At 42.7% G+C, this 57671-nt stretch carries 51 protein-coding genes (2 of these 51 only partly in view); 25 read left to right on the forward strand and 26 right to left on the reverse strand.

The genetic code is table 11. The annotated features are described in order from the left end of the window. The 7 genes from BLQ87_RS07890 to trpS all read right to left on the reverse strand — a co-directional run. Positions 1–112, reverse strand: the start of a protein-coding gene (locus tag BLQ87_RS07890) for a CTP synthase (RefSeq protein ID WP_074605556.1). The gene continues 1505 nt to the left of window position 1, outside the view; only the first 112 of its 1617 coding nucleotides appear in the window; its start codon is at positions 110–112; the stop codon falls past the left edge of the window. 156 nt (positions 113–268) lie between these two features. Continuing rightward, positions 269–1030, reverse strand: coding sequence for a GLPGLI family protein (locus BLQ87_RS07895; protein WP_074605557.1), 762 nt, complete (start codon positions 1028–1030; stop codon positions 269–271). A gap of 2 nt (positions 1031–1032) precedes the next feature. After that, complete coding sequence (locus BLQ87_RS07900) at positions 1033–3813, reverse strand: outer membrane beta-barrel protein (RefSeq protein ID WP_074605558.1); 2781 nt, start codon at positions 3811–3813, stop codon at positions 1033–1035. 338 nt (positions 3814–4151) lie between these two features. Further along, positions 4152–4697, reverse strand: coding sequence for a hypothetical protein (locus tag BLQ87_RS07905; protein WP_074605559.1), 546 nt, complete (start codon positions 4695–4697; stop codon positions 4152–4154). Then, the gene (kdsB, locus tag BLQ87_RS07910) at positions 4694–5425 is read right to left on the reverse strand and encodes a 3-deoxy-manno-octulosonate cytidylyltransferase (protein ID WP_074605560.1); all 732 of its coding nucleotides are present in this window, start codon (positions 5423–5425) and stop codon (positions 4694–4696) included. The genes BLQ87_RS07905 and kdsB overlap by 4 nt, the downstream gene beginning before the upstream one ends. Before the next feature lies 1 nt (position 5426). Continuing rightward, positions 5427–6041: a deoxynucleoside kinase gene (locus BLQ87_RS07915; RefSeq protein ID WP_074605561.1), complete on the reverse strand. Its 615-nt coding sequence runs from the start codon at positions 6039–6041 to the stop codon at positions 5427–5429. 51 nt (positions 6042–6092) lie between these two features. After that, the gene (gene trpS / locus BLQ87_RS07920) at positions 6093–7091 is read right to left on the reverse strand and encodes a tryptophan--tRNA ligase (protein ID WP_074605562.1); all 999 of its coding nucleotides are present in this window, start codon (positions 7089–7091) and stop codon (positions 6093–6095) included. Between the two features lie 140 nt (positions 7092–7231). Here trpS and BLQ87_RS07925 point away from each other — a divergent pair, with 140 nt between their 5' ends. The 6 genes from BLQ87_RS07925 (at position 7232) to BLQ87_RS33465 (ending at position 10301) form a co-directional block, all read left to right on the forward strand. Beyond that, a complete protein-coding gene (locus BLQ87_RS07925; protein WP_074605563.1) occupies positions 7232–7966 on the forward strand; it encodes a lysophospholipid acyltransferase family protein in 735 nt (244 codons plus the stop codon). Then, positions 7963–8253, forward strand: a complete 291-nt coding sequence (gene gatC, locus BLQ87_RS07930; protein WP_073234403.1) for an Asp-tRNA(Asn)/Glu-tRNA(Gln) amidotransferase subunit GatC — start codon at positions 7963–7965, stop codon at positions 8251–8253. The genes BLQ87_RS07925 and gatC overlap by 4 nt, the downstream gene beginning before the upstream one ends. Positions 8254–8316: 63 nt before the next feature. After that, positions 8317–9075, forward strand: a complete 759-nt coding sequence (locus tag BLQ87_RS07935) for an ABC transporter ATP-binding protein (protein WP_074605564.1) — start codon at positions 8317–8319, stop codon at positions 9073–9075. 9 nt (positions 9076–9084) lie between these two features. Further along, positions 9085–9633, forward strand: a complete 549-nt coding sequence (locus BLQ87_RS07940) for a cob(I)yrinic acid a,c-diamide adenosyltransferase (RefSeq protein ID WP_074605565.1) — start codon at positions 9085–9087, stop codon at positions 9631–9633. Between the two features lie 85 nt (positions 9634–9718). Further along, positions 9719–9940, forward strand: coding sequence for a DUF2795 domain-containing protein (locus BLQ87_RS07945; protein WP_008240955.1), 222 nt, complete (start codon positions 9719–9721; stop codon positions 9938–9940). A gap of 199 nt (positions 9941–10139) precedes the next feature. After that, positions 10140–10301, forward strand: a complete 162-nt coding sequence (locus BLQ87_RS33465) for a lmo0937 family membrane protein (protein ID WP_124577488.1) — start codon at positions 10140–10142, stop codon at positions 10299–10301. A 39-nt stretch (positions 10302–10340) separates the two neighbouring features. On the opposite strand, the gene BLQ87_RS07950 is transcribed toward BLQ87_RS33465, so the two are convergent. Together BLQ87_RS07950 and queA are read right to left on the reverse strand one after the other, a co-directional pair. Next, positions 10341–11015, reverse strand: coding sequence for a 2-C-methyl-D-erythritol 4-phosphate cytidylyltransferase (locus BLQ87_RS07950; protein WP_074605566.1), 675 nt, complete (start codon positions 11013–11015; stop codon positions 10341–10343). An 86-nt stretch (positions 11016–11101) separates the two neighbouring features. Beyond that, positions 11102–12151, reverse strand: a complete 1050-nt coding sequence (gene queA, locus BLQ87_RS07955) for a tRNA preQ1(34) S-adenosylmethionine ribosyltransferase-isomerase QueA (protein WP_074605567.1) — start codon at positions 12149–12151, stop codon at positions 11102–11104. A 308-nt stretch (positions 12152–12459) separates the two neighbouring features. Here queA and BLQ87_RS07960 point away from each other — a divergent pair, with 308 nt between their 5' ends. Then, entirely contained in the window at positions 12460–13701 is a 1242-nt protein-coding gene (locus BLQ87_RS07960; RefSeq protein WP_074605568.1) for an ABC transporter permease, read from the forward strand. 499 nt (positions 13702–14200) lie between these two features. Here the strand turns inward: BLQ87_RS07960 and BLQ87_RS07965 are convergent, their stop codons facing one another. Next, complete coding sequence (locus BLQ87_RS07965; RefSeq protein WP_172664820.1) at positions 14201–15394, reverse strand: pyridoxal phosphate-dependent aminotransferase; 1194 nt, start codon at positions 15392–15394, stop codon at positions 14201–14203. A gap of 189 nt (positions 15395–15583) precedes the next feature. Here BLQ87_RS07965 and BLQ87_RS07970 point away from each other — a divergent pair, with 189 nt between their 5' ends. Genes BLQ87_RS07970 through BLQ87_RS07985 form a run of 4 tightly spaced genes read left to right on the forward strand, consistent with a single transcriptional unit; the run spans position 15584 to position 18837 of the window. Beyond that, complete coding sequence (locus BLQ87_RS07970; protein ID WP_245723819.1) at positions 15584–16504, forward strand: cation diffusion facilitator family transporter; 921 nt, start codon at positions 15584–15586, stop codon at positions 16502–16504. Then, a complete protein-coding gene (locus tag BLQ87_RS07975) occupies positions 16501–16941 on the forward strand; it encodes an NUDIX domain-containing protein (RefSeq protein WP_074605570.1) in 441 nt (146 codons plus the stop codon). Before BLQ87_RS07970 ends, BLQ87_RS07975 begins: the two co-directional genes overlap by 4 nt. After that, positions 16938–18206 carry an adenosylmethionine--8-amino-7-oxononanoate transaminase gene (gene bioA, locus BLQ87_RS07980; RefSeq protein WP_074605571.1) on the forward strand — a complete coding sequence of 423 codons (1269 nt, stop codon included), beginning with the start codon at positions 16938–16940 and terminating at the stop codon, positions 18204–18206. The genes BLQ87_RS07975 and bioA overlap by 4 nt, the downstream gene beginning before the upstream one ends. A 1-nt stretch (position 18207) precedes the next feature. After that, positions 18208–18837, forward strand: coding sequence for a hypothetical protein (locus BLQ87_RS07985; protein ID WP_083361751.1), 630 nt, complete (start codon positions 18208–18210; stop codon positions 18835–18837). 13 nt (positions 18838–18850) lie between these two features. Here BLQ87_RS07985 and pdeM read toward each other — a convergent pair whose 3' ends face one another. From pdeM to BLQ87_RS08005, 4 genes are read right to left on the reverse strand one after another with little or no spacing between them, the layout of a single operon-like run. Beyond that, positions 18851–19486, reverse strand: coding sequence for a ligase-associated DNA damage response endonuclease PdeM (gene pdeM, locus BLQ87_RS07990; protein WP_074605572.1), 636 nt, complete (start codon positions 19484–19486; stop codon positions 18851–18853). Next, the gene (locus tag BLQ87_RS07995; protein WP_074605573.1) at positions 19470–22010 is read right to left on the reverse strand and encodes a ligase-associated DNA damage response DEXH box helicase; all 2541 of its coding nucleotides are present in this window, start codon (positions 22008–22010) and stop codon (positions 19470–19472) included. The genes pdeM and BLQ87_RS07995 overlap by 17 nt, the downstream gene beginning before the upstream one ends. A 6-nt stretch (positions 22011–22016) precedes the next feature. After that, entirely contained in the window at positions 22017–23609 is a 1593-nt protein-coding gene (locus BLQ87_RS08000; RefSeq protein ID WP_074605574.1) for an ATP-dependent DNA ligase, read from the reverse strand. Next, positions 23606–24646 (reverse strand): ligase-associated DNA damage response exonuclease, encoded by a 1041-nt coding sequence (locus tag BLQ87_RS08005; protein WP_074605575.1) that lies wholly within the window; start codon positions 24644–24646, stop codon positions 23606–23608. The genes BLQ87_RS08000 and BLQ87_RS08005 overlap by 4 nt, the downstream gene beginning before the upstream one ends. A gap of 114 nt (positions 24647–24760) precedes the next feature. Between BLQ87_RS08005 and BLQ87_RS08010 the strand changes: the two genes are divergently transcribed. The 6 genes from BLQ87_RS08010 (at position 24761) to BLQ87_RS08035 (ending at position 32134) form a co-directional block, all read left to right on the forward strand. Next, positions 24761–27088 carry a TonB-dependent receptor gene (locus BLQ87_RS08010; protein ID WP_074605576.1) on the forward strand — a complete coding sequence of 776 codons (2328 nt, stop codon included), beginning with the start codon at positions 24761–24763 and terminating at the stop codon, positions 27086–27088. A 23-nt stretch (positions 27089–27111) separates the two neighbouring features. Further along, a complete protein-coding gene (locus tag BLQ87_RS08015; RefSeq protein ID WP_245723814.1) occupies positions 27112–27918 on the forward strand; it encodes a DUF4249 domain-containing protein in 807 nt (268 codons plus the stop codon). A 112-nt stretch (positions 27919–28030) separates the two neighbouring features. Next, on the forward strand, positions 28031–28939 hold the full coding sequence (locus BLQ87_RS08020; protein ID WP_074605577.1) for an NAD(P)/FAD-dependent oxidoreductase: 909 nt from the start codon (positions 28031–28033) through the stop codon (positions 28937–28939). Between the two features lie 38 nt (positions 28940–28977). Further along, on the forward strand, positions 28978–29880 hold the full coding sequence (locus BLQ87_RS08025; RefSeq protein ID WP_074605578.1) for a helix-turn-helix domain-containing protein: 903 nt from the start codon (positions 28978–28980) through the stop codon (positions 29878–29880). Between the two features lie 82 nt (positions 29881–29962). Continuing rightward, positions 29963–30802, forward strand: a complete 840-nt coding sequence (locus BLQ87_RS08030; RefSeq protein ID WP_074605579.1) for an SDR family NAD(P)-dependent oxidoreductase — start codon at positions 29963–29965, stop codon at positions 30800–30802. Positions 30803–30925: 123 nt separating this feature from the next. After that, positions 30926–32134, forward strand: coding sequence for a GAF domain-containing sensor histidine kinase (locus BLQ87_RS08035; protein ID WP_245723815.1), 1209 nt, complete (start codon positions 30926–30928; stop codon positions 32132–32134). On the opposite strand, the gene BLQ87_RS08040 is transcribed toward BLQ87_RS08035, so the two are convergent. After that, entirely contained in the window at positions 32131–32997 is an 867-nt protein-coding gene (locus BLQ87_RS08040) for an aldose 1-epimerase family protein (protein WP_074605580.1), read from the reverse strand. The two genes, BLQ87_RS08035 and BLQ87_RS08040, sit on opposite strands and share 4 nt — an antisense overlap. A 115-nt stretch (positions 32998–33112) precedes the next feature. Here BLQ87_RS08040 and BLQ87_RS08045 point away from each other — a divergent pair, with 115 nt between their 5' ends. Next, on the forward strand, positions 33113–35410 hold the full coding sequence (locus tag BLQ87_RS08045) for a PAS domain S-box protein (RefSeq protein WP_172664819.1): 2298 nt from the start codon (positions 33113–33115) through the stop codon (positions 35408–35410). Between the two features lie 68 nt (positions 35411–35478). On the opposite strand, the gene BLQ87_RS08050 is transcribed toward BLQ87_RS08045, so the two are convergent. From BLQ87_RS08050 to BLQ87_RS08080, 7 genes are all read right to left on the reverse strand, one after another. Next, positions 35479–36897, reverse strand: a complete 1419-nt coding sequence (locus BLQ87_RS08050; RefSeq protein WP_074605582.1) for an efflux transporter outer membrane subunit — start codon at positions 36895–36897, stop codon at positions 35479–35481. 2 nt (positions 36898–36899) lie between these two features. Then, on the reverse strand, positions 36900–40055 hold the full coding sequence (locus BLQ87_RS08055; protein ID WP_074605583.1) for an efflux RND transporter permease subunit: 3156 nt from the start codon (positions 40053–40055) through the stop codon (positions 36900–36902). Positions 40056–40079: 24 nt separating this feature from the next. Beyond that, the gene (locus tag BLQ87_RS08060; RefSeq protein ID WP_074605584.1) at positions 40080–41267 is read right to left on the reverse strand and encodes an efflux RND transporter periplasmic adaptor subunit; all 1188 of its coding nucleotides are present in this window, start codon (positions 41265–41267) and stop codon (positions 40080–40082) included. A 145-nt stretch (positions 41268–41412) separates the two neighbouring features. Continuing rightward, positions 41413–42171: a LytR/AlgR family response regulator transcription factor gene (locus BLQ87_RS08065; protein WP_074605585.1), complete on the reverse strand. Its 759-nt coding sequence runs from the start codon at positions 42169–42171 to the stop codon at positions 41413–41415. A 36-nt stretch (positions 42172–42207) separates the two neighbouring features. After that, positions 42208–43332, reverse strand: coding sequence for a sensor histidine kinase (locus BLQ87_RS08070; RefSeq protein ID WP_143010371.1), 1125 nt, complete (start codon positions 43330–43332; stop codon positions 42208–42210). A gap of 2 nt (positions 43333–43334) precedes the next feature. After that, the gene (locus BLQ87_RS08075; RefSeq protein WP_074605586.1) at positions 43335–43673 is read right to left on the reverse strand and encodes a hypothetical protein; all 339 of its coding nucleotides are present in this window, start codon (positions 43671–43673) and stop codon (positions 43335–43337) included. A gap of 79 nt (positions 43674–43752) precedes the next feature. Then, positions 43753–44322, reverse strand: coding sequence for a porin family protein (locus tag BLQ87_RS08080; protein WP_074605587.1), 570 nt, complete (start codon positions 44320–44322; stop codon positions 43753–43755). Between BLQ87_RS08080 and BLQ87_RS33720 the strand changes: the two genes are divergently transcribed. Then, the gene (locus BLQ87_RS33720) at positions 44321–44485 is read left to right on the forward strand and encodes a hypothetical protein (protein ID WP_172664818.1); all 165 of its coding nucleotides are present in this window, start codon (positions 44321–44323) and stop codon (positions 44483–44485) included. The two genes, BLQ87_RS08080 and BLQ87_RS33720, sit on opposite strands and share 2 nt — an antisense overlap. A 27-nt stretch (positions 44486–44512) precedes the next feature. Here the strand turns inward: BLQ87_RS33720 and BLQ87_RS08085 are convergent, their stop codons facing one another. Continuing rightward, entirely contained in the window at positions 44513–44710 is a 198-nt protein-coding gene (locus tag BLQ87_RS08085) for a hypothetical protein (protein ID WP_074605588.1), read from the reverse strand. A 159-nt stretch (positions 44711–44869) separates the two neighbouring features. On the opposite strand from BLQ87_RS08085, the gene BLQ87_RS08090 reads away from it, so the two are divergent. The 5 genes from BLQ87_RS08090 (at position 44870) to BLQ87_RS08110 (ending at position 52343) form a co-directional block, all read left to right on the forward strand. After that, a complete protein-coding gene (locus BLQ87_RS08090) occupies positions 44870–46018 on the forward strand; it encodes a FecR family protein (protein WP_074605690.1) in 1149 nt (382 codons plus the stop codon). 55 nt (positions 46019–46073) lie between these two features. After that, positions 46074–46643 (forward strand): RNA polymerase sigma factor, encoded by a 570-nt coding sequence (locus BLQ87_RS08095; RefSeq protein WP_074605589.1) that lies wholly within the window; start codon positions 46074–46076, stop codon positions 46641–46643. A 262-nt stretch (positions 46644–46905) separates the two neighbouring features. After that, a complete protein-coding gene (locus BLQ87_RS08100) occupies positions 46906–50346 on the forward strand; it encodes a SusC/RagA family TonB-linked outer membrane protein (protein ID WP_083361753.1) in 3441 nt (1146 codons plus the stop codon). Positions 50347–50356: 10 nt separating this feature from the next. Then, a complete protein-coding gene (locus tag BLQ87_RS08105; RefSeq protein WP_074605590.1) occupies positions 50357–51874 on the forward strand; it encodes a SusD/RagB family nutrient-binding outer membrane lipoprotein in 1518 nt (505 codons plus the stop codon). 94 nt (positions 51875–51968) lie between these two features. Beyond that, positions 51969–52343, forward strand: a complete 375-nt coding sequence (locus tag BLQ87_RS08110) for a hypothetical protein (RefSeq protein WP_074605591.1) — start codon at positions 51969–51971, stop codon at positions 52341–52343. A gap of 75 nt (positions 52344–52418) precedes the next feature. On the opposite strand, the gene BLQ87_RS08115 is transcribed toward BLQ87_RS08110, so the two are convergent. The 3 genes from BLQ87_RS08115 to BLQ87_RS08125 form a co-directional block, all read right to left on the reverse strand. After that, complete coding sequence (locus BLQ87_RS08115) at positions 52419–54596, reverse strand: TonB-dependent receptor domain-containing protein (RefSeq protein ID WP_074605592.1); 2178 nt, start codon at positions 54594–54596, stop codon at positions 52419–52421. Positions 54597–54731: 135 nt separating this feature from the next. Further along, positions 54732–55352, reverse strand: a complete 621-nt coding sequence (locus tag BLQ87_RS08120; protein WP_074605593.1) for a carbonic anhydrase — start codon at positions 55350–55352, stop codon at positions 54732–54734. 5 nt (positions 55353–55357) lie between these two features. Continuing rightward, on the reverse strand, positions 55358–57271 hold the full coding sequence (locus BLQ87_RS08125) for an SPFH domain-containing protein (RefSeq protein WP_074605594.1): 1914 nt from the start codon (positions 57269–57271) through the stop codon (positions 55358–55360). A gap of 145 nt (positions 57272–57416) precedes the next feature. On the opposite strand from BLQ87_RS08125, the gene BLQ87_RS08130 reads away from it, so the two are divergent. Then, positions 57417–57671: the 5' end (the start) of a hypothetical protein gene (locus tag BLQ87_RS08130; protein WP_074605595.1), read on the forward strand. Its footprint extends 648 nt past the window's final position; the window shows 255 of its 903 coding nt (coding positions 1–255); the start codon lies at positions 57417–57419; its stop codon lies off the right edge, out of view.

Consider the following 57671-nt stretch of genomic DNA (forward strand, 5'->3'; position numbering starts at 1 on the left):
GAATGGCTACACTGTAACCTCTTGCTTGTAATAATTTGGCTAATGAAGCGGAGATGATGCCCTTACCTAATGAGGAAGTAACACCGCCCGTAACAAAAATATACTTAGTCATGCTTTGTGAGTTTCTGATATAAAAGCAGCTTTTATGCTACTTTTATTGTTTTTGTACGGGATACAAAGTTAGCAAATAAAACGGAAGCTGAAGGGCTAATTGTACAAATAAAATTGTACAGGGAAAAGAGGAGGTAAGCGCTTATCGCTGAAAATGTTACAGGACGAAACCATAGAGCCGCTTTTTCTGCTCTTCAGGTTTTTCTTTTTTTTGCTCATCATATCGGGTAAATATTTCCAGCAATTTCTTTAAATCTTTCTCTGTTTCTGTTTTTTTTCCTTTAGAGGGAGGGACAATGTCTGTGGAAGGGTTTGTAAATGCAGCAACTTTTGTGGCAAACCAGGTGGTATAATAACGGGGGATGGCAAGGCCTAAGATCATGCCAGGCAAACCGCTGAATCCTTCGGGACCACCCCTCAATAAGATCTCATCTGTATAAAAGGCGACAACATAAACGGTGTCGTTAATTCTGCCGATGGCTTTTCTGCATTCATAGCCCGCGATGTTCCGCACATCGTGCATAATCTTCCAGTCGACCTTGGGAATGGTGTCATTGAGGAGGTAATCATCTCCCATGATTCTTTTCTTTAATACCCTGTTCTGCTTTTGATAATCGGCATATAGTTCATTCTCCGGCTCTCCCGAAAAATCAAAAAACAGGTTGTTTGTCTGTTCCTCTTCCTGTTTTACGGATTTAAAGATTGATTTTGTCCGGCTAAAAGACAACTCCCAGTTTGTGACCTTGTATTTTTTTATTTTTTCTTTGGCCTCGTCAGGGATGTCCCATTCGGCCAGGCTCCGCTGCAGGTTAACCTTTTTCTCAAAGCTGATCTTGCCATAGGGAATAAACAGCTGCTGGGCCTTCAAACCTGTCCAGGCAGAAATTAAAACCAAGAAGGAGACCAGCCTTTTCATCATCTTTATTTATTAACAGGGATTTTCGTGAAATTACCACTTAAATTCCAGCTTACACCAAATAGTACATAACGCGGAATATAGCTAAATGTGTTTTCACTAATCACATTTCCTCCAACAAATCTGTTGTAGCCGATCTTTTGGTTCAGAATATCGGTCACCGTTAGTTTTAGTTCCAATGCATCGCTTTTCCCAACCTTGGTTGCCAGATAGCTGTTCCAGATCACTACATTCAGGTCCTGGCCGAAAGAAGAGTTTGCAGGTCTTAACGAGATGGAAACGGTACTGTTGAACTCTGTGCGGTAAGGTAGTTGGACGGTGCCCGAAAGCTCATGGTTATGGGTAATACTTTTTCCATCATTGATTCCACCAATAGATGATTTGCCATACATGATCGTAGCAGAAGGGGAGTAACTGAGGTCTATTTTTGAGGTGTAATAGTTGAACGAACCCTTCACATTATACTGGGTATTTGCGGTTTTGTTTTTCACCTCATTGATGATGGCCACGTTGTTAGATCTATAGAAACTCAGGTCCAGTCCCATCCTGAAATGAAGCTTGGAGAAGCCTTTTGAATAATACATATTGCCACTAAGGGAATTGTTCCCATCCAGATTGGTGAAGCTCGAAATCCTTTTGTTAAACTCATCCACATGCTCTGAATTTACAATTGCATTATTGGTAAAGCCGTAATTCAGATAACCGGAGATGTACTGATCAGAATTCATTAAGAAGCTGTTGTAAGAGACACCAAAGTTATTGGTGAAAGAAGGCCTTAACAGGGAGTTTCCGATCACCTGAAACAGTGGGTTGTTGATTTGTCTTACAGGTTGAATCTGTTCAATGCTAGGTTGTTGGGTAAAGCCATTGTAGTTTAGTGCGAGACTGGTATTGTTGCTGAGTTTGTAATAGAGATTGGTTCGGGGAGAAAGGTTCAGGTACTTACGCTGAAAATTACTGCCGCGGTCGAGATCTTTCAGTTCAAATGTCGTTATAGTCGCTTCCAATCCGCTGGAGATCGAAAAATTCTTTGCTTTATACTGAAAGATCATCTTCCCGATATTGGAGAAATTGATGAATTTAAAATTGTTACTAAGGGAGTCTATCTTTGTTTTGATTCCCGTTACATAGTCCGAAACCAATCTGTTGCTGCTGGAGGAGATGGTTTTAAAGGTATAGCCAGCTTCCAAAGACCATCTTTTGGTCAAGGTCTCGGCATAACTGACCCTGGTTCCGATAGAATTTTGTGTCCCTGAATTGTCTTTGATCAGGTTGATGTCTTCACTGCGGTTCCAGTTTCCGTCGGCGTCAAAATATTCGGTATGGTTTAGACTTCGTTCAAGCCCTTTATTATTTTGGTTTTCCGGTTGAATATCGATAGACAATACCCGACCTTTTTTTCGAAACTTTCTGGACCAGTTGATGTTTCCGTTAAAAGCATCAGCGGAGCCGCTGCCAATATTGGACTGCCTGTTCTGACTAATGATTTGCTCTGCGTCATTGCTACTTCCGTTAACGGTATTGGATTCTGTATAACTTCTGTTCTTTTTTAAGCCAAAGGAGATCTTCAGTGTAGATAAGGAATCTACATGATAGTTATACGTACCGCGGATATTCTCTCCGTTTACTTTGGAATGGTCTTCTGTCCTGCCCCTACTAAAAAAGCGTTTTCCATCCGGGAGGAGCTCCTGAGCGCTGGAAGTTTTGATATTCGTGTTCTTATTGTCAAAAACTTTGAAGTTTAACTTTAAGCCCATCTTATTGTTGTCAAATTTATCAGAGAAATGTGCTCCGAGGTTTAAATTACTAGGTAATCCACCTGCAGAAGAATAGTAATCGTCATCATCATCACCTCCGGAGGAATACATAATCGAACTGCCATCATCGCCAACTTCGATCTGATCGTATTCTTCGCCTTTCAGCTTTCGCATGGAATTGTTGATCTTTGATTCGTTATCAAGGGTAGAGTAGGTACCGAAAATAGCGGTCTTCAGCTTATTTTTAAAAATGCCCATCATACCGCCGTAATCCTGAAAGGCATCACTGCCGACATTCGCATCCAGCGTAGACAAGTATCCGTTCTTCGCATTTTCTTTGAGCTTGATATTGATGGTTTTGTTCTTTACCCCATCATCAATACCGGTTAATTCTGCGGTTTTACTCTTTCGGTCATATACCTGAACCTCTTCCACGGCATTGGCTTTCAGGTATTTTGTAGCGAGAAGGGGATCGTCTCCAAAAAATTCATCCCCATCTACCAGCACGGTTTTTACTTCCTTTCCCTGTGCTTTGATCATCCCGTTTTTATCGATGTCAAATCCGGGAAGTCTTTTTAAAAGCTCCTGTACATTGGCGTTGGTACGTACGGCAAAACTATCGGCCTGAAAGACGAGGGTATCGCCCCGCATGCGGACGGCATTTTTTGTTGCAGCAATCACCACCTCATTGAGCAGTTTTGATTTTAGCTCCATATTGATGTTACCCAGGTCCAGTACTGTATTTTCGGCTATTCTTAAATTGCGGATATAATCGGCCATTTTTGGATAGCTGACAAGTAATTTGTAGTCTCCTTTAGCAAGGTTACTCCATTCAAAACGTCCGTCTTTATCGGCACGTGTTGTTTTTACCAATATAGAATCGGTAGAACGGAGCAAGAGCACCGAGCTGTTTTCCAGCACCTTTTTCTCCAATGTATCGACAACTATCCCTTTAATACTTGCCTTTTGTGCTAAAACGGTAAAAGAAAATAAAGTGAAAAGTATATAAATGAAAATTTTTTTCAGCATAAATTACCGGGTAACTTCATTGAGAGTTCCTAAATCTAATAACTATTTTTTTGTAACTATTAATTTTTAGGAATATTGTTGTTTTTTGAGAGAAAAATTGAGGATAAAAAAAAATGCCCGAAAAACTCCGGGCAATTTTTAAATTATATTTGGTTAGAATATGCTGGTTTTGGTTGTTTATAATTTAGTTTTTTACAGTTTCATAATCTAAATATAATGTAAAATATATTTTAATCGCAATATAATTTTCAACTTTTTTCATAAAGCGAACGAAAATATGCTGTTTTGGCATCTGGAAGCCTTTTTGTGATCGATCCAGGGCTTGTATTTTATGAATGTTACTTGCAGCAACTATAGTAAGGAAGTACTTTATGTTCCTTTGCAGACCAGGCGATATACACCTTTTGTTCATTTGATGTCCTGTACTTAAAGCCGTTTAGACCTGAGCGTTTTAATTCAGCAAAGAACACTTTGTCGGGGGTATTGGCATCCGGGTTTTCATTCTCTGTCACTGCGGGCTCCAGGAAATTTTCATCCTCAAAGAACAACTTCAGTTCCTGCTGAATAAATTCCTTTTGTTTCGATTCCTTTTTCAGGTCAAGCGTAGATTCATAATTCCTGATCAGGTCTGTTGCCTTAAAGTCTTTCTGATAGATTTTAGCCCCATCGTGTGCCGTAATGTTAAAGCTCATGACCATGTCTTTTAACGATTCTCCTTTAAGGGCAACTTTAAACGTATCCAGTTTTACCGAATCGCTGAAAGGTTTCAACAAGGTCTGGCCTTCCGCTTTTCCGTTTTGTGTTCCCTCTGTTCCTGTGTTGCTCGTACAGGCACTAAGGAACCCCAGGGACAGTAACAGAAAGATGTAATAGTTATTTCTCATGAGCGAATGATTTTATTCAGATCTTCAGGGGTATCAATAGCAATGGTCTCTATGGTCGTTACCCTCGTTTGAATGGAATAACCATTTTCTACCCAGCGCAATTGCTCCAGGCTTTCTGCAATTTCCAGACTGGAGGGAGCGAGTTTTGTGATTTCCAGTAAAACAGGAACGGTATAGCCATAAATGCCGATATGTTTGTAAAACTGATGTGCCTTCAGCCAATTTTCTTTTTCCGCATTTCTAATGTACGGAATGGTTTGCCGGCTAAAATAAACGGCTTCTCTTTTGCTGTTTAGGATCACCTTCGGAAGGTTGTGGTTAAACAACTCTTCATGCGTATGGATTTCCTTAATTAAGGTAGCCAGCTGCACTTGTGGGTCGGTAAAGCAGGAAATTAGCAGGTCGATTTGTGCAGGGTCAATAAAGGGTTCATCGCCCTGAATGTTCACTACAACATCAAAGCCGGGAACCTGCCCAACCACCTCTGCACAGCGGTCAGTACCGCTTTGGTGCTGACTGCCCGTCATGATGAATTCCCCGCCAAAGTTTTTAACTTCTGCAGCAATGCGCTCATCATCGGTCGCCACTACCACTTTGTCTATTCCGGAAGCTTTAGCCGTCTGTTCATAGACGCGACGGATCATGCTTTTCCCCTGGATATCCACCAGTGGTTTCCCAGGGAAACGGGTTGAGGCATAGCGGGCAGGAATTACACCTAATACTTTCATCTTAGAATAAACCGTTTATTTCTGCGTCAATAGATTGGATAATGGTACCCAAATCTTCAGGATTATTCGTGAAATCAAGTTTATCCTTATCCAGAATCAATAACTTTCCAAGGCTATAATCTTTGATCCAGGCTTCGTATTTCTCATTTAACTTAGATAAATAATCGATGCGGATACTTGCTTCATACTCACGTCCCCGGCGTTGGATATTGTTAACCAATGTAGGTACAGAAGCGCGCAGGTACACTAACACATCGGGAGGTTTGATGAAGGAAGTAATATTCTCAAAGATCGCCCGGTAATTGTGGTGATCTCTGGTTGTCATCAAGCCCATCTCATGCAGGTTTTCTGCAAAGATATGGGCATCCTCGTAAATCGTCCTGTCCTGAATGACATTGCGTTTATTGCTTTCAATATCTACAATCTGCTGAAAACGGCTGTTTAAAAAGTAAATCTGAAGGTTAAAGCTCCATCTTTTCATGTCGCTATAAAAATCTTCCAGATAAGGATTGTCCTCTACCGCTTCATATAAAGCTTCCCAGCCATAATGTTTGGCCAATAACCCTGTTAATGTAGTTTTACCGGCACCAATATTTCCAACTATAGCTATGTGCATATATTTTTCTTTTAAGGTAGCTATTGTAGCTAAATGATTTATACTATAAGGTTAAAAGGATTTAAATCCGATCAGTTCCCTTGCTTCTTTAATTGTTTTTTGTGCGCTTTCCCGTGCTTTTAATGCACCATGTTTCGCTACCTGGCGCAGGTATGAAGTATCTTTCGAGATTTCTTCGATCTTTTCCCGGATAGGCGTATTAAATACGATCATATCTTCTGCCAGTTGCTTTTTGAAATCTCCGTAACGGATGGCGCGGGTATTGTAAAGCTCGTCAAAATGCTTCATGGTATCTGCCGGAGAAACGATTTTCATCAGGTCGAATAAGTTTTGAATGGCTTCCGGTTTTGGCTGATTGTCTTCTGTTGGGCCACCGTCAGTTACCGCACGGGACACTTTCTTACGGATGATTTCCGGACTATCGGCCAGATAGATGCAACTTCCATCACCTGAAGACTTACTCATCTTTCCTTTTCCATCCAAACCAGGAACTTTCACCAGGCTCTCATCAAAGTTAAATGCCTGTACTTCCGGGAACATTTCATGATTGTACAATCTGTTGAATCTGTTTCCAAACGTACGCGTCATTTCTAAATGTTGTTCCTGATCTTTTCCTACCGGAACTTTAACCGCTTTGTGGATCAGAATATCTGCAGCCATCAGCGTTGGGTAGGTTAACAGACCCGCATTAACGTTATCTGGCTGAGTTCTGACTTTATCTTTAAAGGAAGCACTGCGCTCCAGTTCGCCCATATAGGCATTCATGTTCAGGTATAAATATAATTCTGTAACCTCAGGTACGTCAGACTGGATATAAATCGTGGTTTCTTCCGGATCGATTCCGCAAGCCAGGTATTCTACTAAAACGTGTTTTACATAGCCATGAAGGTCACCAGGAGTCGGATGAGTGGTCAGAGAGTGAAGGTCGGCAATAAAAAAGAAGCAATTAAAATCATATTGCATCTTTACAAAGTTCTTTACTGCACCAAAATAATTTCCCAGGTGTAAATTTCCTGTAGGACGAATCCCGCTAACTACCGTTTCTTTCATAGGGACGAAATTAATAAAAAACAGGTATTAGGTCTGCCTATAATTTTATTTTTATGCTTTATAAATAGTGATTGCCCTGAATTTACATTTGGCTGAACGTTTTTACAAGCTTATATCGTAATTTTTGTAGTTTTGGCGCAATGATCCGCCTGCTTAAGCATACCCATCGCCTCTATTCGATCTCTGTTATTTTAATACTTTCGGCACTTTTCTATCCGTTTTATTACCTGGCTGCGCAATCACCGAAGGGGTATGGGACCTTAAATCAACTGCGAAAAGTCAAGAGCATCCTCAGCAGCTGGCTGACGGGGATATTCTTCCGGTTTACCTACGGGGAGCCTTTAGACAAAGATCAGACTTATATCTACTGTGCCAATCATGCTTCCAATCTGGACATCATGCTTTTTTGTATCCTTGCAAAGGGGAAATTTCATTTTATGGGGAAGGACGAGCTTCGCAGCAATCCGGTCCTGAAAATTTTCTTTAATACGATAGACATCTCCGTAAACCGGGAAAGTAAGATTTCAGCTTTCAGAGCTTTCAAGAAAGCAGGGGAGACGCTGGGGGAAGGTTGGAGCCTGATTATTTTTCCTGAAGGAAAAATTGATGGAACACATTACCCTCCGGTATTGCATCCTTTTAAAAATGGTCCTTTCCGACTGGCTATAGAAAAAAAGATCCCTGTTGTGGCGGTCAGTTTAACGGATGTCTGGAAAAAGATGTGGGATGATGGCAGGAAGTATGGTAGTACGCCGGGAATTTGTGATATTTACATCCATAAGCCTGTGGACACAACAGATTTAACAATAGCAGATGCTGATCTTTTAAAAGAACGCATTTTTGATTTAATAAACAGTAAACTGATTAGAGCATGACGATAGATAAGCAAACGATAGATAAAGTTGCAAACCTGGCGAGAATCGCAATCGAAGATAAAGAAGTCGATACATTGATGGCGGATATGAATAAGATCCTTACATTTATGGAGAAGCTCAATGAGCTGGATACAACCGGTGTGGCACCTCTGGTCTATATGAATGCAGAAGAGAATGTATGGCGGGAAGATCAGGTGAAGCAGGAGATTACGGTGGAAGAGGGACTGAAGAATGCCGCCAGACACAATGAAAACTTCTTTATGGTTCCAAAGATCATAGAAAAATAAAGACAGATGTAACATCCGGGGGTAGATGGCCGTCTAAAACGAAACAGGAATAAATAAAATTCAATGGAAAAAGCGTTAATCAACATCAAAGATATAGGTCGTAAATACGTGATAGGGTCGGAAGTTATCCATGCGCTAAAATCAGTTTCATTGGATATACATAAAGGGGAGTTCGTGGCATTAATGGGCCCTTCAGGTTCAGGAAAGTCTACATTGATGAATATTCTCGGTTGTCTGGATACCCCAAGTAAGGGCGACTATGTCCTGAATGGTATTAATGTAAGTCAGATGACGGATAATGAGCTTGCAGAAGTTCGTAATAAGGAAATCGGCTTTGTTTTCCAGACTTTTAACCTGTTACCCCGCTCTACTTCTTTAGATAATGTGGCACTTCCACTGATCTATGCCGGAGCAAATAAAAAGGAACGGGATGCCCGGGCGCAAAAAGCATTGGAAAATGTAGGTCTTGGCAACAGGGTGACACATAAACCAAATGAGCTTTCCGGCGGACAGCGCCAAAGGGTGGCGGTAGCAAGGGCATTGATCAACAATCCTTCTATCATTCTTGCGGATGAGCCTACCGGTAACCTGGATACAAAAACATCCATAGAAATTATGGGCTTGCTGGAAGAGATCCATAGCAAAGGAAATACAATTATTCTGGTAACCCACGAAGAAGACATTGCACAACATGCACACCGTATTGTACGGATGCGTGATGGGTTGATCGAGAAAGACTACCCGAACACTGACATCAAAACTGTATCGCCACGTCTGACTAAACTGGAGGCCAAAGGCGATGATTTTGAAAAAATAAGCTAAAATTCTTTCATGAAGATATATACCAAGACAGGCGATAAGGGATTGACCTCACTGATTGGAGGTACCCGGGTGCCGAAATACCATTTGCGCATAGAATGTTATGGAACGGTAGATGAGCTTAACTCTTATATCGGGCTGATCATGTGTCAGGATATTGATGCTCACCATCAAAAAATACTGAAAGAAATCCAGGACAGACTCTTCACTGTAGGCGCTTCGCTGGCTGCAGATCCTGAAAAATCAAGAATGAAAATTCCGGATTTACACGAAAGTGACATTAATTTGCTGGAGCAGGAGATGGATCATATGAATGAAGTGCTGCCGGAATTGAAACATTTTGTGTTGCCGGGTGGAACTACAGTCGTTTCTTTCTGCCATGTGGCACGTTGTATTTGTCGCCGTGCAGAGCGTTTAACCGTACATTTGGCCTCAGAAAGCTTTGTTGACGAAAAAATGACGATTTATTTAAACCGTTTAAGCGATTATTTATTTGTTTTGGCACGAAAACTGAATTTAGATGCAAAAACAGATGAAAACATCTGGATTCCGCGTCTATAAAAACGTTGAAAAAAAGTTTGTTTTGCTCATGTTTTTTAATATACTTTTGCGAAACGAATTAGAATAACTTAATAGTATAAGAAATATGTATTGGACATTAGAACTCGCATCGCATTTGGAAGACGCTCCATGGCCTGCAACAAAAGACGAATTAATTGATTATGGTATAAGATCAGGCGCACCTGTAGAGGTGATTGAAAATTTACAAGCTTTGGAAGATGATGGGGAACCATATGAAACCATCGAAGAAATTTGGCCTGATTATCCTACTAAAGACGACTTCTTCTTCAACGAAGACGAATATTAATCTTTAGTACTTCTTAGTAATGTTTTAGAGGCTCCGCATTCCGGGGCCTTTCTTTTTTATCATGGTTTTTGATGCACAAGTTTTGTGCAATTTTTTTTTAATGAACTTTTTGGAACGAACATTGTTTATGTAATGTCATGAGATTGTTTGACAATTCTCTTCAACTATCTAAAAAAACACATACTTAAAATTAAACGTTATGGGAAATTTACTTTATTTAGTAGCAGTAGTATTCGTAATACTATGGGTCATTGGTTTCTTTTTTGGGGGCTTCGGTCCGAATGTAGGAAACCTAATTCATATCCTTCTTGTGATTGCCATTATTGCAATCCTGTTGAAAGTGATCAACAGGGCCGCATAATTGAAGTGTATCGTATAAAATAAAAGGTTCCTGAGTAATTCAGGAACCTTTCTTATTTAAGATAGCGGCCATCTCCAGATCCTCAGGGTAGGTGATTTTGATGTTTTCCCTGGCCCCTTCAATAATGTGAATGGTAAAGCCGGAGTACTCGGCTACGGAAGCATCGTCCGTAAATTCGTTTCTGAAAGGCTGCTGGTAGGCCTTCCTTAATATTTCTATCGCAAAAGTCTGCGGTGTCTGAATGAGTAAAAGCTCGTTTCTGTTCAAAGCTTCAGTTTTTCCGTCGAATAATACCTTTCTAACCGAATCCGTAGGGGGGATGCCCGCTACTGCATTTCCATGTGCCTCTGCAGCTTCGAAAGACCTTGAAATTAAAGCAGAACTCACTAATGGCCGTACTGCGTCATGTACTGCGACGATGCCTTTGCCTTTAATGGCCTTCAGGCCGTTTTTAACGGAATGAAACCGCTGATCCCCGCCTTTGATGAGTTGGTGTGGAATTGTGAAGCTGTGGGCCTTGCAAAGCTCTTCCCAGTATTGGTGCTGATGAATGTTCAGCACAAGGAGTATTTCAGGATTTAAAGGACATGCCGCAAAGGCCTCCAGGGTGTGCATCAATATTGGTTTTCCATCCAATAGTAAAAACTGTTTGGCAATCTTATTCTGCATCCTGCTTCCGGATCCACCTGCGACGATAATTGCGTAATACTTCATTTGTATTTTTGTCTTTAAAACAAAAATAGGAGATCTAAACCTATAATGGCCTAAAATCTCCTATTTTCAATGTTTTTTTATATGAATTAGATGATCAACATCGCATCTCCATAACTGTAGAAACGATATTTTTCTTTCAATGCTACTTCATAAGCATTTCTCACGTAATCGTAACCGCCAAATGCACTTACCATCATCAATAACGTAGACTCAGGTGTGTGAAAGTTAGTGATCATTGAGTTCGCAATGCTGAAATCATATGGAGGGAAGATGAACTTACTGGTCCAGTCGTTTGCCGGTTTAAGCATTTTTCCTGAAGAAACCGCAGATTCAATCGCACGCATAGAGGTTGTACCTACCGCGCAGATTTTTCTTTTCTCTTCAATTGCTTTATTCACGATATCAGCGTCTTTCTGCTCAATAATGAATTGCTCAGAATCCATTTTGTGTTTCGTTAAATCCTCTACTTCCACAGATCTGAATGTGCCCAGCCCAACGTGTAATGTCACCTCAGCGAAATTAATACCTTTCAGTTCCAGACGTTTCATCAGCTCTCTGCTGAAGTGTAAACCTGCAGTAGGAGCAGCAACAGCACCTTCATGCTTTGCGAAAATTGTTTGATAACGTTCTTTATCCTGGGCAGTCGCTTTACGCTTGATGTATTTTGGAAGTGGAGTCTCTCCTAGAATTTCGATGTTCTTTCTGAACTCTTCGTCGGTACCGTCAAATAAGAAACGGATGGTACGTCCGCGGGAAGTGGTGTTGTCAACAACCTCAGCAACCAACAAATCGTCATCACCGAAATATAATTTATTTCCAACACGAATTTTACGTGCAGGATCTACTAAAACATCCCATAAACGCAATTCTTTATTTAATTCTCTTAATAAAAAGACCTCAATAGTTGCACCAGTCTTCTCCTTATTGCCGTATAAACGGGCAGGAAAAACTTTGGTATTGTTTAAGATCATGACATCCTGATCATCGAAATAGCTCAAAACATCCTTGAATATTTTATGTTCAATTTTGCCACTATCTTTATGCAAAACCATTAAACGGGCTTCGTCCCTATGTTCTGAAGGATTATTGGCAACTAATGATTCAGGGAGATTAAACTTAAATTGAGATAACTTCATATTTTTCGATGTGATAATTAAGGGCGCAAATTTAAGAAATATAATTTTCTTTTTCATTAGTATATATTGTTTTTTTAAGGTAATGAAGCGATCATCACCATTCTTGCAGTTTGTAAGTCGTATGTTGATGATGGTTTCATTAGTTTCTTAACGGCTATAAAGCTATCATCAGCATTCTCAGCTTTTTTAAGTTTGCTGATGATGGTTTCGCAAATAATAAACATGTAGCGTTTTCCGTAATTGTATTTTTTATATTATATACGGTTTTGCTGTAACCTTTTTAAGTACTTTTGGTCTAACCATCAATTATGATTATTTTCAGACTAATAGGCGAAAGTTTTCGGTTTGCATTAGATGCACTGCGCCAGAACAAAATGCGGACAATGCTCTCCCTATTGGGAATTACCATCGGGATCTTTACGATCATTTTCGTGTTCTCTGCCGTGGATACCCTCAGGAGTAAACTGCAGGCCAGTATCGATAAACTAGGTTCCAGTACCGTATTCGTGCAAAAATGGCCTTGGGGTGGTTTTGGTGATTACCCATGGTGGAAATACATGAACAGGCCCGAAGCTTCCCTTAGAGATTATGAAGGATTAAAAGATAGGCTGGAATATGTTGAAGGTGTATCTTACGAGATTTCGGCGAACGGCAGAACAATCAAATACAGAAGTAACTCCGTAGAAGGTGGTGGTATCAGAGCCGCCTCCCAGGATTTTAATAAAACATGGAACCTCGATTTTCAGGAAGGACGGTATTTTACCGATAATGAAGGTAAATCAGGAGCACCCGTAATTATTATTGGTGCCAGTATCGCCGAGGGACTCTTTAACGGAGAACCTGCAATCGGTAAATCGATTACCGTAATGGCCAGAAGACTGACGGTTGTTGGGGTATTCAAGAAAGAAGGAGAAGATATGATGGGCATGTCACAGGATAAAAATATCCTGATCCCACTTAACTTTGCCAAAGGCATAATGGATGTCGAAAGCGAACGCTACGACCCAACGATCACGGTAAGAGGAAAAGATTATATCGCTTTAGAAGAAGTAGAAAGCGAGATCAGAGGCGCCATGAGAGCCATAAGAAGAACCAAACCAGGTGCAGAAGATGATTTTGCCCTGAATAAAAGTACGATCGCCTCCAATCAGCTGGATCAGATGTTCAGTGTCGTAGATCTTGCAGGGTGGGTAATCGGTGGATTCTCTATTCTTGTTGGCGGATTCGGAATTGCAAATATCATGTTCGTATCCGTGAAAGAAAGAACCAATATTATTGGAATTCAGAAGTCATTGGGTGCGAAAAACTACTTTATACTGTTACAATTTCTGTTTGAAGCAATAGCACTCTGTTTACTCGGTGGAGCGTTGGGACTGCTACTCGTATATTTATTGACTTTAGCGTTAACAGCCGGTGGGTTTGAAATGATCCTGTTCTGGAAAAATGTGATGTTAGGAGTAACGATATCAGTGGTGATTGGCACGATCTCAGGATTTTGGCCAGCGTTTTCTGCTTCCCGTTTGGATCCAGTTGAAGCGATCCGCTCCTAACGAAATCCTGCTCCCTCTTCAATAAAAAAAAGAGCATATTCTTCAAAGGCTGAAATCTTTTGCACGCTGAAGGGCGGCAAAATTTTCTAGGCCTTTTCTGAACGCGCTCTTTTTTTTATTGAAGAAATATTGCACTGATTTGTTACTCACTCCACTAACGAGCCTCGACCCGTGTAAGCATATTTATTAAGGTTAAAGGGCTTATTTATAGGTCACTCTTTTCATTCCTGGTCAACTATTTGCATCGATTTTTAGCGGATATGCTCTTGCATCATGCGATGGGGCAATCATTATTTAAATAAAAATGTCCATTTGCTTTGAAGACATTCGAATATTTGCCCTTCAGCAAAGATTCGGGGATGAAAAGGAGATGGATATTTTTGTTCGTACTTAATTTCTCTTGCAAAGAAGAACTGACACTGCAAATGAACCTATGCTAATAAATAAAAAAGGCCGGTTTCTTTAAGGAAACCGGCCGATTTGGTATGTTAGTTTAAAACTAGCTTAGTTTTTCTAAAGCAGCTTTGATTCTTGAAACTGCATCTCTCAATTTATCTTCTGCAGCAGCATAAGAAATTCTGATACAATCTTCGTTTCCAAAAGCTTCACCAGTAACGGTAGATACATGAGCCTCGTTTAGCAGGTATAAGCAAAGGTCTTCTGCATTGTTGATTTTGTAATCACCAGTGCTGGTACCAAAGTAAGCTTTCACTTCAGGGAAGAAATAGAATGCTCCGTCCGGAAGGTTTACTTTGACATTAGGTATTTCTTTTAGTAAAGCATAAACGATGTCTCTACGGCTTTTGAATTCCTGTACCATTGCATTTACAGTTTCTAATCCACCCTGGTAAGCCGCTAAAGCAGCACGTTGAGCGATTGACGAAGTTCCTGAAGTGATCTGTCCCTGCATTTTATCGCAGGCATTGGAAAGTTCTTTATTAGCAGCCATATAACCTACGCGCCATCCGGTCATTGCATAGGATTTTGAAAATCCATTGATCAGCACTACTCTGTCTTTTATAGAGTCAAATTCAGCGATGGAAGCATGTTTGCCTACAAAGTTGATGTGCTCATAGATTTCGTCGGAGATGATGTAGATGTTTGGATATTTTTCGAATACGGTAACCAGGTCTGCAAGTTCTTCTTTGCTATATACTGATCCGGTAGGATTACAAGGAGAAGAGAACATGAACACCTTTGTTTTTGGGGTGATGGCTGCTTCTAATTGTGCACCTGTGATTTTGAAGTTGTTTTCTACTGTAGCATTGATAAATACAGTTTCACCTTCTGCAAGTTTGATCATTTCAGAATAAGAAACCCAGTATGGAGTAGGTACAATAACCTCTTCTCCAGGGTTTACCAGGCACATTACAGCATTTGCTAACGATTGTTTGGCACCTGTAGATACCACAATCTGATCGAAGCTATAGCTCAATCCATTTTCTCTCAATAATTTTTCGGCAATCGCCTTACGCAACTCCGGATATCCTGATACAGGTGTGTAATACGAGTAATTTTCGTCTACAGCGGTCTTCGCTGCTTCCTTAACAAATTCAGGCGTGAAGAAATCCGGCTCACCAAAGCTCAGATTGATTACATCTATCCCTTTTGCGGATAGTTCTCTGCCTAACTTAGCCATTTTAATGGTCTGTGACTCTGAAAGGTTATTGATTCTTTTGGATAAAAATGTCATAATAATTTGTGCGCAAGCAAATATAATTTTGTGAGAAAGCAAATATAGAAACCTAACCGAATTATAAACTAAAAAAAATACTTTTTAATATAATTTCCTTGTTAAAATGTACTTTTGACGGCTAAACTCTGCCAATTGTTACCTCAGAAAAAAGCCATACTCGTTTCCCTGTGCATTAGTGTACTATTAATGCTTGCAAAATTTGCGGCATATTTCATGACACACTCTAATGCCATACTTACAGATGCTGCAGAGAGTATTGTAAATGTACTGGCCAGTGGCTTTGCATTTTACAGCATTTACCTGGCCACTTTGCCGAAAGATGAAAATCACCCTTACGGACATGGTAAAGTCGAATTCTTCTCCGCTTTTGTGGAAGGGATCCTCATCGCTTTAGCCGGATTAATCATTGTCTTTAAATCTGGTTATGACCTTTTGTTTCCGAAGGTGATCACTCAGTTATTTGAGGGGGCAACGATCATCGGGGCTACCGGACTGATCAATTTGCTCGTTGGTTTTTACCTCATCAATACCGGTAGGAAACACCGTTCCATTACATTGGAAGCAGACGGAAAACACCTCATGACGGATGCCGTTACCAGTGCCGGGCTGGTGGTAGGCATTATCCTTATTCAGCTGACCAAAATCTACTGGCTGGATAGTGTGATCTCTATCTCGCTGGGATTATACATCATTTATAACGGCTATAAGCTCACCAGACGCTCCGTCGGCGGATTGATGGATGAAAGTAATGTAGAACTGGTAAAAGATATTGTCTGCATTTTGCAGGAGAACAGGGATGATGCCTGGATAGACGTTCACAACCTTCGTGCACAACAGTATGGTGCGGACCTTCACATTGATTGCCACATTACCTTGCCTTATTATTTTGACCTTGTTAAAGTTCATCAGGAAATCTCTGATATCGATAAACTGATCAATGGGAAGGCAGAACATAAAACGGAACTATTTATTCATGCCGATCCTTGTCTGCCGGAGTGTTGCAATTATTGTAACATGAAGGACTGCCATGTAAGGACGGAGGCTTTTAACAAAGAAATTGCCTGGACGGTAGAGAATGCAACTAAAAACAAAAAACATTTCCAATGAGCTATTTTAACGTAAGGGTATATGGCCTTCTGATTAACGGGGAGCAACAGGTGCTGATTAGTGATGAGCAGTCGGGGGGGAAGATTTTCAGTAAGTTTCCCGGCGGTGGCCTGGAATTGGGCGAAGGCCTGATAGATGCGCTGAAAAGAGAGTTTATGGAGGAGTGTAATGCAGAAATTGAAGTTCTTGAGCACTTTTATACCACGGATTTTTACGAAAAATCATCTTTTAATGACAGCCAGATTTTAAGCATTTATTATATCGTAAAGGCCGTCCATCCATTGCAGCTGAACTTCAAATCAAAGGTCTTTGATTTTGATGGAGATAGCCTGCAGTCTTTTCGATGGATGGATCTTGCCACACTTAAAATAGAGGATGTGACCTTTAAAACGGATCAGACAGTGGTGGAACTGCTGACCATTAAACAAATAACATGAGTTTAACAGAACGAGATCAGAAAGTAATCTGGCATCCTTACACGCAAATGAAGAATGCCTTGCCACATATTCCAATTGTTCGGGGAGAAGGGGTATACTTATTTGATGAAGATGGGAAGAAATATATAGATGCCGTGTCCAGCTGGTGGGTAAATATCCATGGACATGCACATCCGCACATTGCGAAAAAGGTGGCAGAACAACTGAGCGTACTCGAGCATGTGATCTTTGCCGGATTTACGCATGAGCCTGCAGTACTGCTCGCTGAACGTTTGCTGGCATTGCTTCCTGGTGATCAGGAGAAGGTTTTTTATACCGATAACGGTTCTACTGCGGTGGAGGTCGCTTTGAAGATGTGCCTTCAGTTCTGGTCCAATACCGGCCATAAAGGGCGGACAAAGATCATCGCTTTTAAAGAAGCTTATCATGGTGATACCTTCGGTGCCATGTCTGTGAGTGGACGTAGCATTTTTACAGATCCTTTTAATTCTATGTTGTTTGATGTGGAGTTTATCGACCTTCCTACGGAAAAGAACATAGAACAACTGAAGTCAAAGATCAATTACCTGAGTAATGAAGTGGCTTGTTTTATCTTCGAACCGATGGTACTTGGCGCAGGGGGGATGCTGATGTATGAAGGGCAACACCTGGATCAGCTCATTGAAACTTGTCAGAAGCACGGAATCCTGACCATTGCTGATGAAGTGATGACCGGATTTGGACGCACAGGGACGTATTTTGCCTGTGAAACATTACAGACCAAACCGGATATTTTCTGTCTTTCTAAAGGGCTTACCGGAGGCACTATGCCACTGGGAGTGACCACCTGTAATCAAAAGATATTCGATGCATTTTTAAGCGATGATAAGCTGAAAACCCTGTATCATGGACATTCGTTTACCGCAAATCCGGTGGCCTGTGCCGCTTCGCTTGCCAGTCTGGATATCCTGCTGAAACCAGAAACTTTGGCCAATATTCAACGCATAAAATCTAAAAACGAAGCTTTTGCCGCAGAGATAAAAGATCATCCTAAGGTTCGTGATGTACGTCAGACAGGTACGATCCTCGTGCTGGAATGGGAAACAGGAAATGATACTTCTTATTTAAGCGGACTCAGAAATCAGTTGTACCTTTACTTTTTAGAACGGGGGATCATTTTGAGGCCCCTGGGCAATATTCTGTATATTTTACCTCCTTATATCATTAGTGATGAAGATCTGGAGTACATTTACCAAACTATTCATCAAGCATTAAACGATATCTAACATGGAAATTAAAGCAATCCTGGAAAATATAGTAAGCGATAACCAATTGCATGCCAAATGGTTAAATACCTTGTCGTACATGGAGAACGCCGGCGCAAAGAAGATCTCTGCCTCGGAACATAAAGAGCAGGTAAACCTGATCATTTTGAAACATGCAGCAGAGGAACATCGCCATGCATATTATTTAAAGAAACAACTGGATAAGCTGGATGGGGATTTGTGTAAAACCTATACCAATGAAGAGTTGTTGGCGCCTAACCATACCAAGTTTTATTTAAACGCATTGGATGTTGCCGTTTGCCGGTACCTGAAACAACATTTCAATTTAACAGGTTATGAATTGAAGTTTGGAGCCTATTTATTTGTGACTTATGCCATTGAAGTTCGCGCCGATGAGTTATATCCGATTTATCAGGATGTATTGACCCAGGCGGGAAGTAAGGTCAATGTCAAGTCTATTATACTGGAAGAAGAAGGACATTTGGAAGAAATGCTGAACCAGCTGAAAACCTTTTCTCCGGATTGGGAAGAACATGCCAATCTGGTGATCAAAATAGAGCAGGACATGTTTAGCGACTGGATGCAGGGCCTGGCTTTGCAGACAGGAATTGCTATCCCAGCTGTCAACTAATTCCTGTAACTAATTAAACAGCAATAACACCCGAAGGAGTGATCGCGTAAAAACGATCATTCTTTTGCGGTTGTATCTTACTCAGTCCTGTAAATGCACTGAATGCAGGGAGTACTGCATAGTTTTCTCCAAAATAAAAGCAAGGGAACGTTAACCGTTGCCTGGCCTTACCATATAGGGTTACTCCCGGATGGATATGACCGGAAATGGGATAACTTGCATCTGTTGATTCCGGAGTTTCATGGATAAAGCGGAAAGGAGTACAGCTCAATTCTTTTTGGATCAGTTCAATATTTAAGGACGCATATTCCAGCGGGCTTAATTGATCATGGTTGCCCTTGATGAGCAGGAACTTTAACTTGCTGAATCTCTTTCTCCATTCCGAGAATGCAGTGACCTCACTATTGCTTTTATGATGAAACATGTCTCCGGTTATGAGTAATGTTTGCGGATCATAAAGATCGATCAGCCCAGCCAGCCTCTGCAGGTCGCTATCTCCAATACCAGCCGGAACCTGAATTCCATGTTTACGGAAGTGTGCCGACTTGCCAATATGAAGGTCACTAATAATCAGCATCTTTTGAGCCGCCCAGTAAATTGCCCTTTCCTTACTCAATATCAATTCTTCTCCTTTACAGATTATGGTCATTCTTTTTTCTTGATTTCATATGGACGGGACGCATTTTCTGGTCTGCCTCGGCAGTCATCCTTTCGATCCGTTGTCCCAGTTCTTCTGTACTCATGTTTTCCCGTAAGCTGTCTACTTTGATCGGGAAACACAGCGGAGTATAACTTTCTGCTTTTATCAGGATGATTTTACTAACCTGAATGCGTTGTAATGCTGCAAGTAACCTTGGCTCTTCAATTTGCTGATAAAAAGCTTCATCATAAGCCTGGCGCAATAATAAATTATGTTTGTCATAATCCGTAAAAACATTGAAAAATAATGCAGCAGAAGATTGTAAATGTTTGTTGGCTGTATATTTACCGGGAAAGCCCTGAAAAACCAACCCGGAGATACAGGCGATGTCCCTGAATTTACGCTTGGCCATTTCTGTGGAATTGATGCTGCCTACAATATCTTCTCCAAGGTTTTCCGGACTAAACAATGCTTTGATATTTTCTTCATCCAGGGGAATTGGATATTCACTCAGCAACTCGAAACCATAATCGTTCATGGCAATGGAGAAGCTGATCGGGGTTTTCCGGCTGAGCCTGTAGGCAATTAAGGCAGCCATTACTTCATGGACCTGCCTGCCTTCAAATGGATAGGCGAAGAAGTGGTAGCCGTCTTTCGTGTGGATCAGCTCTATCAAAAACTCATCGCTTTTGGGAACATGGGAAACTTTCGCCTGTCGCTCAAACAAGGGGAGGATGATGTCCAGTTCTTCGTCGTCATGGTTTTTATCCAGTGTTTCATTGTATTTTTTTCTCAGGATACTACCCAGGTTGGCACTGAGTGAAATTCTTCCACCCATCCAGCTCGGTGTAATCGCTCTTTTCAGTTTACTGCGCCTGACCAGTGCAGTCATCTCTTTGACCATGATAAATTCCAGCACCCTTCCTGCGAGGGTAAAACTATTGCCCGGCTTCATTTTCGAGATAAAGGACTCTTCCACCATTCCGATAAAACCACCACCAAGGTATTTCACTTTGAGCATGGGGTCGCTGACTATCGTTCCGATGTGCAGGCGGTGCCGCATGGCGATCTGGCGACTTTCTACTTTCCAGAGTCCTTCCTTTTTTACCACTTTGCTGAATTCCGTATAGGCACTGAGGCTATCGCCGCCCGTGCTGATGAATTGCATGATCCATCCCCATTCCGAAGGGAGCAAATCGCCGAAAGCATGGGTTTCTCTCAGTTCCCGGTAGATCTTACGATCGTCAAAGCCATCACCTACCGCCAGGCTGACCAGGTATTGAATCAGGGTGTCAAAAGCCATTACTATAGGCTCCCTGCTTTCTATCTGCCGGGTTTTTGCCGCTTCTTTTATTGCCGCGGCCTCCACCAATTCCAGTGCATGAGTAGGCAAAAAGTAAATGACAGAGGTTTCATGAGGGGAGTGTCCACTCCGTCCGGCACGTTGCAAAAAACGGGCTACTCCCTTCGGTGAACCAATTTGCACCACCGTATCTACCGGTTTAAAATCCACACCAAGATCCAGGGAAGAGGTACTGATGACGGCTTTAAGTATGCCCGAGTGTAATGCGTCTTCTATCCAGTTGCGCAGTTCGTAATCGATAGAGCCATGGTGTATGGCGATTTGTCCTGCCAGGTTTTCGTCCAGTGCAAGCAGGTTCTGATACCATAATTCTGCTTGCCCCCGCGTGTTGGTAAAAATAAGGGTGGTTTTACTTTTATGGATGATGGGCAAAAGCTTATGGGCCAGCTTATGTCCGAGGTGCCCGGCCCATGGCAGCATATCAATATGATCTGGCAGGATGGATTTGATCTTGATTTTCTTTTCAATGTCTGCTTTGATGATGATTTTCAGGACCTCGGGATAGGGGACGAGTACTTCTAAAGCCTGTTCCATATTTCCGATCGTTGCAGAGATTCCCCAGATTCTGAGTAACCTTTCCGGATGTTTTTCCCGAACGATTCCCCTGATTCTGGAGATGGCCAGTTCCGCCATCACGCCACGTTTACTGCCCATCAGTTCATGCCACTCATCCGCAACAATACATTGCAGGTGATGAAAATGTGTAGCGGTATCTTTCTGTGCCAGGAGCAAATGCATACTTTCGGGCGTGATGATCAATACTTCCGGCATCTGCTTTTTTTGCTTCAGTTTTTCTGCGGCAGTGGTATCTCCGTTTCTGACGGATACCTGCCAGTCCAGCTCCAGTTCTGTGCAAACTTCCCGCATCGCACGCGCCAGGTCTTTGGCCAGGGCACGTAAAGGCGTGATCCAGATCAGTTTTAGACCCGTGTCTGCTTTTCTTTTTTTTGATGCAGTGTTTGTCTTTTCTGCCCGGCTATTTAGTTCTTCGATGACGACCGCGAGGAAGAGGGAGAATGTTTTTCCGAAGCCTGTTGGGGCGTTTACCAATCCGCAATAGCCTTCTGCATAATACTGCCAGGCATCAGTTTGAAAGCGGAAAGGCTTCTTCCTGCTCAGTTTCAGCCATTTGATGACCTGTTTATATCCATTACTCTTTTCTATACCCATACCAGCTTATAAAGTCGAATTTAACAACTGTCTCAGATCTTCCAATGTATTGATCTCTGTCGCTTTTTTATCTTTTCGCCATCTGGCGATTCTGGGGAATCGCAGGGCCAGGCCTGCCTTGTGGCGTTTGCTCTCTGCGATTCCTTCAAAGGCAATCTCAAAAACCAGCTCTGGCTTAACCGTACGAACAGGGCCAAATTTCTCTATCGCATTTTTCTTTACAAAAGCATCCACCTCTTTGATTTCCTGATCTGTTAATCCGGAGTAGGCCTTTGCAATGGTAATCAGCTGTTCACCGTCCCGAACGGCAAAAGTATAATCGGTATAAAAATTCGCCCTTCTGCCGCTGCCTTTCTGTGCATAGATCATAACGGTATCTACGGTGTAAGGATTGATTTTCCATTTCCACCAGTCGCCTCTTTTTCTGCCGCTATGGTAAAGTGAGTCCAGTTTTTTGAGCATCAATCCCTCGCTGTTGTTCAATCTGGAATCTGCCCGGAGCAGGGCGAGGTCTTCCCAGGAACTGACTTCAACGACTGGTGATAAGACAACTGTTCCTTCAGTTTTAATGTTTTTAATGATTTCCAGTAAAGCCTTACGGCGGATCGCTAAGGTTTTTCCTCTTTGATCGATTCCCTGCTGCTCTAAAATGTCATAGCAGAAAAATGCAATCGGCGCTGTTTCCAGTTGTCCTTTGGAAATGGTTTTTCGGTTTAAACGCTGCTGAAGGACGGAGAACGACTGTACTTTTCCTTCTTTAACAGAGAGGATTTCTCCATCCAGCACTGTTCCATCTTCCAGTTCATGAGCCAGGAAATGCAGCTCAGGAAATTGATCTGTCACCAGTTCTTCGCCTCTGGACCAGATGAACAATTCTCCGCCACGCTTTACAATTTGTCCCCGGATGCCATCCCATTTCCATTCTGCCTGCCAGTCTTTAACATCCCCCAAAGATTCCGGCTGGCTGTCCAATGCATAGGCCAGACAAAAGGGGTAGGGCCAGGAACGATCGGTATCTACATGTGCACCCTCAATAAGTTCCTGATAGCTTATTTCATCCGGTTTCCATTTACCCATAATGCTATGCATGATCTTATTGCTTTCCGTATGACTTTGTTTGGCCAATGCGTTGACCAGCATTTTGTTGGATACCCCGATCCTGAAATTGCCGGAAATGAGCTTGTTAAAGATGAACCTTTCCTGCATATCGAGACTGTTCCAGGCATTGGTAATGAAGTTTTTCTTGCTTTCGTCGTCTTTTCCGTTTAAATCTCCAAGGGCATTGATCCATTGATGTAAGGGAAGGTCTGTCGTCTTTGCCGGAGGCGGAAGGATCAGGGCGATCGTTTCACTGAGGTCACCAACACTATGGTAACTTTCGGCAAACAACCATGGCGGAAGTTCACTGAGCTCAATTGCCCATTCTTTAATTAAGGCTGTGCTAACTGGTCGCCGGGGCTTTTTTCCAGGGAACATCGCAATTACATAAGGTTTGTCCAGGTCATTGGCTTCGCTAAAATAGCTGACTAAGGCGGCGATCTTATCGTTGGTCTTATTGCTCATTTCCAGCTGAGCGATCAGTTCTGTAAATCGTTTCAATCTGCCTCCTCCTTTATTACCGGGTTTCCCTGTGAGCCAACTTCTACTTCTTCCTCTTGTGTTCCGTATTGTGTTTTCACTTCTTCTGCCTCAATTCCAATTTCGTTCAGGTATTTTGAAAAGGTCGCCGTAAATCCATGGGTCACAAACACTTTTTCCGCTTCCGTTGCTTTGATGGCAGAAAGTAACCCTGGCCAGTCGGCATGATCACTCAGGGCAAATCCTGCATCGGCACTTCTCCACCTCCTTCCCGCTCTCACCTGCATCCATCCGGAACAAACTCCTGTTGCTGCCTGTTGAAGCGTCTTGATCCAACGGCCATCGGCGAGGGCAGGAGGGACAATGACGATCCCGCTCTGAAGTTCTTCTTTTCGGGTTTCAGGGCTGATTCTGATGGTTTCCGGAAGCGCTACCCCTGCCTGTATAAAGGCATCATTCAGGTTGGCAATAGATGGATGTACATAGATCGGACGATCCGTTTCGCTCAATCCCCTGATCAGCCTTTGCGCTTTCCCCAGGCTATAGGCAATTAAAACGCTGGTTTTACCTTGTTCCTGATTGTTGTTAACCCAGGTTCCGATCTGATCAAAGATGACCTGCTGAGGGAGCCATTTATAAATGGGTAAACCAAAGGTGCTTTCCGAAACGAAGGTATGGCATTTTACGGGTTCAAAAGCGGTGCTGATCCCATCATATTCTACTTTGTAATCGCCGGAAATGACACATATTTCTCCTTTGTATTCCAGTCTGATTTGTGCAGATCCGATCACATGACCCGCGGGAAACATACTCAGCTTTACCCCATTAATGGTGATTTCTTCCCGATAACGAAGGGTCTGGATATTTAAGTCAGCGCCTAAGCGATGCAAAAGAACCGGTTTCGTTAACTCATGACATAAATAAGCCTCGTTGCCCCATTTTACATGATCTGCATGTCCGTGAGTGGTTACGGCAAGCTTAACCGGTTTCCAGGGGTCGATATAAAAATCGCCCTGCTTACAGTATATGCCCTTATTAGTGAATCTGATTAAAGCCATCTTTTCATCAACAAAGCCGGAGCAATAAAGTTTGGTGAGGGAATGCCGGTAGCATTAGTTTAGGAAGCCTTTAGAAAAATCATATATTTACAACATCCATATACTCAATTTTCTATGCCTTACACCATTAGAGTTGTACTGATACTTTTGTTCACTACCCTGTTTCAATATTCAAATGCCCAAACCAGAAGAACGGTAAATGGAAATGTCACTGATTCAAAGACCGGAGAAACCTTAATTGGTGCGAGTGTTAAACTAAGCGGAAGCACTCCCGCAGGAGGAATTACCAATGCTTACGGTTTTTATTCCCTGAATGTGACTGATGGGAATTACGAAATTGCGGTCAGCTTTATCGGCTATAAGACGGTGGTCAAAAAAGTAGAAATCAGTAAGGATATGCGGTTAAATTTTGCATTAGAGGAAGACAATCAGCTGGATGAGGTGGTGATTTCTGCCACTAAGAAAAATGAAAATGTAAGCAGTCCGCAGATGGGACTGCAAAAGATAAATGTTCGGGAGATCAACAATGTTCCCGTATTATTGGGGGAGCGGGATGTCCTGAAGACTTTACAGCTATTGCCGGGGATAAAATCAGCAGGGGAAGGAAACAGTGGTTTTTATGTAAGGGGAGGGTCGACAGATCAGAACCTGATTCTCCTGGATGAGGCGCCTGTTTACAACGCTTCTCACTTATTGGGGTTCTTCTCGACCTTCAACTCTGATGCGATCAAAGATGTAAGCGTTTACAAAGGAGGGATGCCTGCGCAGTACGGCGGCCGGCTTGCTTCTGTACTCGACATTAAGATGAACGACGGAAATAGAAAAGAATTTACTGCAGAAGGCGGAATTGGCCTCATTTCTTCCCGTCTAAAAGTAGAAGCGCCGATTGTGAAAGACAAAGGCTCTTTTATGGTGAGTGCCCGAAGAACCTATATGGATGCTTTTTTTAAGCTTTCTTCAGACAGCTCTATCAATAAAAATACCCTCTATTTTTACGATATTAATGCCAAGGCAAACTATCAGCTGGATGATAAAAACACCTTATACCTGTCCGGTTATTTTGGGAGAGATAAGTTAGGTCTGGCAAAAACTTTTGGCTTCAACTGGGGAAATGCTACCGTAACTTTGCGATGGAACCATTTATACAGCAATAAATTATTCTCCAATACCTCGCTGATTTACAGCAATTACAACTATGTGATTCAGAACTTTATGGAGGAGAGTAACTTTGAAGTCAACTCTTCCATCAAAGACTTTAACCTGAAACAGGACTTTGAATATAGCCTGAGCAATGACCATCACCTTAAATTCGGATTAAACGTTATTCACCATACCATTGCTCCGGGAAAACTCACCGCAGATGCGCGTTCCAGCGTGAACGAAACGACCTATGAAAACCGGAAAGGCCTGGAATCAGCCATCTATGTTTCAGACGAGTGGGCGGTAAATGAAAGGTTAAACCTGGTTTATGGATTGAGGTTAAGTGCTTTCTCCCTGTTAGGGCCCGGCAATTTTAAAACCTATGATGCAGCAGGAAATACCACCCAGATCAAAGCTTATGGATCTGGCGATTTTGTGAAAAATTACCTCAACCTCGAACCCAGATTCTCTGCCAGTTACCAGATGAATACCGGAAGTTCCCTAAAAGGAGCTTATACCAGGAACATCCAGAACATCCACCTGATGTCTAACTCTACTTCGACATCACCCACGGATTTGTACATCATGAACAGCAATAATGTGAAGCCGGAAATAGCAGATCAGGTTGCTTTGGGCTATTTCAGGAATTTCAATGAGGACAAATATGAATTTTCTGCAGAAATCTACTATAAATGGATGCAGAACCAGATTGAATACCGGAGCGGAACAGACTTAAGGGGAAATGGAAATGTAGAAGCAGACCTGTTGTACGGTGATGGCCGTGCTTATGGGATTGAATTGTTTTTAAAGAAACGGTTTGGCAAATTTAATGGCTGGATTGGTTATACTTATTCCCGGACCGAGCGACAGTTTGATGCGATCAATGAGGGCAAATGGTTTTACGCAAAGCAGGACCGTACCCATGACCTTTCGTTGGTCGGGATTTATAAAGCAGGACCACGCTGGACTTTTTCTTCTGTTTTTGTCTACAATACCGGAAACGCGGTAACCTACCCAAGCGGCAAGTATCAGGTGAATGGAAGGACTGCTTTCTATTATAAGGAAAAGAACGGATACCGGACACCTGCCTATCACCGTCTAGATGTTTCGGCCACGCTGGAAGGTAAGCCTGGGAAAAGACTGCAATCGAGCTGGTCTTTTGGGATTTACAACTTGTACAACCGCCAAAATGCGTTCTCTATTGATTTTAAAGATGATCCGGATGATGCAACCAGAACCCAGGTAACACGGACAACCTTATTTGGGATCATTCCCTCTGTAACCTGGAACTTTAAATTTTAGCATTACAAAAACAAGATATCCTCATGAAAAGCATGAATTTGAAAAAATATACCCGCTACGTTTTTGTAGTCATTGCAGTCGGTACTTTTAGCGCATGCAAAAAAGTCATTGACCTTAAGCTGGACGAGGCTGTTCCGGTAATTGTCATCGATGGAGGGATTAGTGACCTGAATGAGAATCAGGTTGTAAAGGTTTCAAAGACCTATAATTTCACAGAACCGAACAAATTTAACGGGGTCAGTAAGGCCAACATTGTGTTGAAGGCAGATGCAAAGGTTTTGGCCGTCTTTGTGGAAACCGATCCCGGAATTTACAAGAGTCCAACTAAATTTAAGGGGAAGCCGGGCGTCAGGTATGACCTAAGTGTAACTTCCGAAGGAAAAACATATGAGGCCAGTTCTATTATGCCTGCAAGAGTAATACTGGATGCACTGACCTTCAAAACCTTTAATTTTTTTGGCGGCAATAAGAGTTATATCGTGGCTAACTTTTCAGATCCCGCCGGCATTGCCAATCAATATCGCTATATCTTGAAAACAAAAGGGGTAGTGGAGGAAGATGCAGTGAGTGAGGATCGTTTTAATGATGGCAATAAGGTGGAAAATGTGATTTTTTATGAGCTGGATGATCTGGTAAAAGGAGACAGCGTACATGTGGAATTCCAATGTGTAGACAGAAATGTATACCGCTACTTTTATAGCATCGGGCAGAATTCCGGACAAGGAGGGCCACCTGTTTCTCCGGCAAATCCACCTTCAAATTTTAGCAATGGCGCGCTGGGCGTATTCAATGCCCATACTTCGAGCTCCAGAACTGCTGTAATTAAATAAACGCCCGTATTTATTTTCCAGCAGGATTGTCAGGATTAAGTTTAATTAATGAAACTTTGTTGCATTAGTGGTGTCAATCCTTATTTTTATCCTAAATCATAAAATTTAGGAAATGGAAATTAAGAATCCTCTGGAAGTGATCATTATTGGTGGAAGTTATGCTGGGCTTTCGGCAGCTATGACTTTAGGTCGTGCGATGCGAAAAGTGCTGGTTATTGATAGTGGTAAACCTTGTAATGCACAGACCCCTCATTCACATAATTTTATCACCCATGATGGGGAAACACCTGCTGAAATTACGGGAAAGGCAAAAGCGGAAGTGCTAAAATATCCAACCGTCGAATTTTTGAACGACCGGGTCATTTCAGCCCAAAAGTCCGGACTGTGCTTTGAGCTAAAAACAGAATCAGGTAAAAAGCTAAGTGCTAAAAAGCTGGTATTTGCAACTGGCCTGAAAGACAGGATGCCGGAAATAGCAGGCTTTGCTGCCTGTTGGGGAATCTCTGTGATTCATTGTCCTTATTGTCATGGTTATGAAGTCCGCCATCAAAAAACAGCCATTCTTGCCAATGGTAACGACGCCCTTCATTTTGCACAGGTCCTCAGCAACTGGACTAAAGAACTGGTTTTATTTACCAACGGACTGATCAGCCTGGATCCGGATCAGCAGGCGCAACTGACAAAACATGGCATCTCATGGATTGAAACACCAGTAAGTCAATTGATACATAGCGATGGGCAAATAAAACACCTGGTTTTGTCGGATGGACAGGAGCATGCCTTTAACGTCATGTATGCCCGGATTCCTTTTGACCAGCATAGCAGTCTTCCGCAGGAACTGGGTTGTACACTGACCGAACATGGCTTTCTGCAGGTGGATGAATTACAACACACCAGTATATCTGGAATCTATGCGGCGGGCGATAATGCGACTATGCTCCGGGCAGTTTCCCAGGCTGTTGCCGCAGGAATGCGTGCCGGAGCTGCCATCAACTATGACCTCATCATGGAGTCCTGGTAGCTAAAGTGTAAATGGTTTGAATTGTGTAACTTTGACGCATGTCAAAAACAGAGAGCCTTGAAGATTTTTACCGTGAAAAGTTCAATTGGCTTCCTGATAATCTTCAGGAAGGCATTGGACATTTTAATGTCTTTAACCTGGAAAACCACCTTGGTCCCAATGCGGTCCCGGTAAAATACAGTCGCAGGGATTTTTATAAAGTCTGCCTTATGCGGGGAAGGAACATCTACCATTACGCGGATAAAAGCGTGGAAATCTCGGGTTCTACACTGATGTTCTTCAATCCAAAGGTTCCATATACCTGGGAATGTTTAAATGATGATGGCTCTGGCTATTTCTGCATCTTCACGGATGCTTTTTTTACGGAGAAAATGCGTGGTAACCTGACGGAATTGCCCATGTTTGCTCCAGGAGGCAAGCCTTCCTTTGTCTTAAATGAGGAGCAGGACAAGCAGGTTACTGTACTCTTTTTGAAAATGATGGAAGAGCGTGATTCTGACTACGTATACAAATACGACCTCATCAGAAATTACGTAACTGAACTGATTCATTTTGCTTTAAAGATCCAGCCGGCGGAGAATTTATACCGGCATCCCGATGCCAATTCCAGGATTACAGCGGTATTTACAGAGTTGCTGGAACGGCAGTTCCCTATTGAGACGCCCAGACAGCGCTTCACCATGCGTTCAGCAGCAGATTTTGCCCAACAGCTTGCCGTTCATGTAAACCACCTCAACAGGGCGATAAAAGAAACTACCGGAAAGACCACCACGATGCACATTACAGAGCGGATCGTGACGGAAGCCAAAGCATTGTTAAAGCATACCGATTGGAACGTTGCTGAAATTGCCTGCTGCCTTGGATTTGAAGAGTCTGCTCATTTTAACAATTATTTCAAAAAACATACCCGTTTCAATCCCTCCCAGTTTAGGAATGTTTGAATTTTACAAGCATTGGTTTGATTGATGTAAGCTCCCCATCATTGCTGTCCTGTAATTTTGTATCCGTAAATACACTGAAATTATGGACAATCAAAAAGTATGGTTTGTAACAGGTGCTTCTAAGGGATTAGGATTGAGCCTGGTAAAACAACTGTTAAAAGAAGGCTTTAAAGTAGCCGCAACTTCAAGAAAAATAAATGAATTAACCGATGCGGTAGGTGTGGATGATCCAAACTTCCTCCCTTTGGTGCTGGATCTGCAAAACGAAGACAGCGTTGCGGCAGCCATCGCCACAGGAATTGACCGGTTTGGCAAGATCGACGTGGTCGTTAACAATGCCGGATACGGCTTAACCGGAAGCCTGGAGGAACTGAGCGATGAAGAAGCCAGGGCAAATTTTGCCGTTAACGTATTTGGCTCATTAAATGTGATCAGAAAGGTGATGCCTCATTTCAGGGCACAGCATTCCGGACATATCTTCAATATCGCTTCCATCGGTGGATACACTGGCGGATTTCCCGGCTTTGGTATTTATTGCGCCACAAAATTCGCCGTAGCAGGTTTCTCCGAATCCCTTGCTGCGGAGGTGAAACCATTTGGCGTACATGTGACGGTGGTTTACCCTGGATATTTCAGAACAAACTTTCTTTCTCAAGGCTCTTTGCTGACACCGAAAAATGAAATTTCCGCGTATCAGGAAGTGCGTGAAGTTCAGAACGCACATCAGCATAGCATTGACGGGAATCAGGCCGGTGATCCGGAAAAGGCGGTTGCCGCACTGATTAACATGACGGCAGAAGAACAGCCACCATTACACCTTTTTCTCGGAGCTGATGCCTATGAACTTGCATATGGCAAGATTGCTCAGGTTCAGCAGGCACTGGAACAGTTTAAGGCGATTACCGTAAATACCGGATTTTAAGATAAGAGCTGCCGCAAGGCCGCTTTTATTTTTTGATGATAAATCTTTTTCTTTAGTCATATTCGTACGATAAAATGATAGTAATTTGTTTTCAGAGGGAACATTACTAACTTTATATCTACAATGGCAATCTCAATGGCGACTCAAATAGATATCGATATTATTTCATCAGAAGAAGAAAGAATTAAAGCCCTGAAAAGGTATGATATTCTTGACACGCCACCGGATGGCTCATTTGACCGGCTAACCAAGCTGGCGGCAAATCTACTGAAAGTACCTATTGCGATCGTGAGCCTGGTGGATACGGATAGGATTTGGTTTAAGTCGAAGTACGGAACTGAAGCACAGCAGATTGACCGCGATGAAGGGCTTTGTGCATCCACCATTTTAGCCGACGATCTTTACCAGATAGAAGATGCTTCCATCGATCCCCGTACACTGAGCAATCCCCTGGTTGCAGGCTCCTTTGGTTTAAAGTTTTATGCTGCGGTTCCATTGCGGACTAAAGATGGCTTTAACCTGGGTACTTTCTGTGTAATCGGTAAAGAACCCAGGGTCCTGACACCTGAAGAAGAGGGTATCCTGAGAGACCTGAGGGACATTGTAATGGATCAGATTGAATTGAGACTGGCCTCAAGAACAAGCCTGGCCCAACACAACCAGATTTTAAATACCACGGCCCACGACCTTAAAAATCCGTTGACCACCATTCCAGTACGTGCTGACCTCATCAAGATGAAGAAAGACAATCCGGAGATGGTAGATACCCTTTGTGATCAGATAAAAATTGCCAGCCTGAATATGGTTCGCATTATTGATGAGCTGTTGCAGGTGGGAAGTATGGAAGCCGGAAAAATTCATTTGCTGTTGATTAAGGTGAATGCCTCATTTTTAGTAAGCAATGTGGTTTCTATGAACCAGCCACTGGCAGAAAGAAAAAGTCAGACCTTAAATTTTAGTTATGAAAAGGACCTGTATGTGAATGCCGACGAAGGGAAGTTAACCGAGATCGTAGACAACCTGGTCAACAATGCTATCAAATATTCGCCCATGGGCACCCATATTTTTGTCCGTGTAAAAGAAGAAAACCACAATGTTCTGATCGAAGTAGAAGATCAGGGTTTAGGCCTGACCGCTGAAGATCAAAGTAAACTATATCAGCGTTTCACCCGTTTAAGTGCTCAACCTACCGGGGGTGAAAACTCTACAGGCCTTGGGCTTTCCATCGTAAAAGTCCTGGTGGAGGCTCATGAAGGAACCATCCGCGCAGAGAGTGAAGGAAAGGGCAAGGGCTGTAAGTTTATCGTTGAATTACCGGGAAGGAACAGCTAAAAACAGGTTACCTGCCATTGCCTGGTCCATTCTTCCTTTGGATTTAAAGACATTATACCTTCTTTCTCTTCCAGTTTTTGTTGGTGATGGCTGCCATCGGCGATGCCACACCAGGGTTCCAGACATACGAAATCAGCATCTTTCGCAGACCATATCCCAAAGAAAGGAAATCCCTTGAATTGAAATTCAAGACCATGGGGATCTGCATCGCTTTTTAGGAAAATGGAATCACTTTGCAGGCGCTTAAAAACGAGTGCATCTTCATAAAACAATTCATGTTTCAATTGAAGTTTTCCATCAGTTAATGCGATGGTTTCTGTTTCATCGTCAATCAGGTCCTGCTTAATCTTATTAGAAATGAGCTGATGATCTTTATTAAACTGCAGGTAGTAATCGCCGTATTTTAATCCCTCTCTTAAAGGTACAGCGAAAGCAGGATGCCCCCCAATAGAAAACCATAATGCCTGATCTCCTGTATTTGTAACTTCATAAGCACAGCTTAGCATATCTCCCGAGAGGGTATAGCGTAGTCCCAACCGGAATTCAAATGGGTATACCTTCAGGCTTTCTTCATCCTGTTCCAGGGTAAAAAGAATTTCTGTTTCAGAGATTTGACTCACTTTAAACTCCCGCTCTCTGGCCAGGCCGTGGCGTGGAAGGGTAAATGCTTTATCCTTATAATAATAGGTATTGTCTTTTAAGCCTCCAACAATAGGGAACAGAATCGGGCTGAATTTACCCCAGTAATCCGGATTGCCACTCCAGAGGTATTCCAGGTTTGTTTCTTTACTTCTTAAACTTTGTAACTCTCCACCTTTGGAGGAGAACGAAGCATGGATCTTGGTATTTTCTAGGGAAATCATATTGGATAAAAGTAAAAATTAAATTTTGTTATATTTAAGTCCTTCCTGGGAAAAAATGAATATAGACAAGAATTTATCCGCTACCACAAACATTCTGTTTCGGAGGCCTAAAGCTATGGGAATCTTTGTATTCCTGATCCTGACCATGATCATCCTTTTTGTTGCCAATCAAAGGTACCGCCTGGTGGTGGAGGACCGGCGACTGGAAATGTCCCGGATATTGACCTCCGTGAAACACAATGTTGATCAGTCTCTTAAAAATAGTTACACTGCTGCATTGACTATTGGACTCACCATAAATGGGGATGGTGTTCCTAAAAATTTTGATACTGTGGCTGCACAGCTTGTCAATTCTAACCGGACCTTATCTGCTGTTGAGCTGGTGCCAGATGGCGTGATTAAATATGTCTATCCTTTAAAAGGGAACGAAAAAGCATTAGACCTGAATGTCCTTAAAGACTCCAAAACCATTTCCGCGGAAGCCAATAAGGCCATTGAATCCCGGAAAATGTATTTCGCCGGGCCCATTATGCTGCGTCAGGGAGGGATGGGGATTGTAGGCCGGATGCCCTTGTTCTTTAACAACAAGTTTTGGGGGTTCTCTGCAGTCGTGATTAAGCTGGACGTATTTTTGAAGCAAGCAGGGGTGTATGAACACATGAACAACAGGTTTCGTTTTCAGTTGTCAAAACGGAACCCTGTGAGTGCTAAGGAAGAGTTCTTTCTGCCTTTGTTTTCTGACTTTTCCGTTGCGGCTTCTGAAACAATAGATTTTCCTGATGGCGACTGGAAGATTTATGTAGCCGCTGTTCCTACCTATAAGCCATATTTAAAAATCATTTTCCCTACGCTATTCAGCGTATTGCTGGCTGCGCTTACGGGTTTTTTAGTTTACCGTGTTTTTAAGAAACCTGCCGAATTACAGTTGCTGGTTTACGAACAGGCTACCCGCTTGCTGGAAAACGAAATTAAGTTTAAAACGATATTTGATCAGGCCGCAATAGGCATCGCAGAAGTAGACTCCAATACAGGTGCTTTTCTGAGGATTAATGGGAAGTTTTGTAAAATACTGGGTTATACGGAAGCGGAATTACAGCATACAAACTTTCAGTCAATAACCCATCCGGATGATTTAAAGAAAGACCTGAGGTACTTTCAGCAAATGAGGTCAGGAAAGATCAGGGAGTTTGAGCTGTTAAAAAGGTATCTTCGGAAAGATGGGCAGGTGGTCTGGGTAAATTTAATGATCACACCATTGTGGAAAGTTGGGGATACCCCAAGCAGCCACATTACGGTTATTGAAGACGTGACCGCCAGAATCGAAGCTGAACTGATTGCGGAAGAGTACCAGTACCGGATAGAATCTTTAATCAATACCATTGATGGTATCGTTTGGGAGGCCGATCCCGAGACTTTTAACTTTACCTTTATCAGTAAGAAATCGGAGGATATCTTAGGCTATACTGCCGAAGAATGGTTGTCTTCTCCAAGCTTTTGGGCAGACCACGTTCATCCGGACGACAGAGATTGGGTGGTTAACTATTGCACCGTTTGTACCAACAATCTGGAGCAACATGATTTTGAGTACCGCATGATTGCCAAAGGAGGAAATGTAGTCTGGTTAAGGGACATTGTAAATGTGATTGTAGAGGAGGGAAAGGCGGTATTGCTAAGGGGAATTATGATTGACATTACCAGGAATAAACGGGCGGAAAGAGACCTGAACCATTCTTTTGATCTCGTGAATGAGCAAAATAAGCGTTTGTTGAATTTCTCTTATATCGTGTCTCATAACCTTCGTTCTCATACGAGTAACATCCAGTCCATTTCCGTTCTAATTGATACCACGAAGTCAGAAGAAGAACGAAACGAGATGATTGGACTTTTGAAAACAGTTTCCGATAACCTTAATGAAACCTTGCTGAATTTAAATGAGGTAGTTAATATTCAGACGAATATTAACATTATTGTAGAGCCACTCAACCTGAATAAGTATATTGAGAAAACGCTGAATGTCCTGAACGACCAGATCGTTCTGAAACAGGCAGTTGTTGTGAACAAGGTGTTGGAAGATGTATTGGTCAATTACAATCCCGCATATCTGGAAAGTATTCTGCTGAATTTTATTTTCAATGCCATCCGGTACAGTCACCCGAAGCGCAGCCCTTTGATCGAACTGAGTTGTCATCATGAAGGTCAGCTGGTGCTGCAGGTCTCAGACAATGGAATTGGAATGAACCTGGATAGATATGGTGCCGAATTATTCGGCATGTATAAAACCTTTAACGGGAATCCCGATTCTAAAGGACTGGGCTTATTCATTTCCAAGAACCAGATTGATGCAATGGGAGGAAGGGTTGTAGTAGAAAGTGAAGTGGGCATCGGGACGACCTTTAAGATTTACTTCAAGTAATTTTTCCGCAGAATTTGTGGGTTTATCATACTGCGGAGGCTGGAAATAAGACCCCCGCAGTGTGTTTTTTATTCGTTTATACCGCCCCCTAGTGCAGTATAAAGTTCTACATCAGCAGCCAAACGCTGACGTTTCAAATTACTCAGCTCCAATTCACTTTGCAGTAAATTTCCCTGAGCAAGAATAACTTCTAAATAAGTTGCCATGCCGCTTCCGAAAAGCATGTTCGCATTTTTTATGGCCGAGCGGAGGGTGTTAACCCGATTTTCGGCAATGGCAACCTGTTCTTTTAATCGGGCTGATTTTACCAGTGCATCTGAAACCTCAGTTACCGCTGTCAGCACCGTTTGTCTGAATTGTAAAACAGACTTCTCTCTTTCTAATTTTGCAATTTCAAATGCCGTTTTCAACTTTCTGCGTTGGAAGATAGGCTGCGCTACTGATCCGGCAACCATTCCGAATAAGGATCCGGGGATGTTAAACCAGTTGCTCGCCTTGAAAGAGTTGAGTCCGCCATTTGCCGTAATGTTCAACGATGGATACATGCTTGCCTGTGCAATACCAACAGATTCATTGGCGGCACGAAGTGCATATTCACTCGCCTTTACATCCGGACGGTTGTTCAACAGCGCAACCGGATAACCGGTCGGCATTTGCTGAGCTGGCGCGATTTCGTTCAGCTTCTTCATCCGGTTAATGGAAGAAGGGACTGTTCCTGTCAACAGGCTCAGTGCATTTTCCTGAACGCTGATGCTTTGTTGCAGGGAAGGGATCAGTTGTGCAGAACTTAATCTCTGTGCTTCTGCCTGTTGAACCGCCAATATCGTCGTTAAACCGGCATCCCATTGCAATTTCGTCATCCTTAGGGTACTGTCGTTCAGGGATAGCGTTCTGTTGGCAATCTGTAACTGCTCATCCAGCATCAACAGGTTGTAATAACCCATGGCTACACCGGATACCAGTTTGCTGCGGATCGCATTAGAAGCTTCGCGTGTCTGAAGGTATTCTGATAAAGCCTTGGCTTTCATCCCTTTCAATTTACCAAAGAAACCGATTTCCCAGGAAAGGTTTAAAGCAGCGTTATAATCCTGTACGGATCTGGAACCGATAAACTGACCGATACTCAAGCCATTTAAGCTGTTTTTAGAAGGCGTACTGGAATTTGCCTGAATGTTTAAACCCAGCTCCGGAAGGAAATTCACCTTTGCTTCGCGAAGCGTCTGATCTGCCTGTTCTATATTCTTCAGGGCAATCAGCAGGTCGAAATTCCGGGCATTGGCGCTGTCAATCAGCAATTGCAATTCCGTATCGTTAAAAAAAGCCTTAGTACTCAATGCCGCGACACTGCTGGAATCTGTTTTTGCATCTTCAGTTCTGAATTGCTGTGGAAGATTCATTCCCGGTCGGACATATTCCTTACCGACCTTGCATCCTGTAATCAGGATGGCTAAGGCGGTAACGGTATATAATTTATGTAAGTGATTCATTGTTAATGTGATTTGACGTCGTCGTTTGTTTCAACTACCGGTTTTCCGGTTATTTTTTCCTGTAAAGACTGGAAGACTACAAATAATACAGGAATGATAAACAGTCCGAGTACTACCCCTGCAAGCATCCCGCCGGCAGCACCTGTACTGATCGATCGGTTACCCATGGCCGAACCACCTGTAGCAATCATCAGCGGGATCATACCTGCTACGAAAGCAAGGGAAGTCATCAGGATCGGTCTCAGACGAAGTCTGGAACCTTCCAGGGCAGCAGCAATCAGCTCCATACCTTCTTTCCTCCGCTGTAAGGCAAATTCAATAATCAGAATGGCATTTTTTGCCAGCAATCCAATCAGCATAATCAATCCTACCTGTACATAGATGTTGTTGTCTATTCCTGCAATCTTGATGGCAATAAATACCCCTAATAATCCCGTAGGAATAGAAAGCATTACGGCCAGTGGCAAGATGTAACTTTCATACTGTGCAGCCAGCAGGAAGTAAACAAACAGGAGACTCAAACTCAAAATGAAAAGGGTTTGAGAACCTGAAGATTTCTCTTCTCTGGAAAGTCCGTTCCATTCGTAACTGTATCCGTTAGGCAGTTTCTCACTCAGCAAGGTTTCGATCTGCTCCATGATTTTACCATTGCTGACTCCCGGTTTGGCAATTGCGTTTACCGTGATGGAATTGAACAGGTTATAACGGTCTACAGATTCCGGTCCGTATACTCTTTTTACGGCCACCAGCTCACTTGCAGGAACCATTTTACCCTGTGCATTTTTTACAAACACCATATTCAGGGATTCTTTATCGGTTCTGTACATTCCATCGGCCTTCACATTTACCCGGTAATATTTACCGAAACGGTTAAAGTCTGATGCTTGTGCGCCACCATAATACACCTGAATGGTATTGAGCAATTCTCTTACACTCACACCCAGTTGTTTTGCTTTTTCATCATTTACTTCCAGTTCAAACTGCGGATAATCTGCTTTGAAAGTGGTAAAGGCTACGGCAACACCATCCAGTCCGAACAACTGTCCGACAATCCCATTGGCCATCCCACTGAATTTCTGAAGGTTACCACCCGTTCTGTCCTGTAATACAAACTCTGCACCACCAATCGCACCATAACCTGCTACGGGAGGCATTCTGAATACACTTACGGTACCTTCTTTTAAGGTCGCCATTTTCGCATTAATGAGGCCGATCACCCCGTCCATATCCTGCACTTCACCTCTTTCTTTAGGCGCTTTCAGTTTACTGAAACCCAGGCCATAAGCAGGACTCGACGAATTACTCATGATGTTGAAACCGGATACACTCGTTACGTTTTTCACGGCATCAAATGTTCTCAATGTAGAATCGACCCTTTTGATGAATTTCGTAGTCCGGTCTAATCCGGTACCCGAAGGCATCGTTAAGGAATAGATAATGAAACTATCATCCTCGTTTGGAACAAATCCTTTAGGAGTCGTGTTCATCATATAAAACGTAATACCGGTCACCAATGCCAGTCCAGCCAGACTCAACCATTTGAATCTGATCAGGAATTTCAGGCTTCCGATATATTTATCCGTCATTCTGTCGAATGAAGTATTGAATGCACTGAAGAACCTTTTGGAGAAACCTTCTTTTTTACCTGCTTTTTCGGCATGGTTGTTTTTTAGGAACAGTGCACATAGCGCCGGACTTAAAGTCAATGCGTTTACCGCCGAGATCAGAATCGCAATCGCCAGGGTAAAGGCAAACTGCTTATAGAAAATCCCGGATGAACCTTCCATAAATCCGATAGGGAGGAATACTGCGGCCATCACCAGGGTAATGGATACAATGGCTCCTGTAATCTCACTCATCGCAGAATACGTGGCTTCACGGGCCGTCATATGTGTACCTTCCATCTTGGCATGGACGGCTTCCACCACCACAATCGCATCGTCGACCACAATCCCGATGGCCAGTACCAGTGCGAAAAGTGTCAATACGTTGACGGTGAAACCAATCATTTGCAGGAAGAAGAAGGTACCGATGATCGCTACCGGAACCGCAATTGCAGGGATCAGGGTAGAGCGGAAATCCTGAAGGAAAATAAATACCACAATAAATACGAGTACGAAGGCTTCAATCAGGGTCGTTTTTACCTGGCTGATCGACTCGTCCAGTCTTTCCTTGGTACTTTGCAAGATGTCGTATTTTATCCCTTTTGGAAATGATTTCTCCGCTTTAATCAGTGATTTACGGACCTGGATTTCAATATCGTTTGCATTCGAACCACTGGCCTGAAGGATACCTAACGTTACGGCATCTTTACCGTTCATTTTGGAGTCACTGCTATAACTTGCTGCACCAAATTCAATCCTGGCTACATCCTTTAAACGAAGGATTCCGCCGTCCGGGTTGGATTTAATGATCAGGTTTTCATATTGCTCGGGAAGGTTTAACTTTCCTTTATATTTTACAACATATTCTATGGCTTCCTTAGATTCTTCACCAAACTTTCCCGGAGCAGTTTCCAAACTCTGGTCATTAATCGCTGCGGTTACTTCGCCTGGAGTAAGGTTGTTGGCCGACATTTTCTGTGGATTCAACCAAACCCGCATCGAGTAATCTTTGGAACCGAAGATCTGAACCTGACCCACACCCTGAATCCTTTTTAATTCAGGAACAAGGTTGATCTTGGTGTAGTTCTGAAGGAACTTCTCATCGTACTTCGCTTTGTCTTCACTGTAAATATTGAAGTACATCACATTACTGTTCTGTTGCTTCGACGTACTGATCCCTGCCAGTAATACCTCTGCAGGCATCTGGCTATTGATCTGTGAAACCCTGTTCTGCACGTTTACTGCAGCCTGATCAGGATTGGTACCTTGCTTAAAGACAATAGATATAGAGAAGGAACCATCGTTACTGGCGGAGGATTTCATATAATCCATGTTTTCCACCCCATTAATGGATTCCTCTAAAGGCGTAATTACGGAACGGACTACCGCCTCACTGTTCCCTCCGGGATAACTCCCTGAAACCATCACCGTGGGCGGGGCGATGTCGGGAAACTGGGTAATTGGAAGGCGGGTCAGACCTACGATCCCCAGCAAGACCAGCAGGATAGAGATTACCGTAGCCAATACCGGCCTTCTTATAATAGATTGTAACATGTTGATTTCGTATTAAAATGTAAATTATTGTGCGCGGTAAACGCTGTCCGTATTCAGAGGCTTAGGTTTAATCACGGCCTCTTCAGCCAGACCATCAAGTCCTGAAAACACAATGGTTTCTCCTTTTTTCAGGCCATCACTGATCAGGTAATTGTTGCCGCTTTTTCCGGAAACGGTAATCGCCCTGCGTTGCAGTTTATTGCCAGGTCCAACGAAGTAGACAAAGATTTTGTCCTGTACATCCATCGTAGAGGCTTTAGGAACCATCAATGCCTGCGCATGACTTTCTTCCAAACGTACTTTTCCGGTATTACCTGAACGTAAAAGTCCCTGAGGATTAGGGAATACTGCCCTTAAACTAATGGAACCCGTGTTCTTGTCAAACTGACCGTCTACAATCTGGATTCTTCCTTTTTGAGGATAAGTTGTTCCATCGGCAAGGATTAAACTTACCGGAGGTAGTTTTTTCAACTTTTCTGTCATAGACGATCCCGGAATCTGTGCATTGAAATGCAGGAATGCAGGTTCGCTCATCGCGAAATAGGTATAGACTTCTCTGGTATCAGATAGGGTCGTCATCGGTTCTGCATCACCTTTGCTGATCAGGTTACCTACTCTTTTAGGGATTTTACCGATAAAGCCGGAGATAGGGGCCTTAATCAGGGAGAAACCAATATTGATCTTTGCAGAAGCAATCGTTGATTTTGCCTGTGACACCGCCGCCTGTGCTTCGCTAAAATTGGCCTGGGCAGTACTCAGTTGTACCTCAGAAACCACTTTGTTTTTTACCAATGGGGTGATTTTGTCGACTTCAATCTGTGCAGTACGCAATTTCGCTTTTGCGGATTCCATCGAGGCATTGGCGGTATTCAGTTGTTCCTGATATACACGGTCATTGATTTTAAATAAAGGCTGTCCGGCTTGTACATGGGCACCTTCGTCGACAAATATTTTGTCCAGGTAACCGTCTACCTGCGGACGGATGTCTACATTCACCTTTCCTTCAATCGAAGCAGAATAATCCGTAAAGGTAGTTGCAGGTTGCTCCATCACACTGATGACCGGGATTTCTGCCGGAGGGGGGACTCCTGCACCAGCTGCCTGTTCGTTTGCTCCTTTCGAACCGCAACTGCTTAAAAGAGCTGCAGGGAAAAGCAAGGACAATAATAGTAAATATCGCTTTTGATTTTTGGGGGTTGGAGGGAAAGACATTGCTTTTATAATTTATGTTCTTTTAAAAATGAATGCAAAAATAAAATCTCCCACGCGCGTTATGCTGATTAAATGACCGAAATGACCATAATCGTAACTGAAACGGTAAAACCTTTAACTGAAATCCGGAAGATACTTTGGCTCCTTATCTGTCCAGCCAGGCCTTGAATTGTCCTGACTTCTCTTTGCTGATGATGATTTCACCGGAACTTTTGCTCTTCAAAATCACCTTCAATTTACCATTAAAATAATTATGAATCGAAAGAATGCTGTTCACAAAAATCATGTGCTGACGGTTGGCACGGAAAAAACAAACCGGATCAAGCTGGTCTTCCAGCTCGTCCATCGTAAAGGGAACGATGATGTCGGTATTGTCGTCCAGCACAAGATGGGTAATCTTATGCTCGGAATAAATATAGTCAATGGAAGAAACAAGAATGGTTTTGTAGCCATCCTTATAGGGGAGCAGAAAGCGGGAACGGTAAATGACAGATTTTGATTTTATGTAATCTACCAACTGATCCAATGCTTTATTGGGATTGCTCTCTTGCAGGATATGGTCGTATAAACCCAAGGCATCTTTCAGCTCATTCTTTTCTATCGGTTTTAACAAATAGGCGAGGCTGTAGATTTTGAAAGCACGGAGGGCATATTCATCGTAAGCAGTAGTGAAAATCACCGGGCAGTGTAATTCTACTTTTGGAAATATTTCAAAGCATAATCCATCTCCGAGTCTGATGTCCATCATAATCAGATCGGGATGAGGATTTTGTGTCAGGTAGTTCACACTTTCTTCTACACTGGCCAGGACGCCCGTAATGACCGCATCTTCTCTGATCTCTGCCAGTAATTTGATCAGCCGGTTGGCATTTGGTTTTTCGTCTTCAATGATTAGAATATTCATATTTCGGGAGCTAAATTGCAAAACTAAAATGCGGAGCTATAATGGAAGTAAAGGTAGGTAAACTGCAAAAGAACTTTCGTCTTCTATGATAGAAGGCAGGTTTTCTGATAACAGGGCATACCTGCTCCTGATATTTTGAAGGCCTATACGGGCAGAAGGAATGGCCAGTTTTATCCTTTGCAGGTTATTACTCACAACAATGTGTGCATCAGTATTGTAAATTTTGATGTGCAGGGGACTGGTCTTGGTTGCCGCATTGTGTTTAATGGCATTTTCAATCAGCAGTTGCAGCGTGATAGGGGGGATACCCCTTCCGTCGTCATTGGTAATGTCCACAGAAATCGTCACATTTTCTCCATATCTGATGCGGATCAGGTATAAATAAGCATCTACAAAAATCAGTTCTTCCTCCAGTGAGACAATGTTTTTATTCAGGTTTACAATCATATACCGGTATACCCGGGAAAGGTTCCTTAGAAAAACCTCTGCTTTTAACTGGTCTTCTGAAATCAGCTCCGAAAGGGTGCTGAAGTTATTGAACATAAAATGAGGATCAAGCTGTAGTTTCAGTGACTGCAGTTCTGCCTGCATGGCAATTTCTTTAAATTCCGCTGTTTTGAGTTTCAGTTCAGTGGCTTCAATCATTGTGGTTTTCCATTTTTGCAACAGAAAATTTCCCGTGGTTACTGCGCTGATCAAAATGCCCATGATGACACATACATAGACAAACTGAAGACTGTTGAGTTCTTCTTCAAAGGTGAGTTTTTCTTCATAGGTATAAATGAAAGATCCGATAAAGTACAGCAGGACCATCAGAATGATGACAAAGATGATCTGAAGGAGTAACTGGATGCTAAAACGCGTAAATGGTTTCTCCGTCCATGGAATGATTTTGTCCAGCATCACCGAATTCAGGACACTCAATTCAAAGATCAATCCGCAGAAAATCATGGTCAGCCCGGCATCAGTTAGCATCTCTAAAACCGGTCTGCTAAAATAATGTTTGTAATAGGCACTATAAGGGTTGAGCAGGTAGGACAACAGATTCAAAACCAGAAATAACAGGGGGATCGTAATAAACCTGAGGTATTTGTTTACTGGTTTTGGAAATAGGTCTTTTGACTTGCTCATCGTATTGCTGAATGTTCTTTTATTCTCCAAAATTACATAAAATGAGAGTGATCGCTGGTGTTTAACAAGGTATTCCTGCCCGAAAATAGGAAATGGTTGATGAACTCCGAGCCATTTTCCATTCTTTTCTCCATGATGGCATTGATCAGGTCGTAAGGTGTTTTTATGGCTTGCTCCTCCGGAAAACTAAAAGAAATGTTGAAACAGTCTTCGATCCTGTTGAATAAGCGGTCCCGCTCATGAGGAAGGAGGTCCAGCTTTTTCTCCGGATCCGGATTTAAAAGACCGGGTTTATAAGCCCCAAATTCCATTTTAAGCAGAAGGTTGAGCTGGAGGTAGATCCTGATGAAGGTGAAGATAGGAATGATCATATTTTTTGGAAAACAGCAGATCGGATTGTGGTGTTATACCCACAATCCGACCTGCTTTGAGAAAATCAATTCATAAGGTTTACAAAGGAATGGCATATCCGATCGTGGCAATAATCCCTCTGTTTTTAACTTTGTTAGCCGCTTTGCTGAGGTCTGTTAATCCGAGTGCATATCTGCCGTCTACGATGAACTTTCCAGGGCCTGCAGGAACCGCTACACCTGCACCCATCTGAATACCAAAGTCTAATTTCTGAACTTTACCTCCGTAAAACGACTCTAATTTCTTTTTGTCAGATAGCAGAAGGGAAATGGATGGGCCTGCATTTACATAAACCGGTCCAAAGCTGTATTTTGCCAATACCGGCAATTCCAGGTAGTTCAGGTTTTGTTTAATGGTCATGTTGCCATTTTTGATCTTCGTCCCCTCGCTTACATAGTTTAACTCTGGCTGAATGGAAAAATCACTTTTAGCCACCTGAAAATTAACGCCTAGTCCGGCGGTGAAGCCTACTTTGTTTTTCTCTCCATTCATATTGCTGATGGATTGTTTGCTGATGCTAATCCCTGCTTTAGGAATCAGCTCAATCTTCTGGGCTTTAACAGCTCCGATACTCAAAACCATTACAGTTGATAATAATAAGCTCTTCATGATTATTTATTTTGTTGATGCAATGATAGGGAATGTTCCTGCCGGCCAAAGCCGGAAAGAGACTCAGCTGACTAAATTTGCAACTCAACCGTATAAATTAAATCCTCAACTGATCGGGCCTGAAAAAAGAAATGAAAAAGAAAACCCTGCTATTGATCTATAGCAGGGCTCATTAGCAGGGAAAAAATACTTATTCCGTATAAGGATCAGTGGCTTGGCGATACTGTTGTTTGACATCGTTTCCAAATTCCTTTGCCTTATCCAGCCATTCCGGTGCCTGATCTTTCAGCTCATCTACAAGAGATTTGCCATTGACACCTTTTTTTGTGACATATTTAACTGCCCCATAAACTGCGGCACCGATGAGAAGAGATTTTAGTAGGCCCATAATTGTTTTTTTAATGATTGAATCTGTCTACTGAATAAACAAGGTTCGCGCCTAATAGTTTGATGGAATAAATACTTTTATTTTCTTTACCCCCATGATCTGCTTTGTTCGTCTTTAGTGCTTGAAAAACAAAACATCTATACATTCATCATAAAGGACATGGAAGAAGCAAAAATAAAAAGCCTTTTAAAAAAGTATGCTGAAGGAAATTCCAGTCCTGAGGAAATTGCTTTTTTAGAGGGCTGGTATATTCAATGGAATAAAGACCGCCCTTTTGGATTGACAAGTCAGGACCTGAATAGCGACTTACTTTTAATCAAGGCCCATACACCGGATTTGAAGAACGGTTCGAAAAGATTGGACCTCTGGCCCAAGGTCATGGCTGCTGGGGTAGTATTGTTCATTGTGACGGCAGGAATTTCCCTTTATTTAAATAAAGGAGTGGATCAGGACAGTGAAAAGAAAATGGCAAAAGTTCCCGCAGCGGAAATTGTTCCAGGCGGACAGAAAGCGATCCTGACTTTATCAAATGGTGCCAGGATCTCCTTAACAGATGCCGGAAAAGGGGAAGTCGCGAAGGAGTCTGGTCTGGTGATTTCCAAAACTGCCGATGGACAGCTGAAGTATGAACTGACGGGAAAGGGAGCGGCCAATGAAGACCTGGTCTCTTATCATATGGTGGAAACTCCGGTAGGCGGGCAATATCAGGTCGTACTTCCCGATGGCTCCAGGGTCTGGCTGAACTCGGCTTCATCTCTGAGGTTCCCCTCCGCTTTTAATCCTTCTGATGCCCGGACAGTAAAGCTCACAGGTGAGGCCTATTTTGAAGTTGCCCCGGATAAAAAGAGGCCCTTTAAAGTGATCAGCAACCAGCAGGAGGTCGAAGTGCTGGGCACACATTTCAATGTGAACAGTTATGACGATGATGGTTTTACCAAAACGACCTTGCTGAAAGGAAGCATCAAAGTGAAAATGACGGGTAAGACCGCCGGATTTAGAATATTGAAACCGGGACAACAATCGGTTCTCCGAGCTGGTATTGAAGTGCTTGATGTTGACCTGGAGACTATTGTGGATTGGAAAAACGGCAATTTCTATTTCTATAATGAAAGTATTCAACGCATCATGAAGAAGCTCTCCCGCTGGTATAATGTGGACATTGAATATAAAGGAGCCGTTCCTGCAGTGGTCTTCGGTGGGGAAGTCTCCAGGTCTAAAAAGCTTGCTGAAGTCCTGAAGCTTTTGGAACATACCGGGCAGGTTCATTTTACAATAGAAGGAAGGAAGGTGATCGTGACCTGCCCCTGAATCACATCAGGGGCCTGTAAACAATGGAACGAATTGCAGCATAAATATCAGGAAAATGAAGGGACCATATCATAAATTTACAGACCTGGAATTGTCGGAATCCCTTCGAAAGGGAGATTCCCGGGCTTATTCAGAAATATACAACCGTTACCATGCTGCTTTATATATTCATGCTTTTAAGCGGCTTCAGGACAGAGAGGAATGCCGCGATATCGTGCAGGAGATCTTTACGGCACTTTGGCAGAAACATGGAGAGATCACTTTTAGCAGTACCCTTTCGGGCTACCTGTACATGTCTGTAAGAAACAGGATCTTCGATCTTCTGGCCAGAAAATACCTGAAGCAGGAATATGTGGTGTCCATCCAGCGTTTTGCGGAGGAAGGGCAGGTAACCACAGACCACATGGTGAGACAACACCAGCTTTCCGCCATTATTGAGCAGGAACTGGCCGGTTTGCCCGCCCGCACCCGCGAGATATTTGAGATGAGCAGAAAAGGTTTCCTTTCCCACAAGGAAATCGCTATAGTATTAAATATTTCAGAGCAAACAGTGAAAACAACGGTTAACAATGCGCTCCGGGTTTTACGTGTAAGACTTGGGAAAATATTTCTATTATTTTTTTAATTTCTTTACCCCCATGAGCTTCCTTGTTCGTCTTTAGGGTTTGAATGCAACGCATTTATACAATCAAACCCGCAAGTATATGAGAGAGATGAAAAAAGAAAGGTATGGCTACAGAAAGGGGGACTTTCTGATGGAATAAATCTACATCACCCGGATGCTCCGCCGGACCTTCATCAGGGCTCGCGCTCCAGCTCTTTCGGAGAAAATAATTAACTGACCTAAACCACTGGCCAAGAACCACTCAAGGCCTAAAACCAATAGTATGAAATTTTTTACGTTATTAAAGTACAGGTTTTCTACCTGTGCAGAACAGCCGTTTTTGCAAAATGCAAAAATGGTTTTTATGCATTTTTCTAAAATAGCCCTCGTTCTTTTGCTGAACTTCTGCTTCCTTGATGCAGTGGCTGTCGTGTCAACTCAAAGAATACGCATCTCCAAAATCGATGCTTCCCTTACAGAAGTATTCAGAGAGATCAGAAAACAAAGTGGATATGATTTTGTATATGCTGCTCCTCTGCATAAGTTATCGGGTAAAATAAACATCAGCGTCAGTAATGCCATGTTAACGGAAGTTTTAGACCGCTGCATGGACAATCAGGCATTGGAATATGAAATAAAAGACAATGCAATCGTCATCAGAGAACGACGCATCGTCTTCGCAGACCGGACGATCACGGGAGTCGTTTATAGCAAAGCAGATCAGCTCCCAATTCCCGGAGCAACTGTTTCCGTCAAGGGAACTAAAATTGCCACACAAACAAATGCTGCCGGAAAATTCTCGATCAATGTTCCTAATGGAGGAACGGTACTGATGGTCCGTTCCCTGGGGTATCGCAACCTTGAAGTTCCGATCGGAAACTCAAATACATACACTTTAAATATGGAAGAGGATGAACAGGAGCTAACGGAGGTAGTCGTTACTGCCGGTGGTATTACCCGGAAAGCAAGAGAGCTTGGTTATGCAAATGAGACTGTTAAAGGTGATAAAATTAACCAGGCAAAAGTAACAAATGTCGTTTCCGGACTCGCAGGTAAAGTTTCCGGACTACAGATCACAACGATCAACAACGGTGTCAATCCCGGAGTAAAAGTAATTCTTCGTGGAAACAGGTCCATCCTTGGAAATAATGAAGCCTTGATTGTGTTGGATGGGGTTCCTGTTCCTTCTGCAGTATTGTCTTCCTTAAATGCCGATGATGTAGACAACGTATCGGTGTTGAAAGGAGCAAACGCTTCTGCCTTATATGGTTCTTCCGCTTCCAACGGGGCATTGATCATTACCACCAAAAAAGGAAGTGCAGGTGGATTGAGGATTACGGTGGGCAATAGCACACAATTTGAACAGCTTTCCTTTCTTCCGGAATTTCAGGGCGGCTTTGGTAGTGGTGCTGCTACCGGTACCCCAGGTGTTTACGACCCTATAGAGAACCAGCAATACGGGCCTGCTTACGATGGAAAGCTGGTCGATGTTGGGCAAAAACTGGAAGATGGGTCGATTCAGCAAATTACTTATGAAAACCGCGTTGGGGAGAAAAGGAAGTTTTTTGAACTGGGACATAACATCCAGAACAACATTTCCCTTTCCTCCGGAAATGAAAAAGAGAACATTTACTTTTCTGCACTGAACTTGAAAATCGCTGGGATCACACCCAAAGATCGCTACAACAGAAACACATTTCGTTTAAATACCTCTAAAAATATGGGTAAACTTACGGCAGGTTTTAATGTCAGCTATACACAAAACAGAACGGACAGAGGACTTGCTGCAGTGTATTGGAATGTTTTCAATACGCCGAGTTTTATTCCCATTACTGCCTATAAGGACTGGAGAAACAATAAATTTGCAAACCCTAACGGATATGCAAACGGTTATTACCGCAATCCTTATTATCAAATCGACAACAACAGGACACTGGGAAGAAATGATTACCTGAACAGCAATATTGACCTGAATTTTAAGCCGCTTTCCTGGTTGAGTTTTGACTATCGCCTGGGGATCAACACGGCCAATGCTTCGTCAAAAGATTGGGAGGAAAAGTTCAATTTTACCCCCTATACTTTAGCGAATGATGAAGGAAGCAAGGCGGATATCGCAGGAAACGTAACTGACGAGAGTTCTTATTCCACCAGGGTGAATTCCGACTTCTTTATCAATATTAAAAAGGATTTCTCCGATTTTACGACCAAATTAATCATTGGAAATAACATCAATCAGGGAATGTCGAAAGAACAATCGGTTACGGCGAATGCCTTAAACGTACCGGGCGTGTTCAACGTATCCAACAGGCTTGGAGAATTGTCAGGATCGGAATCTAATTTCAGAAGGCGTTCCTATGCTGTGTTTGGAGATTTAACGATTGGTTATAAAGACTATCTGTTTGTGCATGCAACGGGTAGAAATGACTGGGTTTCTATTTTAAGCCCAAAGAACCGTTCATTTTTCTATCCAAGTGCCGACGTATCCTTTATCCCTACCGCAGCAATTGCAGCATTGAAAGGTAATAAGGTCTTGAATTTCGCGAAATTAAGAGCCGGTTATTCTAAAGTAGGCCAGGTCAACCTTGGAGGGGCAACTGATTTTGGAGCCTATCGTTTAGATCCTACTTTCTCCACTGCTGCCGGTTTTCCGTATGGGTCGCTGACCGCTTTGAGCATGGGAAATACCCTTGTAAATTCAGACCTGACCCCGGAATTTACCACCTCTTTGGAGCTGGGTATTGAGTTGGGTTTTTTACAGAATGCCATTATTGTGGAAGCCAGTTATTACAAACAAAAATCTGTAGACCAAACCCTGACCGGTGCGATATCTTTTGCTTCCGGATTTTCAAGGTACCTGCTGAATGCAGGGGAATTGTCTAATAAAGGATTTGAATTTGATTTAAAACTTGCACCTTTCAGAGCTGGAAAAGTTCGCTGGGACATTGCTTTTAATTACAACTACAGAGACAATAAAGTGATTTCTTTGAATGATGGCCTGCCGGAAATTGCCCTCACCACAGGTGGAAACACACAGGTGTATGCAGTGGTCGGAAAACCATTTCCAATTATTAAAGGAACTGCTTATTTAAGAGATGCAGAGAACCGGATCATCCTGAATTCCGCAGGAATGCCTTCAAAAGATCCGGAGTTGAAAGAGTTCGGAAATACCAATCCAAAACACCTTTTTGGGATGAATACCAGCTTACGTTATGCAGGCCTTACTTTGGCAGCGGTACTGGAATTCCGGACGGGTTATAACATTTACAACTCCATCGGGGCAGATCTTGATTTTACCGGAAGTGGTACCAGAAGTACGACCTATAACCGGGAGCCTTTCATCATGCCCAACTCTTCAATCAAAGATGCCAGCGGAAATTATGTGCCCAATACAAGTGTGAAAACACCTGGTGGAGCAGAATTCTGGGCCAACTCAGCAGCCAACCGCGGGATCGGGGAGAACTACGTAACTTCAGGAAGGTATTTTAAAATCAGGGAGGTGACCTTATCGTATCAGCTGCCCGCCAAATGGATGTCGAAAACGAAGATCATCAAATCGGCAACCATCGGCCTGATGGCCAGAAACCTGCTTACGGTCCTGCCTAAGGAAAACATATATACCGATCCGGAATACAGTTTTACAGCTGGAAACGGGGTAGGGATCAATACCAATGCGCAGACGCCGCCAACCAGATTTTATGGAGGAAACATCTCATTCACTTTTTAGCATTTAACTCATGAAAACATCATATCACCTCATCGCAATGCTGACCATAATGCTGTTGTTTACAGGTTGTGAGAAGAACTATCTTGACATCAATGAAAATCCCAATAGCCCCCTGACCGCAACCCCGGAATCCATTTTGCCCGGAGCATTAAACACGGCCGCAGTAATTTACTCCCGTGATTATAACGCTTTTGGCGGATGGACCGGTGGTTATTTCGCAAAAACAGGTTCCGTAAATGGTTTTGATTCCGAAAGGACCTATTCTTATACCTCAAATTCCTATCAGGGATTATGGAACGATACCTACCGCAACCTGGAAGATTTCCATTATATCGAAAAGAAAGGAACAGAAAAAGGCCTGGTTTATCATGCCGCAATTGCTAAGATCATGAAAGTGTTCTGGTTCCAGCAACTGGTAGATCAATACGGAAATCTTCCTTATTCAAAGGCTTTGCTGGGAAGTGAAAACCTGAAGCCGGAATACGATAAAGCGGAAGCTATTTATACTGATCTGAATGTGCAGCTGATCGCTGCCATTGCGATCATCGATGCGGGAACAGCCAATACTCCCCCGGTTAGATCCAATGACGATATCGTATTTAAAGGAGTAATGAGCAAGTGGAAACAACTGGCCAATACCTTAAGATTAAGGGTTTTGCTGAGACAATCTCAGGTGCCCGGATTACAAGGTGCACTGGCGACTGAATTTGCCAAATTACCAACTACAGCATCTGCTTACATTAGCGAGGATGTACTGAGTAATCCCGGATACCTGAAATCATCCGGAAAGATGAACCCATTCTGGGAAAGCTATTACCTCTCCGCAACGGATGTGGCAACGAACAACTCTAAATACGTAAGAGGAACTTCTTATATCATCAGTCAGTATGTGAATGCGGTGAAAGATAATCGTTTACCAAGGTTGTATACGAAGGTTGGCGGGGCTTATGTTGGCGCAGTACTTGGCGAAACTGCACCCCTTGCCCATACCAAGCTATCTGCTTTTGCAGGAGGCCTGTTTAAGACTTTTGACATGTCTGCGGTGCTAATGCTTGCGGCAGAAAGTTCTTTTTTACAGGCAGAGGCAAAGGCCAGAAACCTGATTTCAGGAGGAAACGGACAGGCTGAATATATTGATGGGATTCAGAAATCTTATCAGTATCTGTACAAAGGCTCAACAACGTTAACGGCTGCACAGGCGATCACAGATGCGAATACTTATCTGGCCTCGAACATCGGAAACCCGCTGATTGATTTTGCCGCTTCCCTGAATAAACAGGAAACGATCATTTACCAGAAATACCTTGCCTTGAATGCGGTAACCAATATCGAGGGCTGGAACGAATACAGAAGGACAGGCTTCCCTAAAAATTTGCCCGCTTCCCTGGAATCAAATTCTACCAGACCGGATAAACTGCCTGTAAGGTTGCTGTATCCGACATCAGAGCTGAGCTCAAATCCGGATAATATCAGAGCCCAGGGCATTATCGATCAGTTTACAAGCCGGATATTCTGGGATATCAACTAACAGATAATTAACAATTTAATGATGATTTTCTGAAATATATTTACCTGAATATTTTTTATATTTAGGTAAATATAAACCCTATAATCTATCCGTTATGAAAAAAGTAAGTTTCGTTTTCTCTTTTGTTTTACTATTATTTTTTGCCCATGAGGTACAGGCCCAGAAAAATGAAACTTACTTTGTTGGTAAGTGGGACCTTCTCATCAAAGGCTTGCCGGAGGGAGATAAGGAAGCACTGTTGACGTTTGAATTGAAAGATGGAAAACTCAGCGGCAGCATTACCGATAAAACCGATCAGAAAGACATGCCTTTTACTGAGGTTTCGTTAAAAGATTCTGTGGTTACGGTGAAATTTGACCATAGTAGTGGTCAAGTGGATATGAACCTCCTGAAAAAGGATGCGGACAACCTGACCGGGCAAATCAACAGTCAGTTTAATTTGACTGGCATAAGAAGAAAAGAAAACTAGCAAAAAAAACGTCCTTGATTGAAATGCCCTCAATAAGTAGCTAACTTATTGAGGGCATTTTCTTTTTAATACCGATTACAACCGGCCACGTTCTTCCGCATTACCGGTAGTTTTATCTCCCGATTTAGCACTGCTGTTTCCAAAACGATAACTGATGCTCAGGAGTGCAAAGCGTTGCAGTTGAAAATTGGTAAACTGCTGTTTAATGTTGTTCACCGTTGTGGTAATCGCGGGCGCACTGCTTAAAAACACATCATTTATCGTTAATGCAAGGTCCACCTTCTTTTTAAAAGCAGAGGCTTTGACACCCAGATCAAGTTTGTAATAGCTGTCTGTTCTGCTGATGTGATCTACTTCCGGGAACTGATACCAAAAGTTAATTGCAGCAGCAAATGTTTTTTGCTCATTCAGGTAAATGTTGTTGTTGCTGGCAAGGTATAATCCAAAACCTTTCACATCTTTAATATTGGCCATTTTAGATTTTGCATGTGTATAAGAAAGGGTCACCTGGTTGTTGTTATCCAGCCATGAGGTCAATGGAATAGACAGGTTTTCCGAAATTCCATAACGATAGGTTTTGATGAAGTTTAAAGGAGTGGTATAAACAATATTCGTACCTGCATCAGCCAGGATTACATTACTGAAGCCATTGTCTGTCATGTTAAAAAATAAGGAGGAGCTGAGTATGTTTTTATAGCTGTGTGATACCTCAAAATTACTGTTGTATTCCGGTTGCAGATAGGGGTTACCCTGTCCGTAGCTATAGGCAGTATATAATGATTTATAAGGATTCAGGTTCCAGAAAGTAGGGCGATTGATGCGTCTTCCGAAATTAAAGGCCAGGTTATGGTCTATGTTTGGCTGGTAATTGACCGATAAGGAAGGAAAGAATTTAAAATAATTATTGTCGGTGTTCTGTTTAAGGATCGGAGAGTAGCCCTTTGTTTGAGTCAGCTCTGTACGAAGACCGATCTTATACTTCCATTCATTGCGGTCTATATTCATGCTTGCATAGAGCGACTGCGTATTTTCAGTATAATCAAATTCACTGCTCAGGCCCGGATTAAATACCAGTTCATTCTGCGGGCTTTTGTTATAATAAAAGGCATTGCTGTAATTGTCAATGAAACTCAGTTTTCCTCCAAAAGCAAACTGGGCAAAACGGGTGGGCAAGATCGCATCTGCTTTAAAAGTATAGATATTGATATTTTGTTTATTGGTGTCATAGAACCTGGTATTTCCGGCTGGATTGGCACTGCCGTCTGGTTGATAACTCTTACTGTCAAAGTCTGAAACATCGGTACGGTAATGGTTAAAATAATCGGCGTTCAATAAGAGTTTTCTGCCGCTGGTATCGAAATTGATCACACTGTGCAGGTTGATGGAATTGATCCTGGAGATGGGATAATAGCTTGCCAGTGTTCTAATGCTGGAGTCCGGCGTACTGCTACCTGGGGTTGTAAACGTATTGTATACATGGTCGAAACCCTCGTAAGTGTTCTTTCCGCCCATGTAGTTAAAACCTATTGATGCTTTGGAGCTGAGTTTATAGTCCAGGCCTGCCTCATAACTTAGATTTCTGTATTTATAGTCGCCGGTATCAGATTGCATCCAGGCTTGTTTAGGATAACTCAATTCTGTTCGGAAGCCTTCCAGCAGGTGCGACCGGTCGAAATTAATCCCTGCACGGGCAGATAACTTGTTGGAATTATAGCTGATGTCTCCTGCGATATTCCCGGCCTGATAACCGCGGGTGTTGTATACTTTTGCCGGGTTATGCAGCCATTTTTTTCCGCTGGTCTGAATATTTACCTGATAGCCTTGCTGATTGCTTTTTTTCGTGATGATATTGATCAGTCCGGCATTTCCCTCAGCATCGTAGTTTGCACCTGGATTTTTAATCAGCTCTATTCTGGAAATTTGTCCGGCGGGAATGGTTTTTAGATAACGGGTCAGTTCAATACCGGAGAGCTGTACGATCTGATCGTTGATCATTACCCTTACACTGCCTTTTCCGGCAATGCCCACAGTTCCATCACCGATTTTTATTCCGGGAATTTTACTGAGTGCATTTAAGGCGTCGGTTCCGACAGCGGTAATACTGGTCGCTACGTTGTAAACCAGTTTGTCGGAGTTGTTTTTAACAGTTGATTTAACTGCGATGATTTGAATTTCTTTTAAGTTCGTGTCAATTTGGGCATGAAGATGGACATGGAGCATCATCAGTGCCAGCAAAGCAAATAATGGTTTCAAGGTTTATTATGGTTTTAGGTTTCAAAAAATGGCTTGGTGTGTAGGCGCAATTTACCATAATTATCATTGCAGTTTCTTTAAAAAAGAGGTGATTATTGTCTAAAACGAAAATTAACCGAAAAATTGTGTAATATTTTAGGGATAAAAGGTTACACAGCCAACAGAGACATCATACATTGCAGGGACAATTTTTATTTCCCCGGAATCTGCAAGTTGCCTGATGGTACTGCTCTGTTCCAATATCTGCTGCACAGAACGATATACATTGAGCCGTGCTACTTTATTGACAAAATCTTCATTTTCTCCGGTTCGGTCGTCATTTTCGCTAAGTTCCTGAGAGATGCTGATTTTCACTTCTCTCAGTAAACCTGAAAGATTTTCTATCATCACATGGTTGCAGGCGCCTTTTACAGCGCCGCAACTGGTATGCCCCATCACGACGATCAGTTTGGCACCTGCAACGGTGATGGTATATTCCAATGAACCCAGGACATGTTGGGAAACGACATTCCCTGCCACACGGATATTGAAAATATCGCCTATACTTTGGTCGAAGATCAGTTCGGCCGGAACCCTGGAATCCATACAGCTTAATATCGCCGCAAATGGTTTGGGATCATCTTTTGTTTCCTGTACTTTCTGCATGAGGTTGCAGCGGTTGGTATGCCCTTTTTGGAATCGTTCATGTCCGTCCTGGAGTAATTGCAGGGCCAGGTCAGCTTTCATTTCCAAAGGATGATGTAGTTTGGTTTCCATAAAATTTACTTTTCACCGGTTTTTCCTTTTTCCTGTTGCATCATTTGCATGAGTTGCATGCCCATCAGGCCGCTGAGGCTTCCATCACTGCCATTGCCACCACTTACGATGAGATCTGGTATGATTTTAATCCTTCCTTTGCCAATTTCCTCAGTTATTTTAAACCTGGTGAAGTTGTCGCCACCCATGGCTTTTACCTGCAGGTCATAAGCATCGGCGGTAGATTTACCGATGGCCATAATCTTCTCTGCTTCGGCCAGACCTGTTTTCGCGATTTTCTCCGCATCGGCACTGGCATTGAGCCTGGTCGCTTCTGCCTGAGCACCTGCACGGGCTTTCGTGGCTTCAGCTTCTGCACCTGCACGCATTTTGGTAGCAGTAGCCTCCGCATCGACCTGTAGTTTTAAGCTATTGGCATCACCTTCGGCTTTTTTTACAGTGGCATCGGCCGTACGCTGGGCAATTTCTACGTTTTGTTGTGCTTTGACAATTTCCTTTTGCATATCGGCAATAGCGGTTTCTTTTTCCATGCCCTGACGTTGTTCCTGCGCCATTCTTTGAATCTGATAGGTCTTTTGTTCCTCTTCGGCAATCTTACGGTCAGTCAGGGTTTTCATTAAAGATTCAGGAGGAAGAATGTCTCCGATCAGGGTATCTACCGCGTTGACATTGTAATCGTCTAACACCGCTTTAATGTGCTCTTTTGCCGATTGCTGTCTTTCTTTACGGCTGATCAGGAAGCTGATCACATCGCTGTCCTGGGCCGAGTTTCGGAAATAGTTACCGATGGTCGGTTCCAGAACCTGACTTACCAGGTTGCTCATGCTGCCGAAACGGGCGATTACCTTGGGCGCTTCAGTGGCGGGAATATGGATGATCTGGGAAACGTCCAGGTTAAAAGGGAAACCATCTCTGGAACGGACCGTAATGGTGCTCAGGTTTTTGTCTAACTGGTGAGACTCGTTTCTGGCATTCGCCCAGTTGAGTACAAGGTTGGTGGTCGGCACGAGCTCTACCTTCATAATGTATTTATTGAAGGGATATTTGCCGGGGCCATAAGCTTCCATCCAAACCCCACGCTGACCTTTACTCACAATATTACCATGTTTAAAGCTTTCCCCGCTAAGGTCTTTACCATCTTCTCCGATATAACTGATGACGACCCCTACGAAACCTATGGGCACATCGGTCATGGGTATTTCTTCGATCTGTATGGCCCATGGATTGATGTTGTAGCTCCCTGCTAAAACGATGCTGGGCTGCAAACCACGGTTCCCATTGTTCTTTAGAAAGACATCAATGTCCTGGAAATTATTATGACCTGCAATTTGCTTGCCTGCAATTTGTCCGCCTTCAATCGGAATCCCGTCGAGTGTAGTCACAATACCCACCATGTTTTCTTTGATGCTGACCATGTCGGCAATCGTTACGGTAAAGGCAAACAGATTGATACGGTATGTCCCTGCGGTGATGTAAGAAGTCTGACGCCCTTTCTGTCCGTTGTTATTCAGGAATTTTTCCGTGTCCTGAAAGTTATCTGATTCTACTCTGCGGGCAAGAATGGCGCCTGTCGGTATCTCTGCGCCGTCATTGGCGAGGATCAAACCTATCTTCCCTTCAGGAATAATGGTGAAACCTTGCATGCCCACGGAGTATTGCCAGGGCCACATGCCCCAGTAGAGCCCGGGGGCAAGTGCTTTTGCCTGAAAGCCGGCCTCTCCTCTGGTGGCGATAATACGGCCATCGGGGAGTGCTTTTTCTCTGCCGAAAAGCACGAATTTTTTGGTGACCAGTCCGACTTTGTTTTCAGGAACGATGACCATTCCCAGGAAAACACGTAAGATGAATTTGTAGAATAAAAGTGTGAACAGGGTAGCGGATATCCACCAGTAGTTCAGAAAGATTTGATAATAGTCCATGATTGTTGGTTTTAGGTTGTTTGTTATTTAATTTATGTCTGTATTAATTCTTTCTATTTTTCTCTAATCAAACTTGATGAAATAAGAAAATATAAAAGTCTTATTGCAGTATTATATGGTGTTCTTTTTATCTTATATTAGTCTTATGAATAGAGAAGACCTGCTACACCTCGAAAAGCTGATGAACTTTCTGGCCAGTAATTTTCTAAAGAAAAAGAGCTGGAAAGATGTTTCTAAATCTGAATGGACTTATATCGTTGACGAATTAAACGGACTGTTGCAGGAGCGCAACAGAAAGCAGAAAATAAACAAGGAAAGCGACTTGTTTGGGGCAAATTATCTATATGAGCATTTGGTGATCAATAAGCTAAAAGCCTATGAAAAAAAGAAGGACCTGACC

The organism is Pedobacter steynii, from assembly GCF_900103665.1.
In the GTDB taxonomy this organism is placed as follows: Bacteria; Bacteroidota; Bacteroidia; order Sphingobacteriales; family Sphingobacteriaceae; genus Pedobacter; species Pedobacter steynii.

Coding starts and splice junctions, on each gene's coding strand:
- BLQ87_RS07965 (WP_172664820.1), bottom strand. CDS start 15,394: ATGACATTTTTATCCAAAAGAATCAATAACCTTTCAGAGTCACAGACC.
- BLQ87_RS07995 (WP_074605573.1), bottom strand. CDS start 22,010: ATGGGTATAGAAAAGAGTAATGGATATAAACAGGTCATCAAATGGCTG.
- BLQ87_RS08020 (WP_074605577.1), top strand. CDS start 28,031: ATGGAAATTAAGAATCCTCTGGAAGTGATCATTATTGGTGGAAGTTAT.
- BLQ87_RS07985 (WP_083361751.1), top strand. CDS start 18,208: ATGGAAATTAAAGCAATCCTGGAAAATATAGTAAGCGATAACCAATTG.
- BLQ87_RS07915 (WP_074605561.1), bottom strand. CDS start 6,041: ATGCACATAGCTATAGTTGGAAATATTGGTGCCGGTAAAACTACATTA.
- BLQ87_RS08125 (WP_074605594.1), bottom strand. CDS start 57,271: ATGGACTATTATCAAATCTTTCTGAACTACTGGTGGATATCCGCTACC.
- pdeM (WP_074605572.1), bottom strand. CDS start 19,486: ATGACCATAATCTGTAAAGGAGAAGAATTGATATTGAGTAAGGAAAGG.
- BLQ87_RS07945 (WP_008240955.1), top strand. CDS start 9,719: ATGTATTGGACATTAGAACTCGCATCGCATTTGGAAGACGCTCCATGG.
- BLQ87_RS08080 (WP_074605587.1), bottom strand. CDS start 44,322: ATGAAGAGCTTATTATTATCAACTGTAATGGTTTTGAGTATCGGAGCT.
- queA (WP_074605567.1), bottom strand. CDS start 12,151: ATGAAGTTATCTCAATTTAAGTTTAATCTCCCTGAATCATTAGTTGCC.
- BLQ87_RS08045 (WP_172664819.1), top strand. CDS start 33,113: ATGGGAATCTTTGTATTCCTGATCCTGACCATGATCATCCTTTTTGTT.
- BLQ87_RS08035 (WP_245723815.1), top strand. CDS start 30,926: ATGGCAATCTCAATGGCGACTCAAATAGATATCGATATTATTTCATCA.
- BLQ87_RS08055 (WP_074605583.1), bottom strand. CDS start 40,055: ATGTTACAATCTATTATAAGAAGGCCGGTATTGGCTACGGTAATCTCT.
- BLQ87_RS07900 (WP_074605558.1), bottom strand. CDS start 3,813: ATGCTGAAAAAAATTTTCATTTATATACTTTTCACTTTATTTTCTTTT.
- BLQ87_RS07970 (WP_245723819.1), top strand. CDS start 15,584: ATGCTTGCAAAATTTGCGGCATATTTCATGACACACTCTAATGCCATA.
- BLQ87_RS08005 (WP_074605575.1), bottom strand. CDS start 24,646: ATGGCTTTAATCAGATTCACTAATAAGGGCATATACTGTAAGCAGGGC.
- BLQ87_RS08025 (WP_074605578.1), top strand. CDS start 28,978: ATGTCAAAAACAGAGAGCCTTGAAGATTTTTACCGTGAAAAGTTCAAT.
- BLQ87_RS08060 (WP_074605584.1), bottom strand. CDS start 41,267: ATGTCTTTCCCTCCAACCCCCAAAAATCAAAAGCGATATTTACTATTA.
- gatC (WP_073234403.1), top strand. CDS start 7,963: ATGACGATAGATAAGCAAACGATAGATAAAGTTGCAAACCTGGCGAGA.
- BLQ87_RS08120 (WP_074605593.1), bottom strand. CDS start 55,352: ATGGAAACCAAACTACATCATCCTTTGGAAATGAAAGCTGACCTGGCC.
- BLQ87_RS08105 (WP_074605590.1), top strand. CDS start 50,357: ATGAAAACATCATATCACCTCATCGCAATGCTGACCATAATGCTGTTG.
- BLQ87_RS08050 (WP_074605582.1), bottom strand. CDS start 36,897: ATGAATCACTTACATAAATTATATACCGTTACCGCCTTAGCCATCCTG.
- BLQ87_RS08100 (WP_083361753.1), top strand. CDS start 46,906: ATGAAATTTTTTACGTTATTAAAGTACAGGTTTTCTACCTGTGCAGAA.
- BLQ87_RS07935 (WP_074605564.1), top strand. CDS start 8,317: ATGGAAAAAGCGTTAATCAACATCAAAGATATAGGTCGTAAATACGTG.
- BLQ87_RS08095 (WP_074605589.1), top strand. CDS start 46,074: ATGAAGGGACCATATCATAAATTTACAGACCTGGAATTGTCGGAATCC.
- BLQ87_RS07975 (WP_074605570.1), top strand. CDS start 16,501: ATGAGCTATTTTAACGTAAGGGTATATGGCCTTCTGATTAACGGGGAG.
- trpS (WP_074605562.1), bottom strand. CDS start 7,091: ATGAAAGAAACGGTAGTTAGCGGGATTCGTCCTACAGGAAATTTACAC.
- BLQ87_RS08075 (WP_074605586.1), bottom strand. CDS start 43,673: ATGATCATTCCTATCTTCACCTTCATCAGGATCTACCTCCAGCTCAAC.
- BLQ87_RS33720 (WP_172664818.1), top strand. CDS start 44,321: ATGATTATTTATTTTGTTGATGCAATGATAGGGAATGTTCCTGCCGGC.
- kdsB (WP_074605560.1), bottom strand. CDS start 5,425: ATGAAAGTATTAGGTGTAATTCCTGCCCGCTATGCCTCAACCCGTTTC.
- BLQ87_RS08085 (WP_074605588.1), bottom strand. CDS start 44,710: ATGGGCCTACTAAAATCTCTTCTCATCGGTGCCGCAGTTTATGGGGCA.
- BLQ87_RS08040 (WP_074605580.1), bottom strand. CDS start 32,997: ATGATTTCCCTAGAAAATACCAAGATCCATGCTTCGTTCTCCTCCAAA.
- BLQ87_RS08030 (WP_074605579.1), top strand. CDS start 29,963: ATGGACAATCAAAAAGTATGGTTTGTAACAGGTGCTTCTAAGGGATTA.
- bioA (WP_074605571.1), top strand. CDS start 16,938: ATGAGTTTAACAGAACGAGATCAGAAAGTAATCTGGCATCCTTACACG.
- BLQ87_RS08090 (WP_074605690.1), top strand. CDS start 44,870: ATGGAAGAAGCAAAAATAAAAAGCCTTTTAAAAAAGTATGCTGAAGGA.
- BLQ87_RS07925 (WP_074605563.1), top strand. CDS start 7,232: ATGATCCGCCTGCTTAAGCATACCCATCGCCTCTATTCGATCTCTGTT.
- BLQ87_RS08010 (WP_074605576.1), top strand. CDS start 24,761: ATGCCTTACACCATTAGAGTTGTACTGATACTTTTGTTCACTACCCTG.
- BLQ87_RS07950 (WP_074605566.1), bottom strand. CDS start 11,015: ATGAAGTATTACGCAATTATCGTCGCAGGTGGATCCGGAAGCAGGATG.
- BLQ87_RS07905 (WP_074605559.1), bottom strand. CDS start 4,697: ATGAGAAATAACTATTACATCTTTCTGTTACTGTCCCTGGGGTTCCTT.
- BLQ87_RS33465 (WP_124577488.1), top strand. CDS start 10,140: ATGGGAAATTTACTTTATTTAGTAGCAGTAGTATTCGTAATACTATGG.
- BLQ87_RS07895 (WP_074605557.1), bottom strand. CDS start 1,030: ATGATGAAAAGGCTGGTCTCCTTCTTGGTTTTAATTTCTGCCTGGACA.
- BLQ87_RS08065 (WP_074605585.1), bottom strand. CDS start 42,171: ATGAATATTCTAATCATTGAAGACGAAAAACCAAATGCCAACCGGCTG.
- BLQ87_RS08015 (WP_245723814.1), top strand. CDS start 27,112: ATGAAAAGCATGAATTTGAAAAAATATACCCGCTACGTTTTTGTAGTC.
- BLQ87_RS08110 (WP_074605591.1), top strand. CDS start 51,969: ATGAAAAAAGTAAGTTTCGTTTTCTCTTTTGTTTTACTATTATTTTTT.
- BLQ87_RS07940 (WP_074605565.1), top strand. CDS start 9,085: ATGAAGATATATACCAAGACAGGCGATAAGGGATTGACCTCACTGATT.
- BLQ87_RS07960 (WP_074605568.1), top strand. CDS start 12,460: ATGATTATTTTCAGACTAATAGGCGAAAGTTTTCGGTTTGCATTAGAT.